The sequence below is a fragment of the Pedobacter hartonius genome (assembly GCF_900107535.1).
GTDB classification, from domain to species: Bacteria; Bacteroidota; Bacteroidia; order Sphingobacteriales; family Sphingobacteriaceae; genus Pedobacter; species Pedobacter hartonius.
Window position 1 is genome coordinate 115,343 of sequence record NZ_FNRA01000010.1, and the last position, 57,671, is coordinate 173,013.

Consider the following 57,671-nt stretch of genomic DNA (forward strand, 5'->3'; position numbering starts at 1 on the left):
AAACAGCTGCTGCAAATATAGTTACTGCCTGCGTATAAGTTGCAACAACAGGCTTGCCCATAGCCAGATATTCATCAATTTTTCTCGGATAATTTCCTATAGTCACCTGATTTACCAGTTGCGGATTGATACACACATCAAAAGCATTAATGTACATTGGCAGATCTTCAGGTTTTTTAGGTCCGAGGAAATGAATATTAGAAATCTTATGTAAGATGCTATCTTTAAATACATCATCTTCCGGCCCAACCAGGATGATATTCCATTCAGGCCTTTGTAAAGCGATATGGGAAATAAGTTCAATATCAAGACGGATACTTTGCAGGGCACCTACGTATCCAATCTTTGGGCCCGAAAGTTTCTCTATTTCTGCAACTGCAGGAAAGGTATGACTACTGGTAAAGAGATCAAGTTCACAACCTTGTCCGATATAGTATGACTGTGGATTATATTGCTTGCAGTAGTCGCTTAAATAAGTGGAATTCGCAACGCAAAGATCACTTTTCCTGATCAGTTCCGGTTCTATCTTCTCGCCATGTTTTTTCCAATAATCCACAGCGAGCATAAAGTCCCTGGAATAGTATATGCTGACTGCGGGTTGGAGAAATTCCTGGAGATAAAAACTCTTAAACATATCGTTATCGTTAAAAAGAATAATGTCTTTAAAATTTAATAACGAAATTGCCCTTGAAATAGATTTTGCAAAAAGGCGGTTATTCCTTTTATTCAGCAGATCAAAAATGTTAAAATTATTGATCCAGTTGACAGACTCTATCAATACATCGGGATAAAGCGTCCATAGATTTTCTACTACGGGAACCAGTCCGCTCTCCTTGCCTTTAATCACGCTTCTGCGTCTGATGACCCTTTCATCATTCCTATTACGAAGCAGGGTAATCCTGTCCAAAGCTGAATTCACATACAATACCCTGTTATGCTTTGCCAGTTCCACCGCTATATTTTTACAGTTACTCCCGATGGAAACATCCCAGGGCTGCTGACCAACTATAACAATATCTCTCCCTGTAATAATTTTTGACTCCACTTAGTTAATGATAAGGCTTATGAATTAACATTATGCTTGGTAGCTACAGACCTTTTGTTTGCCCCCTTCGCGTGCAATAAAGATAATAACTGAAAATAGATAAATTTAGGGATATTGACTAACGATCTGTAAATTCTTGGGTCAGTAGGATGAATTTTTAACGAAAGCACAAAACTCAATACAAAAATACCGAAAGCCAGTACCCACATTAACGAGTAAAATGGAAAAATAAAAATATTTACCAGTCCGCATAGCACAGACAGCAAAATAAATATAAATAACGGAGGTCTGAGTAAGATAATTCCGAATAAAAACTGGTTAAAATTGGCTTTTTTGATGCCCTTCAGTAAAATATCAAAGCCAAAACCGAAGTATTTGAACCAGGTATTGATCCACCTGGAACGCTGGTTGACCAATTGGTCAGCATTCGAAGTCTTCTCATCGTAAACTATTGCATCCTTAGCAAACGCAATCCGCTTGTCCATTCTCAGGATCTGTGCCTGGAGCACCTTATCAAAACCGGCTCCTGTAATGTCGAGATTTTCAAAACATGCCTTGTAAAGGTCGGTTTTGAAAGCCATGCCCGATCCGGCCAGTGTTGCCGATGATCCCAGTCCGAATAAGACCTCACCATCATAAAAATGATAATATATATCTCTCGCTGCGTCTAAACAGGCGTAAGTAGTATTCAGATTTTTTGCAGCCCTTACTCCCTGAACTGCTTCGAAGCCAGCATAAAAGAGGACGTTCAATTCATTGATATATTCCGGATCAGTAAGGTTGTCGCTATCGATGATAGTGACGATCTCATGCTCCCTTCTGAAATTTGCAATCGCATATAAATGTGAACGCGTGTTGCTGGCCAGTACATTTTCAGGCCTTAATAAAATGACCCGCGGATCAGCAAAGTGCAGATGAGAGATATCACAATTGTCTGCCACCACATAAATTAAATAACTACTATAATTTAATTGCAGCAGTGAATTCACAACAGAAGGCAGTAATGCGGTTTGTTCATATGCAGTTACAATAATTGCATAGTCGAAATCGACCCTTACAGCAGCAGAGGCAACAGGTTTTTTAAATAGCTGGTAAAAAACAAACAATATGAAGGGAAGAACAAGATTATAACCGATAATAACCTGAAAGATCACCCAGAGCGTATTCATCATATAGCAGATCTTTTATTGATTATCTTTATTTTTATCGTATTGCTCGTCGTAAAACTTACGGGATTTGAAGAAGCCGTATGCAAACAATATCAGGCCGGGAATTAAAAAAATCTCAAATGGCATATTGCACTAATATAGGGGTTTAATTTCAGTAGAAGGCCGGCCGATGAATAAATTCTCATTGTCATCCTGAAGGCTGTCTTCAGCAGCCTGGCGGTTCGCTTCAGCGATCTGCCGATCAAATCCCGGAGCCTGATACACCAGAACAAAAGAAATGAAGGCGACAACTAAAGAGGGCATATTGTTAATTACCTCATTTCCATAGCTACAAAAGAATATTCCGGCACTTGCAGAGAATACGGCAATGAGCTTCACTTTAAGTTTCTTATCCTGGATTTTCCAGATGATCCCACAGCATTTTCCTAAAACGTACATCATCATGGTAAACCAGATGGTTAGTCCGACAACACCGGTCATGGCCCAAAGCTTCACCCAGTAACTATCGGGCTGAATAGTAGAAAGGAATTTGCCCGGATTATTGGTTGAATATGCGCCCAGTACTCCCAGTCCTCCGCCAAAAGGCCTCGAAATCAGGTATTCCCTCAGCACCTGCTGTGTTTTAAAACGGACATTCAACGAAGGGTCCTGCGGATCCAGCGCTGTCCTAAAGCGGTTAATTGAATAAACACTGGCACCGATGCTGGTAAATTTCAATACAAAAAGAAACATGACCATTACTATACTGCCGGCAAAAAGAATCTTAAAATTCTTCGTCAGGATAATAGCAAAAAATGCAGCCACCACCAATGCAAAAAATGCTCCCCGGGTACCTGATATCAGCATCGCGTAGCCAAATGTCCCGGCCATTCCTAATAAAAGTATCTTCTTCCATAATTTGGACGAACCCAATGCAAGTACGATTGCCATCAAAACAAACACGGCTTCAAATGCACCAAACTGACCTGCGTCATAAAAAGAAAATGCCCTCAATTTACCGAAGATCATATGTGTGGCACCTTCAGGGCTGGCAAGAAAACGTGCTTCTCCGGGAAAAAGCCCTATATGAACCTGCTTAATACCGTTTAAAGCAGCAATAAATGCCAGAAGGAGAATTAACCTGATAAACATATCAAGGTCCTTAGTTTTACTCAATACGACAAAACTAAGTGGGATGATCAATATTGGATACAATGCAACACCTCTGATTTCCTGCGCCCATCCCACCACACTTGCCCCTGCCGGATTGATCACTTCAAAGATGTTGATGATAAACCAGATTAAAAAAATAAGCGATAGATCATTCCTCATCAATACCCATTCTTCCTTTGGGTAGTATACCAGAGCGGAGATCCAGGTAAGTAGTAACAATATTTCTATGCCCATCCCATAGGGAAGCCCTCCAACCTCTCTTCCGAACAGGCCCAGCATAAAACACCAGACCACAACTGCAATAAAACCTACCCTGGGATTCCTGAATACCAATAAGACAAAGATGACAGCAGCAGCCAGTACGATCAATACAACAGGGCCAATCAATTCCGATGAAAAAGTAACGAAGCTAGATATTACGGCTATAAGTACCCCAAAGATTAAAAATAGTATTTTCGATCTCTTTAACGAGAGATACGTAGATTCCTGCTGCATGCTTAAATATCTTTAACCCCCGAATCAATCTTTGATTTCGGTCAACCTGACTTTATTAATCACCCATCCCATAAATCCGGGCTGGTTCTTAAGAAAAGAAACTAAATCTTTATCTGCATCACTTAATGGCTTACCCGCAGCAAATACCGCAAAGCTCCTCTCTGTAAAAGATAACCACTCTTTGGCTATATTAATATCAGTAAGGCTTTCAATATCTATAATAATAATATCAAACTGCTTTTTCAGTACATCAAATCCAGACTTCAGATTCCTCTCGGTTTGAATTTCCAATAACGATTTATGATGATCTACCTTACTCAGTCTTGTAATCAGGTCCTCTACTTTGATTTCCCTGCTTACTAAAAATGTCTCAAAGTTCTGACTTTTGATCAGCTGTTTGGAATCAGATAATACAGGAGAAGCCTGATCGCCTCCGATTAAAAGCACCTTCTTACCTGTCATTGCATAGGCATAAGCCAGGTTGGTAGCTACCAAGGTTTTTCCTTCCCCGGGCTGTAAACTTGTGATACCCAAAATGCGGCTGTCATCTGCAGCCATCTGTGCATTGATTTCAAATCTAAGCGACCTCAGCAATTCCTTGTGAATACTATAGTTATTGTTTACGTCAGTATCGTTCCAGATGGTTTTAATCGTTTTGTCAGCATCAGGAATAAGGTTTAAACTTCCTACCACCTTAGATTTTGTTGCCGCCACCAATTGCTGGCTGGTATGGATTGAACTGTCCATGAAGAACAATGTAAACAGTATGGCGAAACAGATAAAGAAAGCGGCAACACCTGATAAAGCTACAAAAATAATAGTCTTGGATGGTTCAGGCAACCCTGGCATACCAATCTGCGCAATCTGGAGCTTCAGACCAATATTCTGCTCTGTCTGGGTCTGGTTCACCCTGTTCAATGCTTCCAGATAGTCTTTGGTAGCCATATCAGCATCCCTGTTATAATTCTGGATGCCTGCATCAAATGGCACCATAGCGTCGTATTTTGACCTGGCAGTTGCCAGTTCATTGTCAATTGATTTAACACTGGCATTTAACTGGGCAACTGTAGTTTCCAGTGTATACTTCTGCTGCAGTAAATTCTGCCTTGACACCTGCGGATCAACAATGTATTTGTCCGAATTCCTGGAGGTAATAGCCACTTGCAGGGCCGTCAGTGAATCTACTCTTTTTTTATCTTCCAGTTTAAAATTCCCGTCTACATATCTTCTGTTTGCCGCTTCAAGCTGGCTTTTGATATTCAGAATTTCGGAGTTATCGCCGATTACGTTTCTGCCCATATTGGGGTCAGTACCTCTAAGCTTGCTGTCAATGGCTGCAATAGCACCCTGACTGGCCTGTATATCTCTGATTACCTGTGCTTTTTTATCTTCCGTCTGGGTAATCTGCTGATAAACCAGCGCTGATTGCTTGTCAAGATTAAGTACTCCGTTTTGCATTTTGAAATCCTTCAATGCAGAGTTCTTGATATTCATATCGCGTTCCTTGGTTTTTAAGATAGAATCCAGCACCGATATACTCTGGTTCTGATTGTAATTCACATCTATACCATAGCTATTAATAAAATCAGAGGTCAGCGTGTTCACCACAAAAGCGGATAACTGAGGGTTAGCCGATGTAAACTTTACATTGATAAAATCACTGTTCTCCTGATGAATGATATCCAGATTTTTATTGAGTGCAACTTCATCGTAATCCATAGAAGCGATGAGGTCATATAACTTATATTCGCCTTTATTATCAGAAGGATTACTGATTGCACGCGTTTGTATCTTTTTTATATACAGTTCAGCTACCTTACGACGGTCTTCAGCCGAAAGTGAATCCAGTTTTTCGCTATATTTTTTAAACGAAGTTTTAGGATCCGTCAGATCATGGACCATCAGGTTAAAAGAAAGAATACTGATGATCTTCCTCATCTTCATCTTCTCAATGATACTATTGAACTGAGAATTAATTTTAAAATAATCTGCTTGCTGTGCTCCGCTCACTTGTTTCGACTGATCTATAAGACCTGTGGCAATCTGTGCTTCAGAGCTATATTTCTTTGGAAGGTTTTTGACAAGAAAATAAGTGATGGTGGCGGCAATTACAGGAACAAGGATAAGTATCCATTTGTACCTGTTAACTATTTTAAAGAATGCTTTAATATCCATATTCGTTTCTATCTCTGCTTATTTAACGTCCGTAAGCTTTTGGCCAATCATTTCTTCCAGCGCATCTTTTGCAACCAGGTAATTTACTTCCGCCTGTATCTTATTAGTATTTGAACTTGAAACAAGCATTCTTGAGATATTGTAGTTATCTAAAGTGATCTCGCCTTTCTCGAATCTGTGTCTTGAAGTCTCAGATATATTTTTGTTATCCTGTGCAGTCTGTGTACTGATCTTTAACTGACTTGCCGTTTGGATATACAGATAATATCTTCTTTTTGTTTCAGTAGTAATGAACATATCCTGGTCAAGCGTCTGAAGTTTGGCAACTTTATAGTCAGCTTTGGCCTTTTTTACCTGGAAAGGTTTCATTAAAACCGAACCAAGGTTAACGTTAATTCCAAACTGGAAACCATTTACCGAATATGGGTTAGTCGGGTTAATTGCATCCTGATTTTTCTCAGGACGGTAAAAATATGATGCAGTAAATATGTCTAAATAGGATACATTAGCCATTGGAATAGCCAATCGCACTGATTCCATCTGTGCACGGACAATTTTTGCCCTTGGGTAGTTTTCCTTAGCAAGCTGAACATATTTCTCAAGCTGGCCGTAATTAATATCGGTCAGAATGGTTTCCTGAGCAGATACCTGCAAAGCAAAAAAGGTAATTATAAAAATTGAGAGTGCTGAAATTGTCTTCATTGATATTTTATTTAGTTTGTTTTAATGTTGGTTCAATTCACTATACTTTTTCTTTTTGGAACAACGCCGGAAATGTCTTTAGCATGATACTGATATCAAACCAGACAGAATAGTTCTTCGCGTAGAAGTTATCAAGTTTCTTCCGTTCGGTATCAGACATTTCTCCTTTACCGCGTTTACTGATCTGCCACAGGCCTGTCAATCCTGACGGACCTAAAAACCTCATTGACCATTCATTTGAGGTCAGCATTTCAGCTTCATATAACGGGAGCGGCCTGTTACCAACAAGCGACATATCCCCTTTAAGGACATTGAATAACTGCGGGATCTCATCAAGGCTTGAATTCCTTAAGAAATTACCCAATTTTGTTACACGGGGATCATTCTTTATCTTTACAAAGGCATTGGCACCGCTGCCGTCATCTGCATACTGGTTCAGGGCTGAAAGGTTTTTCAATTCCTTATCAGCACCGGCCCGCATTGACCTGAACTTGTAAAAATCAAAGATCTTATATCCCGTTCCTACTCTTTTACTTTTATAGATTACCGGCCCTTTTGAATCAAGTTTGATAAACAGGGCAATCAGCAATAAAATAGGCGAGGTCACCAACAGGATACCCCCTGAAGACACAATATCAAAAACCCGTTTAGGAGTTGGAGTTGTATATTCCTTTTCTTTTTTAATAACAGCCAGCTGCTCAATATTAGGTTTGATTAGTTTGAATTTTATCAGAAAATTGAGGCGGTCCTTCAAATGCTCCATTTCAAAAGGATAAAAATACAGGTCGTGTATTTTTGCCTTAAGGGCTCTTGTTCTTAATCTCACGTCTGGCATATGCGCCAGTAAGACAATAATCAGTCCACTTGTGAGCGGGTTACTTTTGATCTTGTTAATGATAGAAAAGACAAGCTCTTCATCATTGATCTCAATCATGATAACGTCCGGTGTGGAAAAAAGCGAAAGCGTACTCAGATAATTTTCCAGATTGGAAGTATCTCCTACGTGCACAACATTATATTCCTGTCCCAATGTTTCTGCAGATTCCTGCGAAAGCTCAGTTCCAGAATAAACCAATCTTATTCCTTTATAGTTGTAATCCATTATTTATGTAGCATTGGTTTTGGTAGTGCGTCCAGAACTCTAACAATTTCGTCTTTTAAACTCTCCGGGTTAAACGGTTTAGGAAAATAGGCTTCTACCTTAAAGGGCAAATTGGCTACGATTTTATCCAGACCTTCCGCGGCAGAAAGGATGATAATAGGTATTTCCCTGTAATAACCGCTTATTTTGATGCTTTTCAGAAAGGATGTGCCATCGAAATGAGGCATATGAAGATCCAGAATGATAATATCAGGGAAATTACCGTCTTCAAGCCACAGGTGAGCTTTATACCCACTTTCCATCATATGGATGCTGTACTGTTTTGACAATATGAAATTCAGCAGTTTTAAAATGCTAGGTTCATCATCAACTATTAAAACTTGTTTTCTTTTAAATGATGCACTTTCCATTTTTGAGGCATTTATTTAGGTAAATGAGATTGATTAAACTAACATGTAAAGATGACATTTGTTATTATTATCCAAATATATATCAATAAAAATACAATTTATAAACCATTTTATAATTACGTATTATTAATAAAGTGAGATGTATGATACCCACGAAATTAATTCAATTTATCAACCAGAAATTTACGGAAACATACACATATCATTCATTTAAGCAACTAAAATTAACAAAGCCTATCATTCGTGTCTTTATCAACCGCCACTCACAGGCTCCAGTAGCCGATTAAGCCGAAAAGCCAGTGATAAACAGAAATAATATTCAGAAATTTAAAAAAAAATTATCCACACAACCAACAATCGCTATCATGGTTTTACGTTGGAGGACGATTAGGGGAAATTGTTCAACTAACTGTAAAGTTAACGCCCCTACATCACAACCTGACAAATGACATATCGGCAGTAAACAATAAGAAAAATTATTCTGTCATTTTATAAACCATATTAATCACCTCTTTGTCCAGATCTGCATCGAATTTTCTTGCAAATAGATCATCAGATTCTTTCAGGGCATCAAAATCTTCAGTTACCAGGGTTTTGGGATGAGAAGCATGTTCCTCCCAGGTCGTATAACGCAAATTATTATTGCTGATCTTCAGCGAAGAATTCAGCAATATCGACTGCAGCCAGATTTCGTCAGCACAATAGGTATACTTAAAACTCCTTTGAAATGCAGGGTTCTCTTTTAAAAACCGCAGCGCATAGTCCATCGCTGCGCGATTCAGATTTACCCAATTCCATCCTCCATAATATCTGATAGGATAAAGCTTTCTTTTGATGCCGTATTTTAATTGGATACGTTGTGTAAAAGACAAGGCCTTTCTCTTCAGTATTCCTGGCAGGTTATTCTTAAAATCTATTCCAAAGTAGTAATTCAGCCTGTCAAATCCTCCGCCCTGCCCTGCCCAGGCTTTCTTGGGCAATAACTCACTATTGACGAAACTTGTATCCCCGTTTTTTGAGATAAAATCCTTCAGATATAAATTGCTCTTAATTGGCAGGTCGTGCCCGCTTATCAGAAGATAATAATCATAATCATTCAGGAATGACGCCTTAAATAATTCTATAGTAGCTAATATCTGGATGTAACTCCCCCAATTGACGCTATACCTTTTGACAAAAAAAACATTCTTGTACTTTTCAAAAAGTTCAACGTTCAAATCCCATTTTTCATCCGCATGGATATAAATATCGAAATCAAGGCTTAATCTTTCTACCAATTTTTCTAGTTGCCAAACGTTTTTATGCGCTAATATTAGAACTGCTGTCTTCATTAAAATAAGAAATTTGATATTCTTTTCACAATTATCTGATAAAAAACAATGTAGTCAGAAAAACATTCGTTACGATAAAATATCAAAAAATTGTTCAATTATACCAATTTATATGCCATGAGCCGGGGAATATTTTGCTAAATAAATCAACAGGAATATTGACTTAAAAGTTATTAATGAGTATGTTGCAGCCCTAACAATCTCTTAACACGGAATGAAACAGAATGCGTTCTCTATTTTATTTTGCTGCCTGATCGTCATTCTGGCTTCATACTATGTGCGGAAAAAAAAGCCGGTCAGCAAAAAAAAAACTCTGGTAAACCAAAGTTATATCTATACGCATGCTGGCAAAGCATTTGGAATTTTACGTGTGGAATGCAGCGATTGCCAGTTAAGTTATACCGTAAACAATAAAAATTTCACTGTAGACATCAAAGATGGGAACGAAGACAGGTTTATTTACCCGGAACCATCTTCATATGTAAAAACTATACTTAAATCAAAAAGTAATCAAATGATAAGGATATTGGCCATCAACCCCAATGGTAATGTTGTTTCAAACGTACTTGACAGTTTTAAGACAGACGAAGAACGAAGAAGCCAATACCTGATGCAATGTATCAAAATTAAAAGTACAATTATGGTAAATACAGCGGCCAGATAAATTTCACGGATAAGCCCCTTACTTCCCGGATTTAAGATGGGCGATCCACACTGCACGGTAAGGATGTAGCCAGCCCTCCCTCTGCAGATAATAAAACAGTCCCTCATCCACTCTAAAGGTAAACGTTCCTCTCAGAAAAGTATTGGCATGAACGGTCACAAAATTCTCCCTGTAACCAAAATCCGTGATTAACCTTATCTCCTTATACCCTTCTTTTTCAATTGTCCGGATTGTACAGGGATCCAAAGCAATTGCATACCTGAAATCTCTATTGTATACAAAATCCCACCTGTTCCAGGCAATTCTTCCGTTCTGGCCCGCTTTAGCAGCCTTCATAATACTTGGAGCACCCAACACTGTATTACTCCAGAAAGTTCTCTGCCCGCTTTCTGAAGGGAATAACAAATAAAAATTTTCTATGGCTGCTTCCGGAAACGGAATGATATCAAATACAGTAATCATCAGCAAACATCCGTATATGCCTAATTTCTCCTTGGTATTTAATTCACCTTTCTGACTGATCCTGTTTTGCAAACCCTCAGCCCGGCGATTATATTGTCTTAAATTGAAAGGGCTGAGTACACAAAAAAGGAAAAGGCCTAATAATAAGAATTTAATAGCCTGCCTTTTGCTGCGGTGCAACCAGTAAATGATTATACAGGCAGAAAATGCTGCAACTAAAAGATAACAAACAAATAAAGTATAACAGAAAGTCCAGATGATCAGGAACAGATAGACAACAACAAGTATTACTGAAAAAAAATAGAGGAAAAACAACTTAAGATTATGGAGCAGCAGTTTAGATTTCATATAGGTTTTTTCCAGATCAGGGTATTTCCTGACTTTACTATACTTCAAATATATAAAACTATCTCCAAAAACGTCATTTTCATCATTATACCTGGATATAATTTGAATTCTCATAAAATAGCACATTCTTTGCAGCAAAGGCATAATTAAACTCAGCAATCAAACATGAAACACCTGCTATTTATTTTTTTTATTACCACTTCTTTTTCTTTTGCTTCCAAGGCTCAGGATACACTTTCTGTCTCAACCGGCTTACCTCCACTCGTGATTCCGCCTGAACCTGTCCATAAGATTTCAAAAACCCCCGCCGCGCTTGGTATTTCGACAAAAGTACAGGCAAGTATTGCGGCGATGAAAAATCCGCCGGTAAACATTGCCCTTTTTGCCGTAGACAGGCGTAATACGACCCAGGAAGGAAACTCTGATGTCATCATGATTATCAGCATTGACCAGGTAACAAAAAAAATAAAGATGTCATCCATACTCAGGGATACCTATGTAAATATCGAAGGCAAAGGAATGGACAAGATCAATGCTGCTTTTGCTATTGGCGGACCGCAGCTGGCCATCAAAACCATAAATCAAAACTTCGCTATGGACATCAGAGATTATTTTAATGTCGATTTCTTTACAACAGCTAAAATGATCGACGCGCTCGGAGGCGTGGACGTAAATGTAAAGACCGAAGAAATTCCTTATTTGAATAACTATCTGCAGGAAATTTCCGGGATTGATAATATCCCTCCTGTCCCGGTTAAGGAACCCGGACTCCAGCTGTTGAGCGGAAAGCAGGCAGTAGCCTATACAAGAATAAGAGCTGTTGGACGTGGTGACTTTGAGAGAACCGAAAGGCAACGCAACGTTCTTGCTGCACTCTTCAGCAAAATGCAGGGCGGCGGACCTGCAATGCTACCGGTACTGATGACACAAATCCTGCCTTTCCTTGAAACCAGCATGTCCAGCATGGAATTATTCTCGATCGGGGGAAACATCCTTAATTCAAAAAACAAGACCATTGAGCAGGCTAGATTCCCATTGGATTCATCAAGTAAAGGCATCAGGGTAAACAACATATACTACCTATCGGCAGATATGATCAAGACTACAAGTGCGCTGCATAATTTCATCTACAAAGGGATCAAACCGGGGACATAATTCCCCGATTGGGAAATAATCAGCCCAATACGTAATTGCCTCATTTATAAGGTTTACAACATATAGTACTGTCACATGATTGATGTGACACTTTCCCGTGATAATTTAAAGCGGCATAGTATTGGCCTATGTTATTGCAGAACCCTAAACCGCTCTCATATGAACTCACAACAACAACACTACAGCCCTTTTAGCCCTTCAGCAAGAAAATGGATGATTACCATCGGTACGATAGCAATTGCAGCTACGCTTATTTATGCGATGAGTACAGGTGTAATATCTTATTTGACATACTAAAACTCTCATATACTGGCTGTGCCTGGTATCGTTTTTTCTGACCTTACCAGGTAACAATAGCCAAACGGGATAAAGACTGCTAAAGCAATTGGCGGAATTATTATCTTTGGCAATGCCTGTTCCAAAAAATAAAAGCTTAACCCCATTACGTTATTCTTGTTATACAGAAAAAAGCGGGGAAATGGATTCGTTTGTGCAGGATCATGCGTTTACCCGTATTTTATCAGGCAATATGCATATTCATACCACAGGCGGTTCCTATAATTTTTCAGCGGGTGATACTATTTTAATCAAAAGAAATCAGCTCTCTAAAGCATTTCAAATCCCTCCTGCAAACGGAGAATTTAAATCTATAACCGTATTTTTTGATCAGCCCTCACTGAGAGATTATTCCATGGAGAACCGGATAGCGCCAATCGTATCCTACCAGGGAGAACCGGTTTTATTGCTCAGGTCCGATCTGCTGTATGATAGTTATGCATCCTCACTTGCTGCCTACCAACAGGGAGAAACCAACAAAGGATTAACAGGATTAAAAGTTAAAGAAGCATTGATGCTGATTTTGCATTTAGACAAGCATGCATCTGCCCTCTTGTTTGATTTCCACGAGCCGGAAAAAACAGATCTTGAAAAATATATGAACACCCATTTCAGGTTTAATGCAGAAATAAAACACTTTGCTTATCTGACAGGGAGAAGCCTTGCTACTTTTAAGCGGGACTTTGCAAAGATCTTTAACACCTCACCAGGCAGCTGGCTGCAGCAGCGAAGACTGAAAGAAGCACATTATCTCATTAAAGAAAAAAGGATGAAAGTTTCAGAGGTTTATCCCGAAGTTGGTTTCGAAGACCTGTCGCATTTTTCCTTTGCCTTCAAAAAAGCATTTGGTAAATCTCCTTCTCTCCTCTAAAATTTCATTTTAGCTACATAAAAAAGCGCATTGAGCAGGAACCTGTCCTGGTCCTGGCTGGAGAATGTCAAAGACAGATCACTGATCTGATGGTGCTCATAGTCCATATCATTGTGGCCCATATTGATGTACACCATTTTATATTTTGTATTTGTCCACGCTACGGGGTAATAGCCGCTGTGCCAGATCTCGTGCTGTTTAGGACCCGTACCGAGCGGGAAACTGGATGAATCAACAGCCAGCAGTATTTTAATATCAGGATTGGTACGAAGATCGTTCGACCAGCGGTACCATTCATTCGGTGCAGATTTAAATGTCTGCGGCAACTGTTTTGTCACAGGGTGTTTTTTATCCTCCACCCTTAAAATTGCTGAAGTAGGCCTCCATGTATTGCTCCCATAACTGCCTGAACCCAGGAACTGCTCATGGTACCAGTCCCAGTTTTGTGGAAAATCAGACGGGGTAAGCGCAAATGCGGCGAAATGAAAGCCTATCCACCCTCCACCCTTTTCCATATATTGCCGGAATGCGGCTCTCTGCTCAGGTGCCTCGGGACGGGTATCCAAAAAAAGAACTACCTGGTAATGCGAAAGAAACGCTGCATTCATATTACTCCAGTTGGAAGTAGAGTCATAGCTAAAGTTATACTTCAAACCCATTTCCGGAAACCATTTGTTTGCTTCATGCACATAGCTGATATGAGCATGGTCATTTTTTGCCGTATAAAATGCAATCACATTAAACTTTGGTTTTTTAGTTTGCGCATGCGTACCGTAAAACGCAAAACAAAGCAAACACCACAAAATTAACGGGTAAGAAGATCTATTAAATACCATAGTTGAACAGATATATTATTTCAACAAATCTAACAGCATTTCAGGTTGTATTGTATTAAATTCACCTGTTATGCGGAAGACTTACCCCTTCAAATGCACTACATTTCTAACCAAACCACAATAATAACATGAATTCAAGCCCATTTGTAACCGAAGGGACTGATAATGCCCCCGCTTCAACGGTATGGATCGCGCTTACCGGAAGATCCAGTTTGCATGATCAACTCAGTTTGTATTAATTCTTTTTTAAAAGGTCAAAAAGCAGTTCCGGCTCATTTGTAGTAATAAAATCAGCCTTCTGATCAATCAGCCGTTTCATGTCTTTTTCATCATTAACGGTCCAGGCATTGATGGTAATGCCCAGTTCATGAGCTTTCTGAAACCAGTTTCCCTGCTGAAAGATCGTATAAAAATAATCTGCCTGTCCGATATGGTCTTCCTTTAGTTTTTCAAGTGGGACATCCCCTTTTATATAAGCCAGAAATGCTGTATTAGCAGCCGGGTCTAACTGTAGCACCCTTTGAACAGCAGGATAGCTAAAACTAATATATTCTACCCATTCGTCTGCTTTCACTGCTTTTACCATTTTAACCACGGCATCAGTAAGTACTATTGTAGCCTCCGGTGTTGCAGCCATTTTAATCTCAAGGATAAGCTTTGTGCCTTTTTGCTTCATTCCCTCTTTCAGGTAACTTTCCAGCATTGGGATCTGCTCCCCGTTACTGTGCAGCTGCTGCTGAAGTTCAGCATAAGTAGAGTTAGCTATTGTCATTCCTTTAAATACGGGATCATGATTAACTACGATCACACTGTCTTTAGTCAGGTGAACATCAAACTCAGAACCGTAACATTTTAACCTGACAGCCTCTTTAAGTGATGCTATGGAGTTCTCAGGAAGGCCATTTTTCTTCCAGGCACCCCTGTGTGCAATCACACTATTCTTATTCCATTTCATTTTTTGTGCATTACCGCTGTAAGCCATAAAAAGAAGGCAAATGATAGATAGTATAGTTTTCATATGCCGCAAAAATAAAAGATTCATGTTATTTCACGAAAGACATTGTGTTAAGGAATGATCAACCTACATAAAATTTCTCCCTGTATTCGCTGGGCGTCATTCCGACAGTCTTCCTGAACACCTTTCTAAAAGCTTTCGGATCATTGTATCCCGACTTGTAGATCACCTCAGTCATCTGCTCAACTGTCTGCTCCAATAACTTCTTGGCGGCCTCTATCCTCGTCTGCTGAAGATATTCGATCGGTGTAATTCCCGTCACCTGTTTGAACCGGCGCACGATATTTCTTCTGCTTGCGGGAATATCTTTGATCATTTCTTCTATGGTACCGGTATTGTGATAAGCGGTTTCTATCTTTTGCTGCGCCATAGCTACCAGATCATCGCTGTGGTTCCTTGATATATGGAAGGTGCTAAAGTAAGATTGCCGCTGCCTGTCCATGTCAATTGCAAATAACTTAGCAATTCTCACGGCTACTTCTTTGCCGCAGTGAAGCTGGATGAGGTGAAGCATCAGATGGAAACTGGAGGTGGCGCCGCCGCTCGTGTATAATCTGCCATCCTGCGTAACCGTCTTTTCCGCTTCCAGTTTTATCTCTGGAAAGGCCTGGGTAAAAGCTTTACAGGCGTCCACGTGCGTAGTGGCAATTTTACCATTCAGCAATCCGGTGGCACCTAGCAGGAATGCACCGGTACAGAAGCTGGCCAGACCAGCCCCCATCTGGTATTGCTGTCTTAACCACAAAATTGCACGGTGATTGTCCTGAATGGCATCCGATACATTTTCATTCACAAATGAAGGGATCAGGATCAGGTCCTGCTTAGAAGCTTCACAGAGCCTGATTGGATGGTAGCCAGGAAAAAAAGCAGTAAGGCTGCTCTCTTTGGCCTCGTCATCATAAAAAAGATGTATGTCAAACGGGGCATCCTGACCTTCATCAAAATAGATCCCATTTACTGTTTCAAATACATCCAGTATGGCTGCGACACTCAATAATCGATAGTGATTTGTTAAAAGGAGACCCAGGTTTATCATTTGGTTTGGTTTTAATATCTAAATTTGCAAAAAAAATATAAAAACATATGCTATCTCACCACGTTTTATTTTGGTTAAAAGCCGATACTACAGAAGATCAAAAAGCTGCTTTCAGAAAAGGGCTCGAATCCTTGGAGAAAATTGAAACGGTTATTCAATTCCATGTAGGTACTCCTGCTCCTATTGAAAGAGCTGTAGTGGACATCACCTATTCATTTTCATTGGTGCTGTTCTTTGAAGATCTTGCCGGACATAATGTGTACCAGGTTCATGAATTACACCAGGCCTTTTTGGATGAATTCCGCGGGTTGTTTGAAAAGGTGGTAATCTACGACGCCCAATAATTAGAAAATCAGGGTATGCTGTTACCATACCCTGATTTTTTCGTCGCTGTCATTTACGATCTTATCCTCCGGAAACAGAAGCCATACTTATTCCTCTTTTTCAATTACCGACAGGATATTATCAGAAGGATCTTTGAACCAGGCTATCTTTGGTCCACCATCAAGAAAAACACCATTCTCATCGGTTTCAAATCCTTCCTCTTTATAAATAATAAATTTAACCCCGCGTTTCCTCAATTCTTCCATTGTCTTTTCCAGGTTGAGTACAGGAAAGTTCAGCACGGTAAACGTTGCGGGCTCATGGTTGGGCTTGGCGTAGAGAAATACTTCGCCCCCACCCGCAAGCTGCAGTAATAACTGATCCATGGGTTGGGATGTTTCCAGTCCAAGTACACCACTGTAAAAATGTTTGCTTGTGGCAATGTCTTTTACTGAAAAACCACTGAATGCTTTGATTTCTTTGAACATGGCTCTTGGGTTTCTTTAAAACTTATCTAAAATAGGCATTAATGACCGCATCCCTGCAGGTATGAACGCGCCAAGTTAAAGGGGCAGGTACGACAAACATTACCTGTACCGGTCAGCAAATGACCCGATCATTTCGCCGGGTTTTCTTTGGTGTGGTCCTTCAGCAAACTAATCACTACATATGCGCCGATCAGGGCAGGAAAGAACAGAAGAAAAGTTCGCTGCAGTAAAGTAAATACCGATAAAACTGATGCGGGAACAATCCGGGCGAACAAAACCGCAATGCCAGCTTCAGCAAAACCACTTCCTCCGGGGCTTGGCGCAAAATATATCATAAACTGAATCAGTACCTGGATGCTGATCACCTGCAGCAATTCCGTTTGCACACCTAAGCCAAGCAGGATCACATACTGCATGCAATATTTATTCAGATACAATAAAGTAGTAATTACCAAACTTAAAGGAAACAGGAAGGGATGTTCTTTCAGCAATTTCTTACAGATCTGCTGGTAGTTTAAAATATTGTTAAATGACTTTTCACCCCATTGTTCAGCCTTTAGTTTTCTTGAAGGCCATACGCTTCCGAACAGTCCTGCAAGTCTGAGGATTTGCCTGCCAACAACAATAGGTTTCCAGAAAGCGAGCATAAATACGATCAGAAAAACAGAAAATACTGAAAATCCATATTTTAGTAAAGTGAGTACCATGCCGCTTTCCAGCTGATCGTTCATCAGTAATATGGCAAATATACCGGCTAGCGGCATAAACAATAATGTTGCCCCCATATTGATGAGGCTAACTACAAAACCGTCCAGTAACTTAACGCCGTGACGATTGTAGACATACAGCTGCGCCGGGCCTGCACCGCCGTGAAATGGGGTAACGGCACCCATAAACATATTAGCTACATTTGCTTTAAAACTTACCCAATGGGACAGTTCCGGATTCAGTTTGCGGATAAAAATATGATTCCGCCAGCTGCCGAGCATCAGATCCGCAAAAACCATGACGAGGCAGATGAGGATATACTTCAGTTTAATATGGGTAAGTGCCATCATCGTATCACCGGTATGATGATAAAAGAAGATCACAGCTACAGAAGCGATGGTGATCAATCCCAACCACAAACAACCTTTATAGATCACATTTTTATTAAAAACTGATCCGAATGAATTGTCGTTCTCTATCGGTAAATTCTCTTTTACAGCCGTTTCCGGTTCTTTTTTTTGTTGTAAATCTTCTTCGCTGATCAACACTGTCTTTTCTTCAGGATGTGTATCTTTCGGTGTATTGCTTTCTTTGTAGGCTGACATGAAAATGGTCTGAGTTGAATTAAAACTAATTTAGTGCGTTTCCTTCTGATGGTGGTATAGGTTTACCCATCCATTTCAATAGCGTTGGAAAAATATCGGCGGTACGGATGTCATGTTCTGCCCAACCCTTCTGATTATAGATCAGCGGAACCTGGATATGCTCTTTTGTTAAAGACCCGTGCGACCCTTTATGTTCCGGATATTCCCAGAAATCGCGAAGATCATATCCGTTTCTGGCACTTACTACGATATCACCTGCCCTCCGGCTTCTGAAAAGCTGTACAATTTGTACCAGTGCATCAGGATAACCGCTCTGGAAGGTTGCCTCCAGCGCATTTCTATGGCCATTTACAGCTATACTTCCAAGGCCAAAAGGATCAGCCGTCAAAGGCTGATAACTGTACAGTTCGTTATGGCAGCTGATCATTGCCCTGCCACGCATATTCTGCACGTAGTACTCATTTGCATTTTCTCCGCGATACGTAATGAAGTCTACGGCCTTTTCACGCAATAAAGAATCTATTCTCTCCTGGTTAAAATTTTTGAGCAATTCCTTTTCATGAAGTACATGGTTCCCCTCATGGTTCAGTAAATGGATACTGCCAAAAGAATTACCTGATATCATTACGGCCGATTTTGGATTGCTGCGCCAGATCACCGGATAGGAAACAGACTTCAATCCCTGGTCTGTCATCCAGTCGCCCAGGTCAAAATGGGTATGGCTGGGTGTCAGCCCATGATCTGAGGTGAGTAAAAACAGCGTATCGTCCCACCAGCCTTTTTTTTCCAGCAGGGCCCTTACTTCGCCTATACTATTGTCTGCAATCTGATAGGCTTCAATGGTACGGTAGTCGCGGATATGGTGATAATGGGAGTCCCAGTCCACGCTTGGGAACACAGCGAACAGGAAATCAAAATCTTTACCGCTCTGCAGCAGGCTCATGATCCGTTCGTGCCCCTGAAGATCAACGGGGTGATGCCTTTTCAGAAAATGCGCCCTTGTATACAACCAGCCTTTACCTTTTTTACCCAGGTCATATTCATCCGGAACGTTCCTGGTGATCATGTTATACAGGTTATAGGATTCGCCCAGTAACTCGAAGAGCGTGGCCTTATCTGATGGCATATCGGTATTGAACCATCCGGCTTCCGGTCCGCAATAGGAACGCATGGCCATCTTGTTCCACCGGGTTCTTTTAAACTCCTGTTTATCAAACCAGCGGATGCCGGGAATATTCAATGTTCCGGGGAAATGTCCTGTAAGAAAAGGGAGGTATGCCGGCCCGGTAGTGGAGGGGAAACAGGTGGTAGCCAGACGAAAGGTACCTTCGTCTACCATTTGCTGTAAATGCGGCAGTTTTCCCTCTTTCATCAGTTCGGTTAGTATATCTGGTCTCGCTCCGTCCAGTAGATAGAAAAGAACGCGTTTTTTTTTATCTTTCAATTTGATTATTGTTTTATAGAGATATGACAACCCAATCCGGATTAACCCCTACTATAGCATACATTTAGTTTAACTTTTAACCGGCTTGTATTTAATGCAGAAAAAAAATTACACCAAATACGCGCATTACAAATGTATATTTTAAATTGAATTTACTTTTATAAAGTATAATTATTGTCAGCAAAATGATATAATTTAAGCATTTCAGGCTACTTCCCGACTTTGAGCCGGTAAGCTAATCGGAGCGCAATGTGCTTGTAGATTGTGCCGACAAAATCCTGGAACACCCATCCTGGTTCCAGACCATTTTTGAGGCTGTATCCCATGGAAACCGAGTAGAGAAAAGGTATCCCGTCCCCATCATAATTGTAAGTAACGGCCTCCCCTCCCCGTCTTTCGATGTAATAAGCCTTGCTGTTTAGCCCTACCAGCACACCAATCTGACCGGCGAAGAATAATCTTTTGCCCGAATAAGCTTTCATGCCGGCTTTGATCGGGAGGGCTTTAAAGTTATTATTATAATAGCTTATAGTCGTTAAAGGAAGGGAGTAAACAGGATTGATATAAGAAATAATATCTGTATGAATAAACCCGTTGTTCCGCGGACTATTATTGAGATATTCTACGGATAATATAGCCGCAAGCCCGCCGCTAAACTCACGCTCAGCAAATAACTCTCCGCCAGTCACTAATCCATAATTTGTGTCAAACCCAGTTCCTGCAATAGCAGCTCCGCCAAGAAACCAGGACTCCGTGTGATGATTAATTTTCTGGGGCTGTTTAAATACAGAATTGAAAGCTATACCGGCTTCCCATCCCAGCCACCTGTGAACGGGGTTCCCCAGCCCATAGTAGGGTTCAGGTTTTCTGAAACGTGTTTGATATCCGGGCCCGCTCCCTGTTGCCGAATACTTATTATAGGCAGGTCCTGCAAACACGCTTATTTTATCTGTCAACTGCGTATTGAGGAGCAATTTTGCCTGCGCCCAGCGGTCGTCCCAGTTCCCGGTGTAGGCAAGCTGATAATCAGCGGTTGCGGAAATATACCATTTGCTGCCCAGCATAAAATCATGCCCTACACCCAGGCCAAAGGCATACAGTTTCTCAGTCCGGCTGATATTCGAACCGATGTGCAGCGTACTGTAAAACAAGTGCGTGCCAGTCGTGAATGACAGGTTGGCATTGGTCAAATTACTCGCTGAGTATGAAACTTTATAAAATCCATTCCTGATGATATTGATCAGCCCGATACTGGCTCCCTCAGAGCTATCCACCACATTGACCAGCCCGATCTGTATGCCTTTCAGCTTGTGCGCTTCATTATTCAATGCCGCAATCTGCAGACCAGATACCCTGCCTTCCGTTTTATTGATAAATCCTGCCAGCTGAACCCCTTTTACAGAATCAAGCGCCTTGTTGGTCACACCGGCTATTTGTACTCCGGTAACCGTGCCACCAACCAGGTTAAAGACGCCGGCAAATTGTACATACCTGGAATCACCTTTATTGATGTTAAAAAGACCGCCTACTTCCAATCCGTCCACCCCGGCTGTATAACCACCCGCTATATTAACAGAGAACTTGTTGATCACCTGCGAGCTAAACAAGCCATGTGTACTTAATCCGGGGGTTAAGGAAAACTGAAAGGGTTGTTTGGCAAAAAAATCCGGGATGTTGAGGCTTTGTATCTGCTGGCGCGCGGAAATAAAGAACCTTCCGAAAGCATCTCTTTCAACACCCTTACTATTTTCTGCCGCCTCTTTATATTCCTGTATCCTTGTCCTGCTGACCACAGATACAGACCGAAGGAAATTTAGTGATACATCTTTATAGGATAACTTACTTGCCGTGATGGTCAGCATGCCGGGATCTCCTGTTCTGAATTTCAGTTTAAAATACCCATGTTCATCGGTGAGCGTAGCCGCGAGCTGCTCTTTTGAATACACACTTGCATTCATCAGCCGTTCCCCGGTCAGCTCATCCACTACGATTCCGCTGATGGAATAGGTGTTATTATTATTTGTAATATCTGTATTGATCAGTGAAAGATGAGGCAGCACAGCAGAGATGATCAGATAGTTTCTTTTTTCTTCAAAGGCATACTTTCCATGGAACAATTGCTCCAGTACCATAGAAAGAGGCTGATGTTCTGCTGTTACCGTAACCAGGCTGTCTTTGGGCAGCAACCTGCCGCTATACGAGAAATAAAACCGGCCTTCATCACCGATTCTCTTTAGCGCATCGGCAAGCCGGACATGATTAAGGCTTACAGTAATACGCTTGTTCAGCAAATTCTGCGCAACGCATTGATGAGATGAACAAAAGACTTCCAGAGCAACAAATAAAATCAGAACGTAATTTTTAGCAAAAAAAACAGGGGATTTGGTCATAGCAAAATACTGATCAATAAAGAATCACCTGGTTATTTTTCTTTTCAATTTTAATACTGAATGTCCTTCCGATCACCTCCAGAATATGGTCCAGGGACTCATCCTTAAAGGTGGTATTCAGCGTTAAATTATTCAGCTCTTTTCTTCCGATAATGATGTGGCTACTGTACGCCTCATTTAATACCTGCACCATCCGCCAGAGGGGCGTGTCATCTGCAACGAACTCCTTACTGCGGTAATATGTATACAGATGGTCCGGATTATCCTGTTTAACCAGGGTCTTTGCGCCCGGTTCTACCGATACCTTTTCGCCGGACCGGAGAGACACCGTCTGACCATTTTGTGAAACCAGGACAATACCCGTCTCTACGATAACTTCTACCAGTCCGCGTTTATTTTTAACATTAAATGTAGTTCCCACAACCTTTATCACCGTATTGCCTGTATTGATCAAAAATGGTTTGGCCTTGTCAGGCGATATATTGAAAAAGGCTTCACCTTTACTGAGCCATACCCTGCGCAATTTTCCCCTGAATTTTTCCGGATACAGCAATGCGCTGTTTTTGTTCAGGGTGATCACAGAACCGTCCGACAGCGTATCTGTTCTTACCAGTCCCTGCGTCAGGAACTGCATTTCTTTTGTGGAATACAGGCTTGTATACAACCACGCAAATCCAGAAATCAAGAGAACAGCCGCAGCTATTTTCATCCACGAATACTTTTGGCTTACAGGGACAGTCTCCGGCAGAGCTTCTTTTCGGGTAGCAATTTTTTGTTTGAGCCTTCTCAATGAGGCGTCAGCGTCAACCGGGCCATTGAATTTAAGTTCAAGACTGCTTTCCCAGATGAGCTTAAACTGGTTAAAGCGCCGCCTGTGTTCCTGATTTTCAGCAACCCAATCTTCTATATGGTATGTTTCTTCATTTGTAGCTTCCCCAAGCAGATAGCTGATCAATAAATCGTCGTTAATTCCCATTTTTTCAGCGTTTAAGTAGTAATATATTGAGTAGAAACCATAGGATAAAAGGCAGGTAATCTGCCAGTTGCACACGCAGTCTTTTGAGGGCTTTACCGATCTGATTCTCCACAGTTTTGATGGATATACCCAGTTCAAGGGCAATCTCCGCATACTTTAATTCATCAAATCTGCTCATCTGGAAGATGGTACGGCATTGTTCCGGAAGTTCATTGATGGCAGCCTGTAATTGAAACTTAAGTTCCTTGTACTGCATCGTGCCAGACGGGGTTTCTGTATGGTAATTGAGACCGGCGTTTGTACCTGCAATATGTGCATCCTTAACTTTCTCATGTTTGATATGGTTTAAACATTCATTATGGACCGACCTGTACAGGTAAGATCTTAAAGAAGTGCTGATCGTTACTGATCCGTTCTTTTCCAGTATCCTTAAAAATACCTGGTGCACCATTTCTTCGGCCAGCACTTCATCATTCACCATTGTATAAGCGTACTTAAACAGAGAAACATAATGTTCCGTGTAAACCAGGTCAAAACGCTGTCCTTCCAAATTAAAATCTGATGTATCCTGCACTATAAGAGGTTGATCTGTCTGCAAAATTGGTTAATGGTTAAATTAATATTTACCGGTAATATTTAAAAGACAACTCAGCAAAGGTTTACCCCCACGCCGAAACAACAAAATGGGCAAATTCCTGCAATTCTTAAATTTAAATTAATATTCTACTAAAAATAAAGTTAATAATAATTCAATGGTTATTTATTTAAATAAAGAAATAATTTATAGTTTTGGTTAACTAAAATAAACGATATGAATGCACTTGAAAAAAGAGTACTGAATTTAGAGGAAACCAGTTCCTCCATATTAAAAATTGTTAAAGGAATCAATACCATTTTAGAAAATGAATTTAAGACTGTACACAGGAAGTTCGATGCGATCGACAAAAAATTTGAGGCCATAGACAGAAAATTCTCAACGATAGAGAAAAAGTTTGATGCTATTGAAATTAAATTTAATGAGGTAGATAAAAAAATAGACAAACTCAGTAAAAGCATGGTTGCAGGTTTTGAAATTGCAGACATGAAAATAGATGTGCTGAGCAGAACAATCCATTTAAACTTTGAAAACACTGATGTTAAAATACATAAACTGCAAGGCGAAATGATGTCTATCAAAAGATTTACCATAGCAGGTTTTGAAAGTACAGGCGCTAAACTGGATGACTTAAAAGCAGAAATTTCGAAAATCAACAAAGTGACCGGATACCAGGAGATATTTAAAAATATTTCCAGTTTAAGGATCATCAAAAAGCCGGAAGATAACGAAACTACCCATTAGCTTCTCCATTACATTACAAAGGGATATTAATAGATTTTCTTAACTGACAAAGCATTTAATGTTGTCCAGGTCATACGTCAGGGCTTCTTTGGTCATTCCGCCCAGTTCTGCAAAATAAAGCGAAAGTTTATATTCGCCATCAGGCACATCAAATCTGAATTGCCGGTAATAATTTTCATCACCAGCTTCATAATAATCAATAAGTTATTTGGAACTGTTCTAAATAATTAGATATTTGTAAATATATATCTGATGATCGCAGATTGTCAATACATAAGAACTATTTTTTTCAAATAAGTTTAACTCATATGTGCACACCAACAGTTATTGCCCGAAAAGGAAATATTGCCGTAACACAATGTGTCAATTGTAAAATGGTAAACATCTGGAACAAAAGTATACTGATCAGTTTTACTTTCAGTCAGTTCAGTTCGTTTGTAGATGTCACAAGTGAACTCGAGTTTGATGACTATCTTGAAAGTTCGCCAGGCGGGGAAGAAATTGTTGTATTGGCTACTCCATATCCTGATATCAGTTTGGTATTTACGAGGGAAGAATGGTACAACTTCTTTGCTGCCCTTGCAGAGGCTACCTACATGCAGGAAATTTACCGTATGGTGCACTCTTAGTCAGTCACTATTTTATTTATTCAGCGGCCCCTTGCTGACTTCCTTTCCTGCTTTATAAACCGCTTCTATTGAACGCGTATTTTTTATATCAGTTGCCGGGTTATTCTTCAGAACGATCAGATCAGCTATTTTTCCTTTTTCGAGTGTACCGAACCTGTCAGCGATCTGAAGGATCTTTGCAGAATTTTTTGTGGCAACACCAATGGCCTGCAGTGGGGTAAGTCCGGCCTGTACCATTAGTTCCAGCTCCAGGTGTTCAGAGAAACCCTGTGCCCGTACCGGTGTGGCACCTGAATCCGTTCCCATTGCCACCAATATGCCGGCAACATATAATTTTTTAAGGTTCCTCAATGCGGTCTCATAGGCAGCCACGCTGCGCGCATAACCAGGGGCCTTTTTTAATGCGTCCTGATATTTTTTGGAGGTGATCATTTCATATACGCCGGGTTCCAGCGAAGATTTAAAAAATTCATCATCAATCCATTCCGGCTTGCGGGCATAGATATAGGCAAATTCATCCAGAGATAAGGTAGGTATGTAAGCCACACCTTTGGCTTTCATTTCGTTGATGAGCTGATCGTCAGCTACACTGTCACGGATACTGTGACCGATAATGTTTACACCATCCGCTACCAGCTTGCGTGCGTCGGAAAGATAGTAAAGATGCGTGGCCACACGGATATGATGTTTGTGTGCTTCAGTAATAATAGCGCGGTAGATTGAAGGATCCATTTTTTTAAACTTGCCGCCAAAGTCATCCACCCACATTTTCACTACTGAAGGTTTCAGTTTGGCCAGGCTATCCATTTTTGCAGGGATCTCAGCAGCACTTAGCGGCCTGTATACCCTATCCATTCCGAAATCAACAGGCGGAGCATTTTGAGGTACACCAAAACCATACCCTGCAGAATAGAGCCTTGCTCCCGGCAACAGGCTGTTCACCGATGAATCTCTCAAACCACTGGTAAAAAGCATTGGCCTGTCGGTTCCCATCACCTGAATATTTTCTATGCCGTAATCCTGATATTTTTTTAGTTGCACAAGGATGTTTTCGCGGGTATAATTAACGGATTTGGTAGTCGTTCCCTTAAGCGTGCCTACGTGCACGTGACTGCTGATCAGCGCCGGCATAATGGTCTTGCCTGAAAGTTTCAGGACTTTAACACCCGCCGTATCCAGCCCCTTTCCTATCGAAGCGATCGTGTCGCCCTGTATCAAAATATCAGTATGTTCAAGCGGGGCGGCGCCGTTACCATCTATCAGGGTTACGTCCTGAAATAAAACAGCGCCCGCTGAAACAGCAGGTTTGACTGCATTCCGGCAGGCGGTTAAAACAACTGCTGCAAAAAACACCGTATACAAGGGATTCAATCTGCTTCTCATCGTAAAATCATTTATTATTTAACGCCCCCTCAGGCAATATTGTTTATGAATGTTTTACTCTAAAAAACTTAGCTCCAAAAAAGAAGATGACTATATAACAAATTATTGGCAGGTAATAAGCATGTGCCACTCCTGCACTATCGGCCACCTTCCCCATAATAAAAGGGAAAAATGCACCGCCAACAACTCCCATGGAGATAAAAGAAGAGGCTTGCTGCGTATGTACACCAAGATTCTTAATACCCAGGCTGAAGATGGTCGGGAACATGATACTGAAGAAAAAGTTGATCAGGAGCAGGGCAATATAGGAAGGCCATCCTAAACTTTGCGCAACAATGATGCACATCACAATATTTGCCAGCGCGAAAGCGGCCAGCAATTTATTGGGGGCAATTACACGCATCAGGAACGTACCCGCAAAACGCCCTGTGAGCATCATCCCCATAAACAAGATCATAAAATTTCCCGCTTTAAGATCTGTAAAGCCCATTTTCTCATGCCCGTAATTGATGAAGAAGGCCCAGGTTCCTGCCTGTGCCGCAACATTAAAGAATTGGGCAACCACCGCCCAGACAAAGTGTTTGTGCTCAAAAAGCTTTTTGCCCGGGGCAATATCTACATTGACAGCATCCGGATCAGCAACTACCGCATGCGGATCAGTTGTCGCGGGTACTTTCACAAATGAAAAAGAAACGGCGATCAGGGCAATCACGATACCGATCACCAGATACAGGACCCGTACAGAGGTCAGATCTGTACTGCCTGCAACATTGGTGCGCAGCAGGAAATAGGAGCCAATAAAAGGGCCCAGCATGGCACCAACGGCATTAAAGGACTGCGCAAAGTTAATGCGCTGGTCACTGCTGCGCTGATCGCCCAACGCCGCAACAAAAGGATGGGCAACAGTTTCCAGGGTAGACAAACCGCAGCCTAAAATAAACAAAGCGAAACCAAAAAATCCAAAGGAGGAAGTATAGGCCGCAGGAACAAACAGAAAGGCACCGGTAGCAAAAAGCGAAAGCCCCAGGAGCACGCCTTTTTTATAGCCGAAGCGTTTCATAAACAGTCCGGCAGGAATACCCATTACAAAATAGGCACCAAATACCGCAAACTGAACAAAGGCAGACTGCGATTTGGTCAGACTCAGCACATGCTGAAAATGTTTATTCAGCACATCTGCCATTGTAATTGCTATTCCCCATAACATAAACAGGGAGGTGACAAAAACCAGTGTAACCAGGTATTTCTTGTCCGTAAACGATGGTTTATCCAACATAATTTATTTGTATTGTTTATTTTTCCAGTGTAAGTTAACAGTTTAAATTTAATTGGCTGACAGTTACCGGCAATCAGTTAATAAACTGTAAGTTTTGCCCTTCAGTGTTTTAAATGAAATCTGATAGCCATCCGGTACCTTCTTCGTGACGATGTCAGTACCCATAACCTTTACAGGCACACTGGTATGAATGATACACTCTTCACCAAGTAGTGATTTTACAGACGCCGTATTTAACTGCTGTTCCTTCCATTTCATATCTACTTCAAAGCCTCCCCTGGCCTTAAGTCCTTTAATACTGCCTTCAGCCCATGCTTTTGGTAATGCGGGTAACAGGTCAAGATATCCCGGCTGACTCTGCAGCAGCATTTTCGCCATTCCTGCGGTACCTATTAAAAAGAGTTTCATACAGTATGTTTACAGCTATCGTTCAGATTCTAAAACATAGTTAATCAATATTTTCTTTAAACAAAAAATTAGATCCGGCTGTCAGCAGCCGCAGCGGGCAGAGACAGTTTATTCCGCAACACAAACAAATTAATCCCTGTAGCTATACGCTTCCTTCTTTTCTGAAAGACTGTACTCAGGAAGAAAAAATCTGGGAGAGAGTTCAAAATAATCTGCCAGCCTGCTGATATGTTTAAGATTGTACTTGGCGGGATTGTGCACATTTTCAACATTGCCAATAAAGGAGGAGCTTGTATTCAATATCCTGGCAAGATCTTGCTGCCTTAGCCTCTTGTTCCTTCTCAGTTTTCGAACTATATCTATAACATGCTGTTCGATGGGTTCAATTTTCACCTTTTCTTTCATCTGAAAAATAAGTAATGGCGGTTATTATCATCTTTAATTCTTACAAAACAACAATACAACGTAAAATCGTGCAACAAAGATACATTTACCTATACCAATTTTAATACCACAGTAACAAAGTTACCTAATCAGGATGAAATAAGGAATTTATTTTCCAATATCCGCTGCATCAACGCGTTAAGGAACCGGCACAGTGTCTTTCCTGTTTGTTCTGAAGATGAAAAACATGACCAGCAGAGATAAAAGAATGATGATCAAATAGCTCTGGCTTAAATTTCTCTCATCCTTTGCGGGAACAAAGGAGATGATTCCATAACTTAAAAAGGAAACGATCACATAGTTTATCCCTCCGGTAAGCCCGCCTGCAATCCCGGCATTTTTCGGGAATTTACCCAAACAAAATGTAAAATAATTATTAAAGGTAAATCCTGCCCCCACGTGGATGATAAAAGCAAAGAAGATCAGGGAATAGAGGTTATCAATAAAATTAAGGCTGATCATCATTGCTATTACAAACAGTATTTGTATAGTCAGGTTGATTGCCACCCTTTTAAAAAAGGGGCGGTTGATGGTTGCCTTGCCGATAAACCCTCCCACCATCCAGGCGAACCCCAGGACCAGTGAACTGTAACCTGCAATTACTGGTGACAGCTGAAGATGATGCGCTATAATAAAAGGCCCGGTCATGTTATAAACCATAACCATACAGTATGCCAGCCCCAGCATCACTATTCCAAGCGTAAAACTGGCAGTTTTTACCATTTTTACATAGATATCCGTGATAGATTTAAGGTTAAATGCAGTGGAATGTTTTAAGGTCTCACCGCTGAAAATGAATTCCAGTACAGCCAGTACAATTGCCAGACCAGCCAGGAAATAAAAGCTGGACTCCCAACCGAAGGCCTTCTGCAGGTACCCGCCAATAAAGGGGGCAACGATGGGCCCGGTAGACCAGATAATGGAGAACAGGCTCAGGTAATGTTTCAGCTGATTACCAGTAAAGAGGTCTACAAAGTATGCACGCTTAGCTACCACAATGGCTCCTACCATAAAACCGTGAATGATCCTCATGAAATAAATCAGATAGATATTACGGGTCATTGCAATCACAAGACTGGCAACAGCAAAGATCAGCAGGCACACCAGACTGATCCTGTACCTCCCAAAACTATCCAGCACACTGCCAATGAACAACTGTGAAACACCGTAACTAATTAAAAAAAACGTTAAGGTCAGCTGCACCTGTATATCACTCACATGCATGGCCGCGGACATATTGGGCAGCGAAGGTATGTAGATATCGGTAGCAAATCCAGACAGGGGAAGCAGAGCAAAAGCTAAAACGGTTGATATTCCCTGATATTGCTGTTTTATCGGTTTAGTAGTTGAAGAATAGGTAATTGCAGTCATATTGTTTCCCAATCATAACGGGTTTAATCGCACAAGTTACACATTAATAGCCGCGTCACGGCCGTATCAGCCCATTCCGGCAAAAAATTACTCATGGTTAACATTGCATTCAGACCAGCCAGTTATGCTACCGGAATTGGATAAGTCAGTGTTGCTTTCTGAATTCTTCCGGCGTAAAACCGGTATGCTTTTTATAAAACTTCGAAAAATAAGAATTATCCGTAAAGTTCAGCTGACAGGAGATTTCGGCAATACTCAGCGCCTTGTTCGTCAGCAAACGTTTAGCTTCCAGTGTGATCCGGTTACGGATCACCTCTCCGGCCGACAATCCCAGTGCGTTTTTACACAGGGCGTTCAGATGGTTTGGTGTAATGAACATGCATTCTGCATAGTCCTTCGGCAACCTCAGTGATTTATAATGTTGCCCAATGAGTTTTTGGAATTTCTTTAACAACAGATAGCTATAGGAATTCACAACAGACGAAGTATTACCGATACTCAGACGGCCCACCAGTATAAATATTTGCAGCATCAGCGTTTGTACCATATCAATGGCCAGCAGCTCCGGGACTTCACTTTCATGAACCAGGCTCTCGAACAACTGGACTATCCTGTGCCGGAGCTGCCCGGGCAGCTCAATCACCGTCTCGCTTATCGCACCGTTAAAAAAAGGAAACTGCTCCAGATAATCCGGTTTGAGCAACAGGGTATCTAAAAATGAAACAGAGAAATTAAGTACATACCCATCTACATGTCCTTCAAATTGCCAGCTATGCACTTGTCCCGGTATCATAAAATACATTTGATAAGGCCTGACGGGGAAAGTCTGAAAATCTATTGTATGTTTTCCTGTCCCTTCCGTAAACAACATCACATGATAAAAAGAATGTTTATGTGCCTCCCGGAGATTTTCATGAATACTCAGGTAGGGGGCAAATCTGCTGATTAAAAAGTCTTCCCTTTTAAATCCGGATAAGCTGCTTACATCATATATCGGAAAAGTCTGCTTTATCATATAAGATTTCAGCCTAAGGTTTCATTGCAATGGTTCATCTTCCTAAGAGATCGTCATTATGATGAACCAATCAGCCAAAGATAACAAAATATCATCTCAGCAACCGCTTCTGCTTAATATTACCAAAAAGGTTACATCGCAGCCTGAATATTCTATTTTTTAGTATTGTTATCTGTAAATACCAGCACACTGGTGACCAGCCTGCTGATCTGGTCCGTATTGAGGGTTTTCAAACCATGCCCTTCTCCCGCATAAACGATCATCTCATGGGGAACATTCAATTTGCGCAGTGTCTTATCCAATAGTTTTGCCTGTTTTAAAGGCACCGTTTTATCATCATCTCCGTGGATGGTGAATGTTGGAACAGACCGGAAATCAATATAATTTACCGGGGAATACAAGCCTGTGAAATAAATCACTTCCTCCTTCTGGTTTTCAATATCCAGCCCAGAGAAAGTAGCCAGACGGGATTGTCTTAAATCATATTTCCGCTTGTAAAATAATTTCACGAGCCACAATATGAAGTTGCTTAACTTTGGTTTAAAGAGGGCTTTCAGGTCTACCGGCCCGTAATTGTTTAACACATAATTTACTTTTGAGGCGTATGGCCTGAGTTCAGTGGCGCCATAAAAATCTTTATCCTCTGAATAGGCCAGCAGCATCGCCATATGTGCACCTGCAGAAGTTCCCCAGATACCTATATTTTCTGTATCAAAATGATAAGATGCTGCATTTTTATATACCCACCTCACTGCATCTTTGCAATCAATCACCGGTGCCGGAAAATGTATATCATCATAATTGGTCAGGCGGTAATTGATACTAACTACTGCATATCCTTTAGCCAGCAGTGCTTCAAGCAGGGCATTCCTGTAACCGGAACGGATTTCAGACTTATCTCCCGAGGCCCAACCACCGCCATGGATAAAGATCAATAGCGGGGTTTTGCCTTTTCCCGAAGGCTGCGGCTGATAAACATCCAGTTTTAATTCCCCATGTTCTCCCTTCTTATAGGTAACATCAGCAATCATATGCTGCGGTATAATTTTGTGCTGGGCTAAGCGCCCCTGGTATAAAGCGTAAAACTAACCGTAATACCGCTATTTGTCTTTTTATCATCATCAAACATTTAATATATCAAAACAGACTACAATTGTGCAGCCAGAACCAATCTTTCGCTGTTATATTATAATTTTAGAATAGCGCTGTTAAATAATAATCATAAATCTATCGCAATACCTTATTTAAATCGCCTTTGCAATATACTTTACTATCTAAAAAAATAAGAAAGTATTTTTATTACATTTGAACATCGCTAAAAAGACAGTATGTTTATTGTTCTGCAGCGATTCCGGAAATCCTTTATGCTTTAAAATGAGATGACTATACAAGAATCTAATAAACTCTCCTCACTTTTCTTTTATACCGGTTTTCTTTTGATATGTATTCTTGCCGGAACATTTCTGATCTCCTCCCTGTTCTTTTTTTTAAAAATCCCTATGGGTCCCTGGCAGTTTCCACTTGGAATTTTAGCCGCCTCCCTATTAAGTTATTATACACTTACAAGGAGCAGGGAGAAACAGGACCTGAACCTCTACCTGGTATTTGGCATTCCTCTGGTGCTTGTGTTCATTTCAATAGCCGTTTCCGGCTATTTTTATGATGTTTCTTTTGACGGACAGGCCTATCACCAGGAGGCGCTGATCCAAATGAAAAACGGGTGGAACCCTTATTTTGAATATCTGCCTAAAACGGTAAACCAGGTAATTTGGGTTAACCATTATGCAAAGGGAATGGAGACCGTTCAGACGGCTATCTATTGCGCAACCGGAAATATTGAGACCGGTAAGGCCACTAACGTCATCCTCTGGCTAGCCAGCCTTTTTCTTACAGTGTCCCTTATTATCCGTAATCAATGGGTGTCATTACCGAAAGCAGTTATCCTTTCTATCCTACTTGCCGGTAATCCTATCGTCTTAAACCAGATGCCCACCTACTATGTAGACGGGGCATTGGGTTCCCTGTTACTCTGTTTGATCGTCACAGGGATTTCTATTCTGCAAACACCCAGGACCCGTCATCTTTTAATATTGTCCATCACTATCTTCCTGCTGGTGAATGTGAAATTCACCGCCACCCTGTATATCGCCGTATTTGTCGGAGGTTTCTGGATATGGGCATTATTGAATAAAGAGACCTCAACAGCAAAAAAAATATGGTGGACTTCGGTTGCTGCAGGCATTGTTGGCATTGTCTGCGGATTTAATCCATATATTACCAATACTGTTAACTTCGGCAATCCCTTATACCCGCTGATGGGAAAGAATAAAGTGGATATCATTTATGCGCTGAACCTGCCTGCCGGTTTTGAACATAAAACAGGAGTAGAACGGTTTGTTCTCTCTCTCTTTTCACGTACGGACAATCTTTATCCAAAGAGCCCCTATCCGATAGAGCTCAAATTACCATTCACTTTTAACAAAATAGACTTGGCACATGCTCCGATGGTTGATGCGCGCCTGGCTGGCTTCGGCCCTATGTTTAGTGGGATTTTGCTATTGTCACTGGTCATACTCGTCGTTATTTACCGCAATGCAAGAAAGGAACAGTTCTTCAAAAACATGATCTGGATGGTAGTGCTCATTGTCGTTTCGGTGATCGTCATGCCAGAGTCCTGGTGGAGCCGGTACATTCCGCAATTCTGGCTGCTGCCAGCTGGTTTATTACTCTCGGCTGAAGTATTGTTCAGCAACCGGAATAAGATCTTAAAACGGCTGCTTTACGCTTCAATACTGATTAACCTCCTGTTTTGTCTGTTAGGCTTTATTTTTAATTTACTGCTAACCACTAAAATAAATTACCAGCTGGCCTTATTGAAATCTTCGTCTGAAACCGTACTACTGGATCTGGGTGATTCGCAAAGCAACCGCCTGAGGTTTTCCCGGAACAAGATTCCGTATAAGATCAGCAAATTCCATGGGACGGGTGTGAATGAAGAGTATATGGCTGGTTCGCAAGCCTGTTTTATTTGGCCTGCACATGTTGACAAAAGCATTCAGGAGCCCTGGCTTTTAAGAAAAGCAGGCCGGCTGCTTCCCTTTATGTGGCAGTATTACGGACGTTAAGAGGCCGGCAGGAAATTTTCTGTATCTATTAAAATCATTCAAATACAATAGTTTTGTTCTTGTAGACAAAAACCCGGTCTTCAAATACCAGCCGGAGTGCTTTAGCCAGTACCGAGGTTTCAATCTCCTTTCCTGCCTTCATCATGTCGATGGCAGTGAGTGTATGGTTCACAGGAATGATCTGTTGTGCTATAATAGGGCCTTCGTCCAAATCATTGGTTACAAAATGTGCCGTCGCACCGATAAGCTTTACGCCACGTTCAAAAGCCTGCTTATAGGGGTTTGCACCTACAAAGGCAGGCAAAAAGGAATGGTGTATGTTGATCAGCTTGACAGGGAATCTTGCTACAAACTCAGGTGATAATATCCGCATGAATTTGGCAAGCACAATGTAATCGGCATCATGCAGACTGATGGCCGCTGTCACTTTATCCTCAAACTCTGCTTTTGTGCGTTCATCATGTGTAATATAGTAGAACGGAATGCCAAAACGTTTACAGATATCGCCCAAAAGATCATGATTACCAATTACACACAACACCGAAGCACCTAGGGTACCGAAATAATTTCTGATCAAAATATCAGTAAGGCAATGATACTCTTTGGTAACCAATACCACTATCTTTTTATGAGGCAACGGGTTGATGATAATATTTGCATCTGCCGGCAATACGCTTTGCAGTGACTGTTGTAAGGTATCCTCATCAGCCCCCTGCTCTACCTGCAGGCGCACGTAAAAACGGCTTTCCTGGATATCCACATGCTCACGCATGGATACAATATTCAGCTGCTGCTGCGCCAGAATGTTGGAAATAGCTGCTACCAGGCCTATACGGTCGTTACAATGAATAACTATAATCATGCCCTGAAGGTAGTTATACTCCAAATCATTCACAAGCCATAACTCAATCAGGGCAGATTAAGCCAGGTTATAACATCCCCTTAAAGATGTCCAGCCCTTCAATTTTACGGTATGGCTGACTAAAAAACTCAGCGATCCGGGCATTGAACTGTTCCTTCCTGAGGGCAGCAATATAATGGCCTGTATTTGGCACTATCCATAAATAAGATTTTGGGATGTGCTGATAGATCTCTACCAGATGTGGTACGGGTATAGCATCGTGGTCGCCACCGATAACCAATGTAGGGCACTTAATACTGTTCAACTGGCTGGGTGAAAGATGTGGCTCCAGCAAATCCAGTTCTATTACTTTTAAGGTATTCTTATTTTCAGCAGTTGCAGGCAGTTTCCTGAGGCTATCAGCAGCAAGTTTCATGTAACGGTAAACGAAAGGCACCACTGCTGTGGTATCAGGGCGGAGATTAGGCCCTGATACCACCAGTTTCTTTACCTTATCCGGGTGGCGCATCGCCATTACCAATCCGGTAATGCCGCCATCACTCCAACCTACCACGTAGCAACTTTTAAGGTGCAGATGATCCAGCAGTGAATTAAGGTCATCGGCCATCATCTCAAACGATAGCGAATCTTTGGTATCAGTGGAACGGCCGTGTGCCCTGCTGTCAACGGCAATCACCCGGTAATTTTTGGAAAAATAAGGGATCTGGTTAAGGAACATTTTCATTGATGCCCCATTGTTATGCAGAAGAATAAGCGGCTCGCCCTTGCCATAGGTTTCATAATATAACTTAATGCCCCGGGTATCCAGATAGTGTCCCGCAGCCTTGTTGCTTCCATAAGGAACCTGTGCCTGTGCAGCGGTTTGTATGAAAAGCATGGCCAGACCGGCCGATATACATGACCGTAGAAAATTGAGTAGTTTTAACTTCTTCATTAGATTAAGATATTGTTTGTGTATACAGCGCCACCAGCATTCTTACCATTGAATCGCATGTTTGCAGTGCTGTCTTTCAAAGATGTTTAAGATTTTTATTTTTCAAAATACCCAAATAAGGGGAATGGAACAGAACTATTCGCTACAGTAGATGTTAGACGTAAATGAGTATAAAAATTGCTGTTCTCACCCTTGTTAAAGGACGTAACGAAGCATTGCTGAATTTGATAAAGGGCTTATCCGCAAATCTGTTTGCTGAATTTGAACTGATCATTGTTCATATGAACGAGAGGACCTGCCTTATACCGCCCTGCCCTTTTCCAGTGCTTTCCTTCGGCTATCATAGCACCGAACAACTACCGCTGGCAAAGGCACGTAACTTTGCCGTTTCAAAGACTAACGCCCGGCATTGTATTTTCCTGGATGTGGACTGTATACCTTCTGCCAGTTTTATGCAGTCATATGCCGCCGCATTTAACAGGGGAGACAAATTATGGTCTGGCCAGGTGCGTTATCTAAATGAAAAATTCTCATCTGAAACTAAAGCTGCTGACTTTGATGCCTGCAGCTTACCAGACCCCATCAGGGGAGGCTTAACCAATATCCCCTATGAATTATTCTGGTCATTGAACTTTGGCTGCAGCAGATCAGTATTTGAAACAATAGGCGGATTTGATGAAAATTATATGGGATATGGAGCTGAAGACACTGACTTTTCATTTACTGCAAGGACAAAAGAAATTGAGCTTACAACTGTGGATGCCATCGCCTACCACCAGCCCCATGCCAGTTATGACCCTCCGCTGAACCACCTTGAAGACATCATCAGCAATGCAAGGGTGTTTTACCATAAATGGGGCCGCTGGCCGATGGAAGGCTGGTTAAAGAAATTTGCAGAACTGGGTTATATATCCTGGAGCAATAATGAGCTGGTATTACTTAGTTATCCTGCGCAATCGGCCATTGATCTTTATCTCAAATCACCTTCATGAAACAGGCTTGCCGTAAATACGTTCCATTGTATGACTGATGGCACCAGCAATATTTCCTAACGCTGTTTTTTCAGTAACGCCCTTCCAGTTTGGCTGTTTCCTTACCATTGTGTCTAATGCAACAGGCCAGTTCAAAAGATTCAAATTTCCGGATTTTACTACCATCGCATTTCCATTGGCCTTTAGCAATTCCGCCTTCTGCAGCTGCTCTTCAAAGGGCCTCTCCTCAGGAATGCAGATAAACCTCTTGTTAAGATCTGCCATTTCCATCACTGTATTATGCCCCGCATTACCAATAACCACTTTACAATAACGCAGGACTGTTATAGGATCGTCCAGTTGCCCATGCCATATAACGTTATGTTTAGCCTCTGTCTCAATACATGCCCTTAACCCGATCACATGAAAATTATAGTTTTCACAGCAATCCGCCAGATGATTAATAAATTCAGCATCCATGGAACTGCCCCCCTGTCCCAATAAAACAGCCACCTGATCAGGTATCTCCTCATTTATATCACTATCCTTCAGGTTACTGTATTTGGAAAAGCCACCGGCGTATAGTGTTTTCGCGCTGATCCAGTCTTTTTCTCCCGGAGGAGCCATCCCTGCGGAATATGGGGCTATCAGCAATTCCGCACTTTCATAGGCATTCATATGCGGGAGATCGTCCCGCCTACCGTGTTGCCTGATCACTATAGAAGGAATACCACATAAACGGGCCAGCAGCGTAATTTCCACCGAGACATCTACGATCAGTAACATCGGGGATGTATCTTTGAATATATCCGTCAATAAAGCTATTCTCTCTCTTTGTCCGGCTATTCCCAAAGGTGCATAATGCAGAAAAGTTAAGGGATGAGCTGAAAAGTGCAGATCGTTTTCTGCAGGTACATCTGAAGAAAGGTGTATACATTCTATCTCATCAGCAATTAAACCGGCGTAAGGCCTCAGGTTACTGCCCAGAAAAAAGATCTTAAAGCCCTGAAGTACTGCGGCAATGCTAAGAGCCCTCATTAAATGTCCGGCACCATGATGGTGTATATAAAAGCAAATGGTTTGCTGAGTGGTATTGAACTGCTTCATTGCATTGATAACTGCTTTCCGTATATATTGTTTTAAACACCTGGATGCCTGCCTGATAATTCATGAAACATTGTAAGACTTACGATGTTGTCAGTAAAATCATTAAAATGCAGACACTCTTTCCTACTCACCCACATTACGCCCTTAAAGCTACCATCATTGTACCCGTTAAAAATGAAGAAGTAAATCTCTATGGAATGCTGGACGCATTAAGGCTTCAGGTAGATGCTGCAGGAAACGAAATCTGCAATGATTTATATGAGGTATTGCTGCTGGCCAACAACTGCACAGATCATTCCTTTCCGCTTGCCGCTGCGTATAAGTTAATGCATCCGGGATTTAACCTGCAGGTTGCAGAGATCCGGCTGGACAAAGAACAGGCACATATAGGTACTGTACGCCGGTTGCTGATGGATGAGGCCTATCAGCGGTTCCAGCTATTGGGCAGGCCCGAGGAGTTATTATATCCACAGATGGAGATTCAAGGGTAGATTGCTGCTGGCTGCATTATATCTTTGCAGAGTTTGATATGGGCTGCGATGTGGTGGGCGGCAGGATAATTTCTGAATACAGTAATAGCCCTTCGCGAAAGTACCACCTCAAAGATGTAGGGTACCGTTACCTGGTTAGCCGTCTTGAATCACATCTGGACCCCTGTTCCTTTGACCCATGGCCCAGACATTTTCAGTGCTTCGGCCCCAGTACGGCTGTCAAATGCAGCATTTACGAAAAGGCAGGGCGTTTGCCAGTACTTCCCTTTCTCGAAGACGAAAATTTCCGTAAAGCACTGCTCAGGGTTGATGCGCGTATCAGGCGTTCACCACATGTAAAGGTTTATACATCAAGCCGCGAAAGTGGGCAGGTTGATTTCGGTTTCTCCATCCAGCTGAACGAATGGACAAAAATGAACCTGGAAGGGAAAAAAATGCTGGTGGAACCCGCGGGATCACTGATCATTAAATTTAATGCTAAAAAACTGCTGAGGGAGTTATTTACTGACTATCTGTTAGGCAATCAATTAAACATCCGCCAGCTTAAACAGCTGGCAATTAGCCTCTTTCTTGAAGAGGAATGGTTGAGATTTAAAATTACCACCGCCAGCTATTTTGGAGCATTGTGGGAAGAAACGGAACTGGCAATAAGCCTGCAAAAATGGGAAGAACAGCATCCCGATGTACACGTAGACACCGCCATAGGGCATCTCAGAACTTTGTTAAACACCAAACAACTGGCATAATATAATCATTCATGACAGATTATTCACAACTATACCACCAACTTGACGCCTTAGCAGTACTGACAGAACAGTCGGGAGAAATGCCTGCTGAAGAAATCTTGCTGCTAAAGAAGAGCGGACTGCTCACTATAGTATTGCCCGGGCATGAACTGGACTTCGCCAACGAAAATACCGCGGCACTGCTTGCACTGCTGAAAGATGTAGGCAGAAGCAATGGCGCCATTGGTAGGATCTACGAAGGCCATATCAATACCTTGTACCTGATCCATTTATATGCAGATCCTGCTCAACGCCGGTATTGGTATAATGAAGTGGAGCTGAACAGAAAATTATTTGGCGTATGGAATACTGATGGTGCCACTGGTATCAGTTTCCAGGTTACTGGCCATCAGATAATAATAAACGGGGCAAAGGGTTTTTGTTCAGGCAGCAACCTGGTAGACTATGCGCTGATTGGGGGAAAAACAGACCTTCCCTCTGCTACTTCCAACTGGCAGATGGTGATTGTACCTATGCAGGAGGTTGAGGAATACCGTATAGAACGAAATTCGTGGCGGCCAATGGGAATGAAAGCCTCTGTAAGTCATACCATAGATTTCTCGGGCGTTAAACTTGACCATAACGCGCTGCTTGGCCAAACGGGCGACTACCTGAAAGCACCTTACTTTTTAGGCGGAGCAATACGTTTTGCTTCGGTTCAACTGGGCATGGCAGAAGCTGTTTATAATAAAACCATGGATTTTTTGAGAAGACTGGACCGCCTGGAAGACCACTTTCAAAAAATGAGGATCGGGAAAATGGGCATGGCCATACACAGCGGTCAACTATGGATTGATAACGCCGGCCATGAGTTTGACCGCTGCAGCAACCAACCAGCGCTGTACGAGCATCTTATTGCTTATGCCAATATGACCAGGCTGACTATTGAGGCTACCTGCCTTGATGTCCTGCAACTATCAGCACAATGCGTAGGGGCAAGGGGATTAATGGCACCGGGAGATTTGGAGCGCTGGCACCGCGACCTCAGTTATTACCTCCGCCAGCCTGCACCCGATGCTACGCTGCAAAACGCAGCCGGTTACCTGATCCGCAGAGAGGAAGGTATTGAACATTCCTTTCCCATCCAGGCACAAAACTTTCCTGTCCAGGCACAAAACGAACAAACCGCATATTCATGAAACCATCATGATATTCCATCAATTATTGAATGCAGGATCATGATAACTTCATAACTGCTGATTACAAATATTTATTTATGAAAATAGGAATTATAGCGCACCTGAAACATCCGATTAAAAGCCCCTTCCGCGGAGGACTGGAAGCATTTACCTATGATATCTGTAAACGGCTGATAGCCCGCGGGCATGAGGTGATGCTCTTTGCCTCATCAAAATCTGATGCAACTTTGAACGTGTATCCTATTCTAAGTGACGAAGCTTACAATGACCTTTCCGGTCACAGGGAGAAAAAGCCCAACCTGTCTTCAGAATATATGGCAGAACACTATGCCTATATGGAGCTGATGCAACACATTGACACCATGAATTTTGATGTGATTTTCAATAATAGCCTCCATTATGTGCCCATTACCATGGCAGGCATGCTAAAGTTACCTATGCTTACCGTACTGCATACACCACCGTTCTTTGAACTCCAAAATGCCGTAAGGCTCGAACGCAGGCAAAGCACGATAACTTATATCTCCGTATCAGCACGCAATGCAGAGAACTGGAAACAGTATACGGATGAATGTACAGTCATTCAGAACGGAATTGACCTGAATAGCTGGACCTATTATCCGGACCCTACTGGCGGATATGCAATCTGGTTTGGCAGGATCCACCCTGATAAAGGCACCCATTTTGCTATACAAGCAGCAAATATTGCGGGGATGCCGTTGAAAATCGCTGGCGGTATAGCAGACGAAAAATACTTCAGGACCCAGGTTGAGCCTTTACTCGGTGGCGGTGTTGAATATGTGGGACGAAAGGACCATACAGAATTAAATGCCCTGATCGGGAACGCCGTGGTCAGCCTCGTTACTCCAACCTGGGAAGAACCATTTGGGCTGGTTATCGCTGAATCTTTAGCTTGCGGAACGCCCATAGCCGGCTTTGACATCGGTGCATTGCCACAATTAGTTGCGCAGGAAACCGGTGTACTGGCAAAACCGGGTGATATAGAAGGCCTGGCCGGAGCGATTACCGGAGCAGCTTTGAAAAACAGGTTAAGCTGCAGGGAACATGCAGAAAAATCATTTGATGTGGAAAAAATGGTCAATCAATATGAAGACCAGCTGCAGCTGCTGACAGGGGTTTTTCAATAACATCTATCCTGTATTGCTCATTGATATGCTGATAGGTTTGCGTATATCCAGGCACTTCCAGAAAGTAACTGCTTACCTCGTCCCCGTTAAAAACACAGCCCTCTATCTGGGGCCTCCAATGTACCAGGCATAAGGTTCCACCTTCAGTAAGGGAATCCAAAATGAGTTCCCTGCTCAGTTTAAGGTCTTCCTTGCTCAGGTAATAGGCCACCTCACTTACCACAATCAGGTCAAACTGATGGTCTGGATATTCATGGGGAATATCCAATACCTCAAATCGTATTCCGGTACGCTCTTTTAAGTGCTCCCTTGCAACAGCTATCGGTTTTTCACTGATATCCACTCCCAGCATAGCAGTACAATGACTGGCAAGCATTTCTGTTAATACTCCGATAGAGCAACCTATTTCAAGCCCGTTAACAAACTGTTTACCCGCAAGTGCGGTAACGGTATGCCGGTACTTTTCCCTTTCATAGGCACTTTCAGAAAAATTCCAGGGATCATCTGAAGCCGCATACATCACATCAAAATACTGTTTATCTATCTTTTCTATACTCATCCCCTATTTGTCATTTATAATATAAAATTCCCTGTCACCATAGAAGTTCTGCAGCACCTCATCCAGCAGCACAAAACCTTCAGGATCATCAAACACATCCAGGTTCAGCTGTGATTTATGTTGCGCAATCGCTTCTTTTTTTATTTTTCTATAGTTGCCCATAGGTAAGTATTGTATGCCATCCCTGATATTGGTTAAAGGCTCTACATCTGTTTCTTTTCCAAGCGTATACAGCCAGATCAGATATTGCCATATGGCTACCTGCGGGCAATCCTGCAAAGCAGCCATCGTGATCTGCCAGCTTGCCCGGTGATCCCTGTGCGGGTCAAATTCATAAGGCACCAAAACCAGGTCTGGCTTTACTGTATCTATAATCCATTTCATTTGTGCAACAAACCCAGCAAAGCCTTTTTCTCCTTCCGCAGGAAGTGCACTGTCCTTACCCCTGAAAAATGTAATATAATTTTCCTCCACCCCTAAAACACCCAGCGCCCTGATGGCTTCCTGCTCACGCATTTTACAGCGGCCGACTGCACTGGTATTCTGCGAATTGGGATGTGACATACTGCCATCTGTGGTGAAAATAACGTTTACAGCTATCCCCGAATTCCTCAAGCTGGCAATCAGGCCGCCACATCCAAGTGATTCATCATCCGGGTGAGGGGCAATGACCAGGCAATCTGTAACCTCAGAAAGTTTTGTAGTATCTATACTTGTGGAACTATTTAAAAGGTGCTGCAGTTGACTGTTCATCCGGTAAATGTTGTTTTTTTACAATGAACAGCAAAAGCTGATAAATGTTCCGGGAAAATGCAGCAGGCATATTTAAAGACAGATGAACTGCAAAATCTACCGGCAAATTTACCGGCTGCCCTGGGTTGTCAGTAATTCTAAAGATATACGAAGGTTTAAATAAGTAACAAAGTAAAGTAAACTCACACCAACCCGGATTTTTGCTATTTTTACAAAAAACAAAATTATGCCTTTTACATCCTTAGGTTTATCAGAAACGCTGATAAAAGCACTGATCAATCAGAAATTCACTATACCTACACCAATTCAAATCGCTGCTATACCCGCCATATTAGATAAAAAAGATGTTTTAGGGATTGCCAAAACAGGTTCCGGAAAAACGGCCAGTTATGTTTTACCGCTTTTAATGAACCTGCAGCAAAAATTAAAAATAAAAAACCGGCATGCAGATGTATTGGTCCTGGTTCCTACCCGGGAATTGGCTGAACAGGTAAAAGATGTGTTCCAGGTTTTTAGCCAGGCACTGCCCGAACGTATTAAAACACTGGCAGTATACGGAGGGGTTTCAATTAATCCGCAAATGATGGCTTTGCAAGGTGTAAATGTGCTCGTTGCCACACCAGGCAGACTATTGGAACTGATAAATTCCAATGCGGTAGACATATCAGGTATTGAAACACTGGTGCTTGACGAAGCCGATAAATTGCTTAATCTGGGATTTCAAGAAGAATTAAACAGGATCATTTCCCTTTTACCACTGAAACGTCAAAACATTCTTTTATCTGCTACATTAAATGATGACCTCAGGAATATTGAACAAATCCTGCTTCATGATCCCGTAGTTATCAAAATAGAGCAGGAAGAGGCCAGTCTGGATTTGATCAACCAAATCGCATATATCATTTCAAAAGAAGGGAAAGGTCCGTTTTTGCGGTATCTGATTGAGCATCATGAAATGAAACAGGTGCTGGTGTTTGCCTCTTCAGTGAGCACGGCCGATGCGATTGTAAACAAACTCCGTAAAAACAACTTTAATGCAAAAGCTATCCACAGCAAAAAAAGCCAGGGTGCCAGAACTGATGCTTTAATTCAATTCAAATCAGGCAGCGTTAGGATACTGGTTGCAACAGATTTAATGGCCCGCGGAATTGATATCAGTGATCTTCCATTTGTAATTAATTACGAATTACCGCGCTCTCCTAAAGATTATATCCACCGCATCGGCAGAACAGGCCGTGCTGGCAGCGCAGGAGAAGCCATATCATTGGTTAGCCAGGATGAATTACATCACTTTGAGGTGATACAGAAGAAAATGGGCAAACAGGTAAATATAATTGACGCCGAAAACATCAGGTAATCTGCTTTCATATAGTCAAACTTCCAGCATTTTCAGCGGCTGGTAAAACTAATTGTTATTGACATTGTTGATGGCTTTATGGATACTGACGCCCTTATTTTACCCGACATTTTTAAAAACTCGCTCGCTGAACAGCTTGCCGCCGAAAAAAAATACTTGAAAGTGCTTGAAAAAATCTCCGGATCATTAATGACCGATGAGTTCAAAAGCGCCATCTCCCCTTCGGAAACGGATATTGAAAGCCACATTTCGAGGTTATCCGGATCAATGGCCGCCCTTAAACAGAAGTCAGCTGCGAAACCGTCAGTTATTGATGACGAACTTCTAAGTATGCTGAAGGCACATTCCGGAAAAGGTCAGTCAATTCTCAATGATATCCTGATCCTGCATATCATTAAGCTGATCTTTAGCATAAAAGTTTCCCGCTATGAATCTTTGCACCGGATGGCATCAGCTTTAGGATACCAGGAATATGCAATGTTACTTGAACAATGCAGTAAAGATGACCAGAACACTATCGCTTATCTGAATCAGATAGAGCAGAATGTAATGTATCCCGAGGTTAAGAAATAACAGCAACTTACAATTAACGATTAAATTTCTTTACCATGAATTCGATTTTTGGCTTCAAGATAGGGTTTATGGTAACGCTCGTAAAAACGCTGCTTGTCATCCTTAAAACTAATTACCGCACCTAATTTATACATCATTTTTATGTAATACCAGGCCAGGTCAATCTGATGCGGTTTAAATCCGCTTCTTGCGCTTTTAGGATATAAATGATGATTATTATGCCATTCACCTGCAACAAAGCCGGGCCACAATTGATTGATAGATTTATCGTTCTCGCTATAGTCAGTCCCTACCCGCTGCTTGTCTTCACCCTTAGCATGGCCCTCGTAATTGAAGGTGCGCACTCCTATCGCCCAAAATGCGGCTGCACCAAAGAGACTGCAGGCCAGTGCATGCCCGCCCATAAGATAAAAAGCAAGATACCAGAAGGACCAGTTCAATACCCAGGTGATCAGGGCCGAAACCGGATTTACATAAGAACCCCATACTTTGTACTGCCCGTAAGTATTCCCGGATACGCCGGTATGCTTCATCAGCAGCTGAACCCGGTGGTAATCAGAAACACTCAGATCCTTGGCGATGGGCTGGTGATTTACATCCGCCAGAAAACAATAGAGAAAACCTGCCTGCGCATTGTAAGGATCGCCAGGCTGGTCTGATTTGGAATGATGTACATGGTGCGAGATGACATAAATCTCTTCAGGAATAACATTTATTGTCAGATTTTGAGTAATAAAACGCCAGAAGCTGTTTCGGAACTTATAAGCGCCGTGTGTACAATAACGATGGTGCCATATCGTACCGTGGGTTCCCATGATGATCATACTGTAGATAAATGCAGCCAGCACTGTCCACCAGCTCAGGTAGCTGGAAAGGAAGATAAAGAAAAAGGGAATTAAGCAAAGAACTTTTAACCAGCTAAAGAATGGCAGCCAGTTCCGGCGGTCTCTGATCACATTCAGCCTGCTGAAGAATTCAGTTAATATCTGGTTTATCGTAGGCTTAATCAGCTTACCTTTTTTGTCGTTCCAGCCATATGCAGGCGGTTGCAACACATGGTCTAAAAATGGCATGTTATTGAAATTAGATATGAAATAGATATAGAAACGATTATCCGTCAGGTGTTATAACGAGTTTTTTATTAAAAATCCAAAGGAGGAGAAATAATGAAGAAAATTTACCAGAATACATTACACCTATATATATAAACGACATTAGCCGGTGAAAAGATCTACACGAGACAGCATTTATTTTACATACGGAAATAAATGCCCCTGAAGCCATTATTTATCTAAATAATTACATAAATCTGCATGAGAAAATGAACTATACAGAAACTATTTAAATATAAAACATAACCTATCCGGGCGTGTTAACGAATAAATTAAACCTAAATCATGAAAGGCACAGCTTCTGCGAAGTATTCATATTTTTACCGCAATGGATTAACGATTGTATTCCTTGCCCTGTTCATTATCACGCTTGCCGCGCAGGCATTAACGGGCTGGAAACAGCATAACAGTGACCTTACAGAGGATCACGTTGCTCCGATCGGACTTTCCACCTACCTTACAAGCGGGCATTTCATCTCGGCCACATTCGAAAATTTTGAAAGCGAATTTCTGCAAATGGCACTTTATGTACTGCTAACAGTAGGATTACGCCAGGTGGGCTCGGCAGAATCGAAAAAACTGGATGAACCTGAAGAGGTTGACAGGGAACCCATCCCGTCAAAAGATGCACCGTGGGCAGTTAGAAAGGGCGGACTGATACTTAAACTTTACAGCAGTTCCTTATTCATCTGTTTTGCCATTCTGTTTTTTGTTAGCTGGGGATTTCACCTCTATGGGAGCTGGCAAAACCATAACGTTGAACAGGCAGCTAAAAATTTGCCATTAGAAAATGTGGGGGCTTATCTTACTGAACCGGAATTCTGGTTCGAAACTTTCCAAAACTGGCAAAGCGAGTTCTTGTCTGTCGCGTCAATTGTGTTTCTAACCATATACTTCCGGCAGAAAGGCTCTCCAGAATCTAAGCCTGTAGATGCACCACATATGGAAACAGGCAAATAGAGGATTATTAATTAAGGCCATATAATGGCTAATCATCGAAATCATAATCTGCCTCCTGACAGTCAACGGTTTGATCCATAAAAAGCTGCTCCTGCGTTGTCTTCGCCTCATTACTGATCCTTCCCTTTAAAATGCTCTGTCCTGTAACTGCAGGATTATTGCCCCTGCCTAAAGGCCATTTCCCGAAAGTGTCAGTGATATGGATTCCGGCAAGACTGGCTGCCTGTAATCCGAAATCGGTACAATTTTGCTGGTTCAGGTTATAGGTCATGCCTTCAAATTTTCTGGTCAGTTCCAGTATATTTTCAAAATTACGCCTGGAAATGAATTTACCCAGTACTTCGTCCCAAAGGTGCCCGGCATCATCTTTAAACGTTGCTGATGTAGTGGGCGCAATTGGAGTAGCAGAAAGTACCTGATCTTTATCGGGATAAAATCCGAAAGATGCCGAAGCGTAGGTAGAATCAGCATTGTATTTGATCAGCGTGATAAAGGTGTGCCCGGTATTTACCCAAACAAATATTTTACGTTTACCGGGGGCCGGCTGTTTGACATGGAACAACAAGGCATACGCCACCGCAGTTTTCCCGTCATTAAAATTACTGATAATCTGCTGAAAGCTGGTACGTTTACTTTTTTTGGACGTTCGTTTGGCCCTTACTACCAGGGCCCTTTTACCCACTATGGCATCATCTTTTAAACTCACGGCCAAAGCTCCGTCCTGTGGGTTTGAGCCGACAGCTGAAAGCTGCAGACTATCCATACCGCTGCCATTCACGCGGACTGCCTTGAAGAAACATTTCATTGCCAGCGGATATAACCTTAAACGGGCAAAAACATTGGCAAGGTGATAATAGAACTTTTTGCCGGACTGGTATTTATACTGCTGATCAGGCACCCCAAGATCCGTTAAATAATTCAGCAGCCTGACATGTTCCATGGAACCCCTCAAACCTGCTGCCAGGCTTGCCGTTGTTTTCGGAATAACCGAAAGAGAATCTATGCCACCTGCCGGGGAAGACACCGCAGAGAGGTATCCGTTATGCTCCACTATCTGGGCAAATGAAGGCTGACTAAATAAAAAGGTTACTGTAAAAACCGAAGCTTTTAATAGCAGTGATGGGGAGGCAGGCATTGCGAAAGATTAATGTAGATCCAAATCCGGGCCCTCTCTATACTCCGCCGGGCAGAGTAAAAAGGACTTATGTTAGCTATTCTCCGAACAGAAGGGATTTAACGGCAACAACAACACGTAATACCATCTTTTAAAATGATATTCTTAATCTGGTTTGTAAAAACAAATCCTGAAAAAGACCGGGTTCCAATGATTACTATTGTTTCCATGTGATATAACAAACATAGAAAATTAATATTAAATCTACCAGATCAATAGACTTAATATTTTCTTGTGAGAATCTAATTACAAATGACAAGGTTACCTTGTAACTTCATCATATAAGAATAGCCTAAAAGCTACCTAAATTCAATTCTAAAAGTGGTTCCGTTATTTTCGCTGCTATTGACAGTCACAATTCCGCCTAGAATCTCTACCTGGGATTTAACCATAACCCTACGCCGTTATCGGCAAACATAATTGCTATTTTATCGGCCAGTTTCTCGCTGATAATGGCAATATTGCTGCTGGTATCTTTCCGCCGGTATTTACTTCAATTAATAGATAATGTAATGTAAACTTTATATGTGTTTAATAATAATGACAGACAAAATTGATAATACACAAGAATAATAACATTCATGTATGTAAAATAACATGTTTTTTTAAGAAAACACCTTATTGTTACTATTATCTGTATATGCTGCAGAATTGATATAATACTATTAACACTATCATAATAATGATAGTCATATATCATCTATGTTATTTTATTAATAAATAGGGCTGTGGTAACTTTGTGTTATAAATTTAAAGACAAAGAAACCTGCACAAGAGTACTTTTTAAAAAATTAAAATAAATCTTGTGCAAGCTTCATAACAATTAAAAAACAACATATACTAATGAAAAAAATATTCGTAATCAACGGTGGACAAGCCTTTGGTCACTCAGGTGGCCGTTTCAACCGGTCAGTCACAGATGCAACTATCAATTTCTTTACTACACATCCTGGCTTCGAAGTCCGCTCTACAGATATCAATACCAACTATGATGCTAAACAGGAAGTAGAAAATTATAAATGGGCGGATGTGATCATTTACCATACTCCGGTATGGTGGTTTCAATTGCCTCATGGAATGAAAAAATATATTGATGTGGTGTTTACCGAAGGACATGACAATGGAATTTACCACAGCGACGGCCGCTCCTCGGCTAATCCTGCAATTAACTATGGCACCGGTGGCTCCCTGCATGGCAAGCAATATATGCTGACGACTTCCTGGAATGCCCCCAAAGAAGCCTTTACCCTGCCTGGTGAATTCTTCAATGAGAAAAGCGTGGACGAAGGACCAATGTTTGGCTTTCACCGTATGAATGCTTTTACCGGCATGAAACCCCTGGAAGGAATGCATTTCCACGATGTGGAGAAAAATGCAGACATTGTAAAAGATCTGAAACGATATGACGATCACCTGAACAAAATATTCAACCCTAAAGAACATCAGAAGGAGCCTGTACTTAACGGTAGTATTAACAGCTAAACCAGGAAGTGCAGATGCATTAAAAACATTGCTGCAAGACCTCGTGGTGCAATCCACAAAAGAAGCAGCATGCCTGAAATATGAATTGTATCAGTCTGGAACATTTATTTACCAGCTTTAGCCTCAGTAGTATCTTTCCAGTTATCCGTACGGAATGGCGAAGCCGGAAGGCCCGCCCCATTATACAAATTACATAACGGGTTATCTGCCCATGCATACCTCACAGCAACAGGATTCGGAACTTCTGTACTGCTCAGTACTACTTTATTGCCCTTGATCACCGCATCAGCCCAATAGAACTTTTGATCCGCACCTGCAACAGCAAAGCCCGTTAAAGCGGCTCCATCTTTCGTTTTTAAGCCTCCGTCAGTATACTTAAAGTTTACGCTAACCGAATTGCCTTTCACCTGCTGTGAAATTGCCAGCGGACCCGAGTAAGGAGTTTTGTAACTATAAGTTTTTGCCAGGGCAATTAATGCCAGCCGGCGTCCCACCTCCTGTTTATTTTTGGGATGGATATCGCCCCCTTCTCCAATATCGATGGTGACAGACATACCCGTATTTGGCAGGGAAAGCGTTTTCAGCTGTGCATCCCTCAGTTCCGCCCAGGCGGAAGCAGCGGGTTGTTCCGACGTTTTCATATAGTTGGCCAGCTGAACAAAATAAAAGGGGAAGTCTCCGATATTCCATTTCTTCCTCCAGTCTGTAATCATTGCAGGGAAAAGCGTACGGTACTGATTCGCCCTTCCGGAATTGCTTTCTCCCTGGTACCAGATCGCTCCGCGAATGGCAAACGGAATAAAAGGGTGGATCATCGAATTGTATAACACCGCCGGCCTGTTTGGGCTTTCAATTCCTGAGGGTACCGCCGGAATATCCTTCAGGTGCAATCCCACCTTATACTTCCAGTCGCCATCCAGGGAAATACGTTCACCTGCAGCAGAACTCAAAGCCATCACTTTTTTATCTCCATAGATACCGCCACCGCCGGTAAGGTCAAATACCCTTACCGCAAGAACAAACTCTCCGGCTTTTACCTGAGCGGCAGGAACTGTATACGAACGGGTTTCTCCAAATCCCTTCGTTTCCCCTATTTTAACGCCATCAAAGAAAGTAATGTCATCATCGTCTATTGTCCCTAAATTGATCTTCAGGTCCTTACCAGCCCATGATGCCGGGATAGATATCTTTTTACGGAACCAAACAACACCATCGAAAGCAGGAAGAACAGTACCCTCCCAAAGCGCAGGCAAAGCCATGGTCTTCCATGAAGAGTCGTCATAACCCGTCGCCACCCATACAGGTCTCCCCTGTTCAAAACCGGCATCTTTTGCCAGGACCGTATTTTGCCAGTTCTCCATTGCCTTTTTAGAATTGGCCAGAACTTTTTCCTGATCGGTACGCTCTATCCTGTTCACGGCCTCTGCAAAATAAGGCATCGTTTTAAGCGTGGTACCACTGGTCCATGCTTCGGCAATGGTACCGCCCCATGAGGTATGGATCAGCCCGACAGGGATTCCTTTTTTCCTGTAGATCTCCCTTGCAAAGAAATAAGCAACCGAGGAAAACTCAGCCACACTTTGCGGACTGCATTCCTGCCATCCCCCGCCGGTTACCTTTACATCTTTTAAGGGCCTGTTGGCAGTCACATGTTCCGCCTGCAGCAACCTAATGTTCGGATATTTCGCCTCGCTGATCTCTTTCTGATAATCTTTGATCTTCCCCCAGCCAGCCAGTGGCATTTCCATATTCGATTGTCCTGAACACAGCCATACCTCACCAATCAGCACGTTTTTCAGGGTAAGCGGCTCACCATCAGAAATGTTAATTGTGTATGGCCCTCCATAGGAAGGTGTAGCAACGAGGATTTTCCAGTCGCCATTGCTGTCTGCAACGGAACTATACTTTCTGGCGTTCCATGATGTGCCGATCTCTATTGTTTTACCCGGTTCTGACTGTCCCCAGAAAGCGGCATTTGTCTTTTGCTGTAGTATCATATTGTCGCTAAAGACAGCAGGCAGCTTTACTTTAGCCTGAACAGTATATCCTATACACAATACTATAAAAAGCAGCGTAGTTTTCAGTTGTCCCATCATATGAATCAGATCATTTTTTTCTCCGTCAAGTTTAATCAATGTTAATAGAAATAACAAACTTTAACAAGAACATCTTAACTAATTATGAATGTTTCTTTCAGGATCACAATGACCACAATAATTCCCTTACTTTTTTAATGGAATATAATGTAAAGTACATAGCCAGTATCGCAGCCAGGGAGCCCATCAGAACAGAAAGCAGGCGGCCATCAAAGCGGTAATTTTCAGGGAGGCTGATATCCACACACAACATAACCAGCAGGATGAAAACCAGGGTACCCATTCCGTTGATACCGGCAATCCTGAAAATAAACTTATACTTTGAAGATCTGCCAGGGAACATCATGTCATTCCCACACTGTTCTGCAACGGCCATAGATTTCTTCATCATATCAAAAGTGATCATAAATGGCAGTAAAAAAGCCATCGGCAGTATAAAGCGCGCAAAACAGTACGATCCATGAAAGAGGCATACCGCTCTGAGATCCTGAAAATTAAAATAAGGATAACAGGTATTGAAAAGCAGGTTAACCAGTGTAGAAAGGAGAAGATTTTTGCGGGCAAATTTTCTCCAGACTGCAGGCTCCTGTCCATCATACTGCTGCATATCCTGCCTCTGCCCCCTGCAGTAATAAACCGATTGTCCTTTGCCTGATCACCATTGCCTCCTCCTCTTTAAGAAAAGCCTCATTTGAACAAAACATAAAATCCATTTCTCCCCTGAAGGTACTGACCACCATCGTATTGGGGTTTTTCCATGGAAATGCAACTGAGGGGCTGTATATCGTTTCCAGCTCAAATGAGTGGTACTGTTCGGCAATGCCCAACCTTCCCATATTGGAAAGCGTAACATCATGGGTACCTTCTGATTCTTTCAGATACCTGACGATCTGGTATGAAGAAAAATACTCGCTCATCAGCAGCCATTCCCGGCCGTTCAGCCCCGCTATTTTGCTGACCAGCTCCTCTTTTACTTTTTTTACCTTTGCCCAAAAATCAAGCCCGGCATCCTGATCTGCGATAACTTCCAGGGTAGGCGCCAGGGCAAACATCATATCATCTTTTATCTCCGGAACAAATCTTCTGATATCCACCGGCATAACCACCCTGCCCCTTGCATTCTCTCCCTGCACCAAACGGAATGCCTCCAGGAATGCCACACACAATACGGCATGTACCGTTGTTCCGGTTCTTTTACAGGCCGCAACTATTGCTGAAGTATTTTTGGCATCTAACTTCCAGTGCAGCATATAATTGTCCCCCGCAACACTTTTCCTGCCTTTAGATCTAGTCAGGAAGAACCATAAGGCCAAAACAGACAGCAGCCTCATCTTTATCTGTTTGTTTATGGAATACTTCTCTGAAAGCAATGCCTGTACCGACTTAAAGGGAGGATAGGCCAGCAGTTCCTTTTCAGGATCATCAAGCACAGCAAGCAGCTCGCCCATCAATGTGGCCATGCTTCTACCGTCGCAGATACAGTGCGGGCAGACCAGCATCAGCTCCGAAACCTCTGTGCTCCAAAGCCAGACCACCCTGGCCAGCGGCGAATCTTTTTCCTCAAACAACTTTCCCCATTCTGCCTTTGATTCTACCATCCAGTGCTCATCGTTTAGTCTTTCCACTTTCCTCACAGGAATTTCTGCGAGCACCGGACTCAAAACAAGGTAAGGGATTCCCTGCCCATAGTTTTTGATAACGGACTGCAGCGAAGGGTGTTTCTTTTGTAGCTTACTGAGTGCAGCATTGAGTTTTGCAGGCTGCAGACTGCCGCGTATCCTGACAGTAAAAACACAATTCAGGGATGTTGAGGAATCAATATACATGATCCTTTCTCCAACGATCATTTTTCTTTCCATCATTTTTAAATTAAGCTATTTCAATTGCGTTAATGATATCTTCGATCATATCTTTGATTGCAAGCGCTTCTTCATAAGGGAGAAATCCTTCACTACCGATAAAGGTAAAATCCATTTGCCCGCGAAAAGTTGAAGTCACAAATCCAGTAGTTTTTCCCAAAGGGCCAACGGCGGACGGGCTGTAAATGGTTTCCACTTCAAAGGCCCCATATTCATGCCTGATATCAATCTTTCCGAGATTGGAAAAGAGGCAGTCATTGCCAGGCTTACTATATTTAAGGAAATTCATTAAATTTTCCAGGGAAGGATGTGATTCCTCCATTTGCATGATCATTTCATAAGGGTTCAGTACCGCCATTTTTTTTGCTACATCCTCCTGCATTCTTCGCGCATCACTGATAAAATCGAGATGTTCATTTGCAGATAAGACCATCATCGTCGCAAAAGCGAAAATATTTTCCTCCCTGATCTGCGGTATATATTTTCTGATATCCACAGGGCATACAATCTTGTTGTAAAAATTCTCTGTTCTGATCTCCCTGAAAGCAGCCAATACCGTTTTACACAAAAGTGTGTTAATGGTAGTACCTGTGGTTTTAGATACTTTCAGCAGATGGTCACTTAACTTTTTATCCAGTTTCCAGTTGATCATATAATCCCGCTTCCGCTCTATCAATTTCTTTTTCAATGGCATTAACCAGAGAATAAGCGAGGTCATCTTTCCGCTTAATTTTGCCTTGATGCGTTTCTTTCTATCCCTGAGTACCTCCGGAGGTACAATATCCCTGATACTCAGAATAGGGATCTCGCTGCCGATACGGGCATCCCCATCCTCCAGCAACAGCAGTACATCTTCTAAAACGGACATCGCCGAACGCCCGTCACAGATGCAGTGATGCATCACCAGGATCAGCTCTGAACACTCTTCTCCACGGACCCATACTACCCGCATCAGCGGTCCCTTCTCCATATCAAATACGGTAGACCATTCCCTGGTCACCTCCGCCTGCCAGTCCTGGTCTGTAATCCTGGGGATGATCCGCACGAAAATGTCATTTGCTTCATTTTCATTCACCACAAACCAGGGTATCCTGTCTTTACCGACCTCTACGAAAGCGTTTAAAAAAGGATGTTTTTCCTGTATTCTTTTCAGCGCATGGGACAGATTTTCAGCGGGAAATGTGCCTCTGATCTTTATTGGAACAATGACATTAAATGCGGTGTCCCCTTTCCCATAGATCATTCTTTCTAAAAAAAATAGTTTTCTTTTCATCGGTAAATAATTGTCTTTTAATTGTTATAAAGCTTGCATAAGATTTCGTTACTTTTTGTAAGCTGTAATCTTATGCAGGTTTCATCGGTAATAATTTGGTTTTAATTTTGGTTAACGGCTGTTGGCTTACAGGAGAACTCCTCCAGTAGCTCTACGGCCCTGTCGTTCCCTCCGGCAGCAATAAAAGTTGCCCTGATCCTGACTGAGGCCTCCCGGTATACATTGTTCTCCAGTAATTCGAATACGGCCTTCCTCATCTCTGCAATGCGTAAACGCTTGTAGCGGATCTTAATACCGCAGCCTGCATTTTCAATTAGTTTTGCGGTATGAAAATGATCATAGGTAATGGGAATGATCAGCATAGGTAAACCGTTCATAAAGGTGTCATTAACGGTATTGAAACCTCCATGACAGATCACCGCATCCATTTTTGGCATCAATGCCGCTTGCGGAACAAAACTGCTGACAATAAAATTGTCCGGCCATGACTCAAAAATAGCAGGATCCGTTGCAGCTACAATCGTTAAAGGGGCATCCGCAAAAGCATCGATCAGCTTTCCGAAAAAGTCCTTCCTGATATCTACCAGCAGTGTTCCCAGCGAAACAAACACAACAGGATGTACTGCCTTTTCAAGTCTTTCCCAGTCGAACGCCGCCTGATTTGGCCTGCCTTTGACCGGGCCAACAAACTTCATATGCGGTAAATGATCCGTCACCCCGGCAAACTCTTTTGATGTAAAAACAATATTCATTTCCCTGGAATGTATCAGGAGCTGATCACTGTACAGCCCAAATTCTTCCTGTAAGCCCCTGAACAGTTTTTCATGCCAGGCAAATATCTTAGGGGCACTCTCGGCGGTATTCCCCATAACATCTGGTGGCACCGGCGTGGTAGTTACGCATGGGATACCCTTCAAATGCGCACAAAGGGCACCGGCAAATGTCACACAGTCATTAATGATCACATCAGGCTGCCAGGTATCCACGGCTTTGGTCAATCCTTTCATCATGATCCTGGCCATAGGAACATAGGTCTCCTCAAAAGCGATCTTCATGATCTCAGGTGCCGAGCAGTTTGGACCGTCATCCTGGCGCCGCAGGAGTTGCTGCAGTTTCTCCCCGTAAGGTGCAAGGTCCTGCTCAGGAAAGATATACTCTCCGCCCGGGGGTATATGATCTGCTGCAAGGGGAATGATCCCCAGCCACTTTACTTCATGCCCCCTTTCAATTAAACTGGCACCTACACTGAGCGTCGGACTGATGTGCCCAAAGAAAGGAGGCACAACGAATAGAAATTTAGACATAGTTATTGATTGATGAAGTAGATTTGTCCTGAGTTAAATTAACCAGCAGTTCTGCGGCGGCAGCCGTACCGCCTGCTACGGCAAAAGATGACCTGAGCGACATTGCCGCAGTTTTAAAACCGGGATCGTGTAAAACCTCCTGTACGGCTTCCCGCAGGTGCTCCGCTTTGAAACGATTGAAGTTCAGACGGATACCGGCACCGGTTTTCACTACCCTGCTGGCCACGTGCGACTGATCATAAGCTATCGGGATGACCACCAAAGGAATGCCGTTCGTTAAACTTTCACATACCGTATTGTGCCCTCCGTGGCATACTACAGCATCAAGGTAAGGCAGCACTTCCAGCTGCGGAATATTTAACTGTACAATAAAATTATCCGGCCATTGCTCAAATAACAAAGGGTCACACACCACAACCACTGTATAGGGCCCGCCGCCAAAGGCTTCGGTCACCTTGCTGAAAAAGCTTTTTTTATGCTCATGGTTAAAGGTTGTCCCAATGCTCACCAGTATTTTGATACCGCCGGCCGCCTGATGAAGCTTTTGCCAGTCGAACGCCGTTTTCTCATCCCTTTTATGGATCACCGGCCCCACAAACCCGTAATGATCCGGCAAACGCATTTCACCAAAAAACTCTTTTGAAGTAAAGACCAGGTTGAGCAGCTCAGATGAGGCAACCGATTTTTCAAGGCTCAGCCCCAGTTCCTTTTGCAGCCCTATGATCTGGTTCTGCTCCCACTCATACACCTTCGGCAGTTCGTCCATGATCTGGATGGCCGCGGGTGCGGTAACAGCAGTTACATATGGGATATCGTGATGCAGTGCAGCAATAGCTCCGGCAAAGAGCTCATGGTCTGTGATGATCAGATCAGGCCTGAATTCTTCCAGCCAGCGTGTTATTCCTTTATAACTATGCCTGTTCAGCGGAATCAGCACTTCCTCGTACAGGAACTTGATACTGTCCACACCATATACTATCTTTTTGGTGATCACATCCAGGTATTGCCCGCTTTCCTGTTCTTCCCTGTCATTTTCCGTGTACCGGATCAGAAAGAGCTTTCCACCTTTGGGAAGCCTGCTTTCCAATGTGCTGTCCAGACTGATCCAGCCTACCTCATGCCCTCCTTCGAGCAGGGCAGCGCCTACACCGAGTGTCGGGTTGATATGCCCGGTAAGCGGGGGAACTATAAATACAAACTTTGCCATACAATTGCGATTAGGCCTGTGCCAGTTGAGTTCTAAAAAACATTTCCATCATATTTCCAATTCTTTCAGGCTCCTGCAGCGGAATGTCATGATCCCCGTTGAGCGCAAACAGTTCCGACTTCCTGATCTTTGCGTTTAGGTTTTCACCCGCTTCCAGACAGGGAGAATGAGCTCCATATAATAACAGCGTATCCTGCCCGATCTGTGCGATTTCGGCAGCACCAAAAAAATCCCTTTCCTGAAGCACATCCTTTTTGATCGTAGTTTCATGGAACAGGTGTTCGTAAAGCCTGTGC

General features: G+C 42.3%; 57 protein-coding genes (2 of these 57 running past the window's edge). 18 read left to right on the forward strand and 39 right to left on the reverse strand.

Annotated features, from left to right (window positions below; genetic code table 11):
• The 8 genes from BLW16_RS16820 to BLW16_RS16855 all read right to left on the reverse strand — a co-directional run.
• Positions 1-1,045 carry the 5' portion of a glycosyltransferase gene (locus tag BLW16_RS16820; RefSeq protein WP_090558752.1) on the reverse strand. Its footprint begins 164 nt before the window's first position, so the window shows 1,045 of its 1,209 coding nt (coding positions 1-1,045); the start codon lies at positions 1,043-1,045; its stop codon lies off the left edge, out of view.
• 17 nt (positions 1,046-1,062) lie between these two features.
• Positions 1,063-2,217, reverse strand: a complete 1,155-nt coding sequence (locus tag BLW16_RS16825; RefSeq protein WP_090558753.1) for a glycosyltransferase — start codon at positions 2,215-2,217, stop codon at positions 1,063-1,065.
• A gap of 129 nt (positions 2,218-2,346) precedes the next feature.
• Positions 2,347-3,861, reverse strand: a complete 1,515-nt coding sequence (locus tag BLW16_RS16830; protein ID WP_139298346.1) for an O-antigen ligase family protein — start codon at positions 3,859-3,861, stop codon at positions 2,347-2,349.
• A gap of 24 nt (positions 3,862-3,885) precedes the next feature.
• The gene (locus tag BLW16_RS16835) at positions 3,886-6,036 is read right to left on the reverse strand and encodes a nucleotide-binding protein (RefSeq protein WP_090558755.1); all 2,151 of its coding nucleotides are present in this window, start codon (positions 6,034-6,036) and stop codon (positions 3,886-3,888) included.
• 18 nt (positions 6,037-6,054) lie between these two features.
• Complete coding sequence (locus tag BLW16_RS16840; RefSeq protein ID WP_090558756.1) at positions 6,055-6,738, reverse strand: TolC family protein; 684 nt, start codon at positions 6,736-6,738, stop codon at positions 6,055-6,057.
• A gap of 40 nt (positions 6,739-6,778) precedes the next feature.
• Positions 6,779-7,840 (reverse strand): sugar transferase, encoded by a 1,062-nt coding sequence (locus BLW16_RS16845; protein WP_090558758.1) that lies wholly within the window; start codon positions 7,838-7,840, stop codon positions 6,779-6,781.
• Entirely contained in the window at positions 7,840-8,250 is a 411-nt protein-coding gene (locus BLW16_RS16850) for a response regulator (protein ID WP_090558760.1), read from the reverse strand. The genes BLW16_RS16845 and BLW16_RS16850 overlap by 1 nt, the downstream gene beginning before the upstream one ends.
• A 476-nt stretch (positions 8,251-8,726) precedes the next feature.
• Positions 8,727-9,581 carry a beta-1,6-N-acetylglucosaminyltransferase gene (locus BLW16_RS16855; RefSeq protein WP_090558762.1) on the reverse strand — a complete coding sequence of 285 codons (855 nt, stop codon included), beginning with the start codon at positions 9,579-9,581 and terminating at the stop codon, positions 8,727-8,729.
• Positions 9,582-9,795: 214 nt separating this feature from the next.
• Here BLW16_RS16855 and BLW16_RS16860 point away from each other — a divergent pair, with 214 nt between their 5' ends.
• Positions 9,796-10,245 (forward strand): hypothetical protein, encoded by a 450-nt coding sequence (locus BLW16_RS16860; RefSeq protein ID WP_090558763.1) that lies wholly within the window; start codon positions 9,796-9,798, stop codon positions 10,243-10,245.
• Between the two features lie 18 nt (positions 10,246-10,263).
• On the opposite strand, the gene BLW16_RS16865 is transcribed toward BLW16_RS16860, so the two are convergent.
• A complete protein-coding gene (locus BLW16_RS16865; RefSeq protein WP_090558765.1) occupies positions 10,264-11,169 on the reverse strand; it encodes a hypothetical protein in 906 nt (301 codons plus the stop codon).
• Positions 11,170-11,220: 51 nt separating this feature from the next.
• Here BLW16_RS16865 and BLW16_RS16870 point away from each other — a divergent pair, with 51 nt between their 5' ends.
• The 3 genes from BLW16_RS16870 to BLW16_RS16875 all read left to right on the forward strand — a co-directional run bounded on the left by BLW16_RS16870 (position 11,221) and on the right by BLW16_RS16875 (position 13,417).
• Entirely contained in the window at positions 11,221-12,210 is a 990-nt protein-coding gene (locus tag BLW16_RS16870; protein WP_090558766.1) for an LCP family protein, read from the forward strand.
• Positions 12,211-12,369: 159 nt separating this feature from the next.
• Entirely contained in the window at positions 12,370-12,507 is a 138-nt protein-coding gene (locus BLW16_RS23325; protein WP_175470626.1) for a hypothetical protein, read from the forward strand.
• A gap of 181 nt (positions 12,508-12,688) precedes the next feature.
• Positions 12,689-13,417 (forward strand): helix-turn-helix domain-containing protein, encoded by a 729-nt coding sequence (locus BLW16_RS16875; RefSeq protein WP_217631589.1) that lies wholly within the window; start codon positions 12,689-12,691, stop codon positions 13,415-13,417.
• On the opposite strand, the gene BLW16_RS16880 is transcribed toward BLW16_RS16875, so the two are convergent.
• The 3 genes from BLW16_RS16880 to BLW16_RS16890 all read right to left on the reverse strand — a co-directional run bounded on the left by BLW16_RS16880 (position 13,414) and on the right by BLW16_RS16890 (position 16,304).
• Positions 13,414-14,253, reverse strand: coding sequence for a ThuA domain-containing protein (locus BLW16_RS16880; RefSeq protein WP_090558770.1), 840 nt, complete (start codon positions 14,251-14,253; stop codon positions 13,414-13,416). The two genes, BLW16_RS16875 and BLW16_RS16880, sit on opposite strands and share 4 nt — an antisense overlap.
• Positions 14,254-14,488: 235 nt before the next feature.
• Entirely contained in the window at positions 14,489-15,271 is a 783-nt protein-coding gene (locus tag BLW16_RS16885) for a glycerophosphodiester phosphodiesterase (RefSeq protein WP_245735352.1), read from the reverse strand.
• Between the two features lie 58 nt (positions 15,272-15,329).
• Entirely contained in the window at positions 15,330-16,304 is a 975-nt protein-coding gene (locus BLW16_RS16890) for a GlxA family transcriptional regulator (protein WP_090558774.1), read from the reverse strand.
• Between the two features lie 47 nt (positions 16,305-16,351).
• Between BLW16_RS16890 and BLW16_RS16895 the strand changes: the two genes are divergently transcribed.
• Complete coding sequence (locus BLW16_RS16895; protein ID WP_090558776.1) at positions 16,352-16,648, forward strand: Dabb family protein; 297 nt, start codon at positions 16,352-16,354, stop codon at positions 16,646-16,648.
• Positions 16,649-16,735: 87 nt separating this feature from the next.
• On the opposite strand, the gene BLW16_RS16900 is transcribed toward BLW16_RS16895, so the two are convergent.
• The 6 genes from BLW16_RS16900 to BLW16_RS16925 form a co-directional block, all read right to left on the reverse strand.
• Entirely contained in the window at positions 16,736-17,116 is a 381-nt protein-coding gene (locus tag BLW16_RS16900; RefSeq protein WP_090558778.1) for a VOC family protein, read from the reverse strand.
• A gap of 128 nt (positions 17,117-17,244) precedes the next feature.
• A complete protein-coding gene (locus BLW16_RS16905) occupies positions 17,245-18,429 on the reverse strand; it encodes a lysylphosphatidylglycerol synthase transmembrane domain-containing protein (RefSeq protein ID WP_090558779.1) in 1,185 nt (394 codons plus the stop codon).
• 25 nt (positions 18,430-18,454) lie between these two features.
• Positions 18,455-19,873 carry an alkaline phosphatase family protein gene (locus BLW16_RS16910; RefSeq protein WP_090558782.1) on the reverse strand — a complete coding sequence of 473 codons (1,419 nt, stop codon included), beginning with the start codon at positions 19,871-19,873 and terminating at the stop codon, positions 18,455-18,457.
• 209 nt (positions 19,874-20,082) lie between these two features.
• Complete coding sequence (locus tag BLW16_RS16915) at positions 20,083-22,164, reverse strand: carboxypeptidase-like regulatory domain-containing protein (RefSeq protein WP_175470627.1); 2,082 nt, start codon at positions 22,162-22,164, stop codon at positions 20,083-20,085.
• A 112-nt stretch (positions 22,165-22,276) separates the two neighbouring features.
• Positions 22,277-23,239 carry a FecR domain-containing protein gene (locus tag BLW16_RS16920; protein WP_090558786.1) on the reverse strand — a complete coding sequence of 321 codons (963 nt, stop codon included), beginning with the start codon at positions 23,237-23,239 and terminating at the stop codon, positions 22,277-22,279.
• Between the two features lie 4 nt (positions 23,240-23,243).
• A complete protein-coding gene (locus BLW16_RS16925) occupies positions 23,244-23,813 on the reverse strand; it encodes an RNA polymerase sigma-70 factor (RefSeq protein WP_245735354.1) in 570 nt (189 codons plus the stop codon).
• A gap of 237 nt (positions 23,814-24,050) precedes the next feature.
• On the opposite strand from BLW16_RS16925, the gene BLW16_RS16930 reads away from it, so the two are divergent.
• Both BLW16_RS16930 and BLW16_RS16935 read left to right on the forward strand, forming a co-directional pair.
• Positions 24,051-24,578: a tetrahydromethanopterin S-methyltransferase subunit G gene (locus BLW16_RS16930; RefSeq protein ID WP_090558788.1), complete on the forward strand. Its 528-nt coding sequence runs from the start codon at positions 24,051-24,053 to the stop codon at positions 24,576-24,578.
• Between the two features lie 308 nt (positions 24,579-24,886).
• Positions 24,887-25,207, forward strand: a complete 321-nt coding sequence (locus BLW16_RS16935; RefSeq protein WP_139298347.1) for a hypothetical protein — start codon at positions 24,887-24,889, stop codon at positions 25,205-25,207.
• A 12-nt stretch (positions 25,208-25,219) separates the two neighbouring features.
• Here BLW16_RS16935 and BLW16_RS16940 read toward each other — a convergent pair whose 3' ends face one another.
• The 7 genes from BLW16_RS16940 to BLW16_RS16970 all read right to left on the reverse strand — a co-directional run bounded on the left by BLW16_RS16940 (position 25,220) and on the right by BLW16_RS16970 (position 32,135).
• Positions 25,220-26,590: an amidohydrolase family protein gene (locus tag BLW16_RS16940; protein ID WP_090558793.1), complete on the reverse strand. Its 1,371-nt coding sequence runs from the start codon at positions 26,588-26,590 to the stop codon at positions 25,220-25,222.
• Positions 26,591-26,633: 43 nt separating this feature from the next.
• Positions 26,634-27,866, reverse strand: a complete 1,233-nt coding sequence (gene fucP, locus BLW16_RS16945; protein WP_090558795.1) for an L-fucose:H+ symporter permease — start codon at positions 27,864-27,866, stop codon at positions 26,634-26,636.
• Positions 27,867-27,929: 63 nt separating this feature from the next.
• Positions 27,930-28,274, reverse strand: a complete 345-nt coding sequence (locus BLW16_RS16950; protein ID WP_090558797.1) for a glycoside hydrolase family 95-like protein — start codon at positions 28,272-28,274, stop codon at positions 27,930-27,932.
• Positions 28,275-28,403: 129 nt separating this feature from the next.
• Positions 28,404-28,679: a helix-turn-helix domain-containing protein gene (locus BLW16_RS16955; RefSeq protein WP_090558798.1), complete on the reverse strand. Its 276-nt coding sequence runs from the start codon at positions 28,677-28,679 to the stop codon at positions 28,404-28,406.
• A gap of 177 nt (positions 28,680-28,856) precedes the next feature.
• Positions 28,857-30,089 (reverse strand): MFS transporter, encoded by a 1,233-nt coding sequence (locus BLW16_RS16960; RefSeq protein WP_090558800.1) that lies wholly within the window; start codon positions 30,087-30,089, stop codon positions 28,857-28,859.
• A 145-nt stretch (positions 30,090-30,234) separates the two neighbouring features.
• Positions 30,235-31,104: a helix-turn-helix domain-containing protein gene (locus tag BLW16_RS16965; protein ID WP_090558802.1), complete on the reverse strand. Its 870-nt coding sequence runs from the start codon at positions 31,102-31,104 to the stop codon at positions 30,235-30,237.
• A gap of 152 nt (positions 31,105-31,256) precedes the next feature.
• Positions 31,257-32,135 carry an alpha/beta hydrolase gene (locus tag BLW16_RS16970; RefSeq protein ID WP_090558804.1) on the reverse strand — a complete coding sequence of 293 codons (879 nt, stop codon included), beginning with the start codon at positions 32,133-32,135 and terminating at the stop codon, positions 31,257-31,259.
• Between the two features lie 348 nt (positions 32,136-32,483).
• On the opposite strand from BLW16_RS16970, the gene BLW16_RS16975 reads away from it, so the two are divergent.
• Complete coding sequence (locus tag BLW16_RS16975) at positions 32,484-34,229, forward strand: hypothetical protein (protein ID WP_090558806.1); 1,746 nt, start codon at positions 32,484-32,486, stop codon at positions 34,227-34,229.
• Positions 34,230-34,263: 34 nt separating this feature from the next.
• Here the strand turns inward: BLW16_RS16975 and purU are convergent, their stop codons facing one another.
• Both purU and BLW16_RS16985 read right to left on the reverse strand, forming a co-directional pair.
• Complete coding sequence (purU, locus tag BLW16_RS16980) at positions 34,264-35,091, reverse strand: formyltetrahydrofolate deformylase (protein ID WP_090558808.1); 828 nt, start codon at positions 35,089-35,091, stop codon at positions 34,264-34,266.
• Between the two features lie 67 nt (positions 35,092-35,158).
• On the reverse strand, positions 35,159-36,025 hold the full coding sequence (locus BLW16_RS16985; protein WP_090558810.1) for an alpha/beta fold hydrolase: 867 nt from the start codon (positions 36,023-36,025) through the stop codon (positions 35,159-35,161).
• Positions 36,026-36,189: 164 nt separating this feature from the next.
• Between BLW16_RS16985 and BLW16_RS16990 the strand changes: the two genes are divergently transcribed.
• The gene (locus BLW16_RS16990) at positions 36,190-37,017 is read left to right on the forward strand and encodes a glycosyltransferase family 2 protein (protein ID WP_090558813.1); all 828 of its coding nucleotides are present in this window, start codon (positions 36,190-36,192) and stop codon (positions 37,015-37,017) included.
• Here BLW16_RS16990 and BLW16_RS16995 read toward each other — a convergent pair.
• A complete protein-coding gene (locus tag BLW16_RS16995) occupies positions 37,012-38,103 on the reverse strand; it encodes a glycosyltransferase (protein WP_090558815.1) in 1,092 nt (363 codons plus the stop codon). The genes BLW16_RS16990 and BLW16_RS16995 overlap by 6 nt on opposite strands.
• Before the next feature lie 107 nt (positions 38,104-38,210).
• Here BLW16_RS16995 and BLW16_RS17000 point away from each other — a divergent pair, with 107 nt between their 5' ends.
• From BLW16_RS17000 to BLW16_RS17015, 4 genes are all read left to right on the forward strand, one after another.
• Entirely contained in the window at positions 38,211-38,594 is a 384-nt protein-coding gene (locus BLW16_RS17000; RefSeq protein ID WP_139298348.1) for a glycosyltransferase family 2 protein, read from the forward strand.
• A gap of 38 nt (positions 38,595-38,632) precedes the next feature.
• Positions 38,633-39,340: a hypothetical protein gene (locus tag BLW16_RS17005; protein ID WP_090558819.1), complete on the forward strand. Its 708-nt coding sequence runs from the start codon at positions 38,633-38,635 to the stop codon at positions 39,338-39,340.
• A gap of 11 nt (positions 39,341-39,351) precedes the next feature.
• Entirely contained in the window at positions 39,352-40,518 is a 1,167-nt protein-coding gene (locus BLW16_RS17010) for an acyl-CoA dehydrogenase family protein (protein ID WP_090558821.1), read from the forward strand.
• Positions 40,519-40,595: 77 nt separating this feature from the next.
• Positions 40,596-41,666 carry a glycosyltransferase family 4 protein gene (locus tag BLW16_RS17015; RefSeq protein WP_090558952.1) on the forward strand — a complete coding sequence of 357 codons (1,071 nt, stop codon included), beginning with the start codon at positions 40,596-40,598 and terminating at the stop codon, positions 41,664-41,666.
• Here the strand turns inward: BLW16_RS17015 and BLW16_RS17020 are convergent.
• Positions 41,617-42,225: an SAM-dependent methyltransferase gene (locus BLW16_RS17020; protein ID WP_090558823.1), complete on the reverse strand. Its 609-nt coding sequence runs from the start codon at positions 42,223-42,225 to the stop codon at positions 41,617-41,619. The genes BLW16_RS17015 and BLW16_RS17020 overlap by 50 nt on opposite strands.
• A gap of 3 nt (positions 42,226-42,228) precedes the next feature.
• Positions 42,229-42,978, reverse strand: a complete 750-nt coding sequence (locus tag BLW16_RS17025) for a PIG-L deacetylase family protein (protein WP_090558825.1) — start codon at positions 42,976-42,978, stop codon at positions 42,229-42,231.
• 226 nt (positions 42,979-43,204) lie between these two features.
• Between BLW16_RS17025 and BLW16_RS17030 the strand changes: the two genes are divergently transcribed.
• Positions 43,205-44,335: a DEAD/DEAH box helicase gene (locus tag BLW16_RS17030; RefSeq protein ID WP_090558827.1), complete on the forward strand. Its 1,131-nt coding sequence runs from the start codon at positions 43,205-43,207 to the stop codon at positions 44,333-44,335.
• A gap of 78 nt (positions 44,336-44,413) precedes the next feature.
• Positions 44,414-44,908 carry a DUF892 family protein gene (locus tag BLW16_RS17035; RefSeq protein WP_090558828.1) on the forward strand — a complete coding sequence of 165 codons (495 nt, stop codon included), beginning with the start codon at positions 44,414-44,416 and terminating at the stop codon, positions 44,906-44,908.
• Positions 44,909-44,928: 20 nt separating this feature from the next.
• On the opposite strand, the gene BLW16_RS17040 is transcribed toward BLW16_RS17035, so the two are convergent.
• Entirely contained in the window at positions 44,929-45,981 is a 1,053-nt protein-coding gene (locus tag BLW16_RS17040; RefSeq protein ID WP_090558830.1) for a fatty acid desaturase, read from the reverse strand.
• A 324-nt stretch (positions 45,982-46,305) separates the two neighbouring features.
• Between BLW16_RS17040 and BLW16_RS17045 the strand changes: the two genes are divergently transcribed.
• Positions 46,306-46,980, forward strand: a complete 675-nt coding sequence (locus BLW16_RS17045; RefSeq protein WP_090558832.1) for a DUF6766 family protein — start codon at positions 46,306-46,308, stop codon at positions 46,978-46,980.
• Positions 46,981-47,008: 28 nt separating this feature from the next.
• Here BLW16_RS17045 and BLW16_RS17050 read toward each other — a convergent pair whose 3' ends face one another.
• On the reverse strand, positions 47,009-48,115 hold the full coding sequence (locus BLW16_RS17050) for a hypothetical protein (RefSeq protein WP_090558834.1): 1,107 nt from the start codon (positions 48,113-48,115) through the stop codon (positions 47,009-47,011).
• 882 nt (positions 48,116-48,997) lie between these two features.
• Between BLW16_RS17050 and BLW16_RS17055 the strand changes: the two genes are divergently transcribed.
• Both BLW16_RS17055 and BLW16_RS24065 read left to right on the forward strand, forming a co-directional pair.
• Positions 48,998-49,636 (forward strand): NAD(P)H-dependent oxidoreductase, encoded by a 639-nt coding sequence (locus BLW16_RS17055; RefSeq protein WP_090558836.1) that lies wholly within the window; start codon positions 48,998-49,000, stop codon positions 49,634-49,636.
• Between the two features lie 28 nt (positions 49,637-49,664).
• On the forward strand, positions 49,665-49,757 hold the full coding sequence (locus BLW16_RS24065; protein WP_394332030.1) for a hypothetical protein: 93 nt from the start codon (positions 49,665-49,667) through the stop codon (positions 49,755-49,757).
• Here the strand turns inward: BLW16_RS24065 and BLW16_RS17060 are convergent.
• The 7 genes from BLW16_RS17060 to BLW16_RS17090 all read right to left on the reverse strand — a co-directional run.
• Positions 49,741-51,771: a sialate O-acetylesterase gene (locus BLW16_RS17060; protein ID WP_245735355.1), complete on the reverse strand. Its 2,031-nt coding sequence runs from the start codon at positions 51,769-51,771 to the stop codon at positions 49,741-49,743. The two genes, BLW16_RS24065 and BLW16_RS17060, sit on opposite strands and share 17 nt — an antisense overlap.
• Before the next feature lie 64 nt (positions 51,772-51,835).
• Positions 51,836-52,339 (reverse strand): hypothetical protein, encoded by a 504-nt coding sequence (locus BLW16_RS17065; protein WP_090558838.1) that lies wholly within the window; start codon positions 52,337-52,339, stop codon positions 51,836-51,838.
• Complete coding sequence (locus BLW16_RS17070; protein ID WP_090558840.1) at positions 52,326-53,594, reverse strand: phthiocerol/phthiodiolone dimycocerosyl transferase family protein; 1,269 nt, start codon at positions 53,592-53,594, stop codon at positions 52,326-52,328. Before BLW16_RS17070 ends, BLW16_RS17065 begins: the two co-directional genes overlap by 14 nt.
• Before the next feature lie 7 nt (positions 53,595-53,601).
• Positions 53,602-54,864 carry a condensation domain-containing protein gene (locus tag BLW16_RS17075; protein ID WP_090558842.1) on the reverse strand — a complete coding sequence of 421 codons (1,263 nt, stop codon included), beginning with the start codon at positions 54,862-54,864 and terminating at the stop codon, positions 53,602-53,604.
• Between the two features lie 101 nt (positions 54,865-54,965).
• Positions 54,966-56,168, reverse strand: coding sequence for a glycosyltransferase (locus BLW16_RS17080; protein WP_090558844.1), 1,203 nt, complete (start codon positions 56,166-56,168; stop codon positions 54,966-54,968).
• Positions 56,161-57,375: a glycosyltransferase gene (locus BLW16_RS17085; protein WP_090558846.1), complete on the reverse strand. Its 1,215-nt coding sequence runs from the start codon at positions 57,373-57,375 to the stop codon at positions 56,161-56,163. The genes BLW16_RS17080 and BLW16_RS17085 overlap by 8 nt, the downstream gene beginning before the upstream one ends.
• 10 nt (positions 57,376-57,385) lie before the next feature.
• Positions 57,386-57,671: the 3' end of an alpha/beta fold hydrolase gene (locus BLW16_RS17090; protein ID WP_090558848.1), read on the reverse strand. The gene runs 482 nt beyond the window's last position; the window shows 286 of its 768 coding nt (coding positions 483-768); its start codon lies off the right edge, out of view; the stop codon is at positions 57,386-57,388.

Excerpts from the sequence above, each read along its gene's own strand:
- BLW16_RS16875 (WP_217631589.1), top strand. The coding sequence starts at position 12,689 with ATGGATTCGTTTGTGCAGGATCATGCGTTTACCCGTATTTTATCAGGC.
- fucP (WP_090558795.1), bottom strand. The coding sequence starts at position 27,866 with ATGTTGGATAAACCATCGTTTACGGACAAGAAATACCTGGTTACACTG.
- BLW16_RS16860 (WP_090558763.1), top strand. The coding sequence starts at position 9,796 with ATGAAACAGAATGCGTTCTCTATTTTATTTTGCTGCCTGATCGTCATT.
- BLW16_RS17080 (WP_090558844.1), bottom strand. The coding sequence starts at position 56,168 with ATGTCTAAATTTCTATTCGTTGTGCCTCCTTTCTTTGGGCACATCAGT.
- BLW16_RS16880 (WP_090558770.1), bottom strand. The coding sequence starts at position 14,253 with ATGGTATTTAATAGATCTTCTTACCCGTTAATTTTGTGGTGTTTGCTT.
- BLW16_RS16955 (WP_090558798.1), bottom strand. The coding sequence starts at position 28,679 with ATGAAAGAAAAGGTGAAAATTGAACCCATCGAACAGCATGTTATAGAT.
- BLW16_RS16895 (WP_090558776.1), top strand. The coding sequence starts at position 16,352 with ATGCTATCTCACCACGTTTTATTTTGGTTAAAAGCCGATACTACAGAA.
- BLW16_RS16870 (WP_090558766.1), top strand. The coding sequence starts at position 11,221 with ATGAAACACCTGCTATTTATTTTTTTTATTACCACTTCTTTTTCTTTT.
- BLW16_RS17030 (WP_090558827.1), top strand. The coding sequence starts at position 43,205 with ATGCCTTTTACATCCTTAGGTTTATCAGAAACGCTGATAAAAGCACTG.
- BLW16_RS16830 (WP_139298346.1), bottom strand. The coding sequence starts at position 3,861 with ATGCAGCAGGAATCTACGTATCTCTCGTTAAAGAGATCGAAAATACTA.
- BLW16_RS16905 (WP_090558779.1), bottom strand. The coding sequence starts at position 18,429 with ATGTCAGCCTACAAAGAAAGCAATACACCGAAAGATACACATCCTGAA.
- BLW16_RS17050 (WP_090558834.1), bottom strand. The coding sequence starts at position 48,115 with ATGCCTGCCTCCCCATCACTGCTATTAAAAGCTTCGGTTTTTACAGTA.
- BLW16_RS16975 (WP_090558806.1), top strand. The coding sequence starts at position 32,484 with ATGACTATACAAGAATCTAATAAACTCTCCTCACTTTTCTTTTATACC.
- BLW16_RS16920 (WP_090558786.1), bottom strand. The coding sequence starts at position 23,239 with ATGGGAATTAACGACGATTTATTGATCAGCTATCTGCTTGGGGAAGCT.
- BLW16_RS17070 (WP_090558840.1), bottom strand. The coding sequence starts at position 53,594 with ATGATGGAAAGAAAAATGATCGTTGGAGAAAGGATCATGTATATTGAT.
- BLW16_RS16840 (WP_090558756.1), bottom strand. The coding sequence starts at position 6,738 with ATGAAGACAATTTCAGCACTCTCAATTTTTATAATTACCTTTTTTGCT.
- BLW16_RS16900 (WP_090558778.1), bottom strand. The coding sequence starts at position 17,116 with ATGTTCAAAGAAATCAAAGCATTCAGTGGTTTTTCAGTAAAAGACATT.
- BLW16_RS17045 (WP_090558832.1), top strand. The coding sequence starts at position 46,306 with ATGAAAGGCACAGCTTCTGCGAAGTATTCATATTTTTACCGCAATGGA.
- BLW16_RS17025 (WP_090558825.1), bottom strand. The coding sequence starts at position 42,978 with ATGAACAGTCAACTGCAGCACCTTTTAAATAGTTCCACAAGTATAGAT.
- BLW16_RS16930 (WP_090558788.1), top strand. The coding sequence starts at position 24,051 with ATGAATGCACTTGAAAAAAGAGTACTGAATTTAGAGGAAACCAGTTCC.
- BLW16_RS17005 (WP_090558819.1), top strand. The coding sequence starts at position 38,633 with ATGGGCTGCGATGTGGTGGGCGGCAGGATAATTTCTGAATACAGTAAT.
- BLW16_RS17055 (WP_090558836.1), top strand. The coding sequence starts at position 48,998 with ATGAAAAAAATATTCGTAATCAACGGTGGACAAGCCTTTGGTCACTCA.
- BLW16_RS16990 (WP_090558813.1), top strand. The coding sequence starts at position 36,190 with ATGAGTATAAAAATTGCTGTTCTCACCCTTGTTAAAGGACGTAACGAA.
- BLW16_RS16850 (WP_090558760.1), bottom strand. The coding sequence starts at position 8,250 with ATGGAAAGTGCATCATTTAAAAGAAAACAAGTTTTAATAGTTGATGAT.
- BLW16_RS17075 (WP_090558842.1), bottom strand. The coding sequence starts at position 54,864 with ATGAAAAGAAAACTATTTTTTTTAGAAAGAATGATCTATGGGAAAGGG.
- BLW16_RS17040 (WP_090558830.1), bottom strand. The coding sequence starts at position 45,981 with ATGCCATTTTTAGACCATGTGTTGCAACCGCCTGCATATGGCTGGAAC.
- BLW16_RS16865 (WP_090558765.1), bottom strand. The coding sequence starts at position 11,169 with ATGAGAATTCAAATTATATCCAGGTATAATGATGAAAATGACGTTTTT.
- BLW16_RS16970 (WP_090558804.1), bottom strand. The coding sequence starts at position 32,135 with ATGATTGCTGATGTTACCTATAAGAAGGGAGAACATGGGGAATTAAAA.
- BLW16_RS16885 (WP_245735352.1), bottom strand. The coding sequence starts at position 15,271 with ATGAAAACTATACTATCTATCATTTGCCTTCTTTTTATGGCTTACAGC.
- BLW16_RS16890 (WP_090558774.1), bottom strand. The coding sequence starts at position 16,304 with ATGATAAACCTGGGTCTCCTTTTAACAAATCACTATCGATTATTGAGT.
- BLW16_RS17085 (WP_090558846.1), bottom strand. The coding sequence starts at position 57,375 with ATGGCAAAGTTTGTATTTATAGTTCCCCCGCTTACCGGGCATATCAAC.
- BLW16_RS16960 (WP_090558800.1), bottom strand. The coding sequence starts at position 30,089 with ATGACTGCAATTACCTATTCTTCAACTACTAAACCGATAAAACAGCAA.
- BLW16_RS17035 (WP_090558828.1), top strand. The coding sequence starts at position 44,414 with ATGGATACTGACGCCCTTATTTTACCCGACATTTTTAAAAACTCGCTC.
- BLW16_RS16995 (WP_090558815.1), bottom strand. The coding sequence starts at position 38,103 with ATGAAGCAGTTCAATACCACTCAGCAAACCATTTGCTTTTATATACAC.
- BLW16_RS23325 (WP_175470626.1), top strand. The coding sequence starts at position 12,370 with ATGAACTCACAACAACAACACTACAGCCCTTTTAGCCCTTCAGCAAGA.
- BLW16_RS17010 (WP_090558821.1), top strand. The coding sequence starts at position 39,352 with ATGACAGATTATTCACAACTATACCACCAACTTGACGCCTTAGCAGTA.
- BLW16_RS17000 (WP_139298348.1), top strand. The coding sequence starts at position 38,211 with ATGCAGACACTCTTTCCTACTCACCCACATTACGCCCTTAAAGCTACC.
- BLW16_RS16845 (WP_090558758.1), bottom strand. The coding sequence starts at position 7,840 with ATGGATTACAACTATAAAGGAATAAGATTGGTTTATTCTGGAACTGAG.
- purU (WP_090558808.1), bottom strand. The coding sequence starts at position 35,091 with ATGATTATAGTTATTCATTGTAACGACCGTATAGGCCTGGTAGCAGCT.
- BLW16_RS16935 (WP_139298347.1), top strand. The coding sequence starts at position 24,887 with ATGTGCACACCAACAGTTATTGCCCGAAAAGGAAATATTGCCGTAACA.
- BLW16_RS16950 (WP_090558797.1), bottom strand. The coding sequence starts at position 28,274 with ATGAAACTCTTTTTAATAGGTACCGCAGGAATGGCGAAAATGCTGCTG.
- BLW16_RS16965 (WP_090558802.1), bottom strand. The coding sequence starts at position 31,104 with ATGATAAAGCAGACTTTTCCGATATATGATGTAAGCAGCTTATCCGGA.
- BLW16_RS17020 (WP_090558823.1), bottom strand. The coding sequence starts at position 42,225 with ATGAGTATAGAAAAGATAGATAAACAGTATTTTGATGTGATGTATGCG.
- BLW16_RS17065 (WP_090558838.1), bottom strand. The coding sequence starts at position 52,339 with ATGCAGCAGTATGATGGACAGGAGCCTGCAGTCTGGAGAAAATTTGCC.
- BLW16_RS16940 (WP_090558793.1), bottom strand. The coding sequence starts at position 26,590 with ATGAGAAGCAGATTGAATCCCTTGTATACGGTGTTTTTTGCAGCAGTT.
- BLW16_RS16985 (WP_090558810.1), bottom strand. The coding sequence starts at position 36,025 with ATGAAGAAGTTAAAACTACTCAATTTTCTACGGTCATGTATATCGGCC.
- BLW16_RS17015 (WP_090558952.1), top strand. The coding sequence starts at position 40,596 with ATGAAAATAGGAATTATAGCGCACCTGAAACATCCGATTAAAAGCCCC.
- BLW16_RS16855 (WP_090558762.1), bottom strand. The coding sequence starts at position 9,581 with ATGAAGACAGCAGTTCTAATATTAGCGCATAAAAACGTTTGGCAACTA.
- BLW16_RS16825 (WP_090558753.1), bottom strand. The coding sequence starts at position 2,217 with ATGATGAATACGCTCTGGGTGATCTTTCAGGTTATTATCGGTTATAAT.
- BLW16_RS16835 (WP_090558755.1), bottom strand. The coding sequence starts at position 6,036 with ATGGATATTAAAGCATTCTTTAAAATAGTTAACAGGTACAAATGGATA.